Source organism: Amycolatopsis sp. lyj-90 (genome assembly GCF_046549035.1).
Classification (GTDB): Bacteria; Actinomycetota; Actinomycetes; order Mycobacteriales; family Pseudonocardiaceae; genus Amycolatopsis.
On record NZ_JAJPWP010000002.1, the window covers coordinates 228,953 to 286,623 of the forward strand.

Below are 57,671 nucleotides of genomic sequence, written 5' to 3' on the forward strand. Positions count from 1 at the left end.
GTTGACGATCGCCGCGTGCCCGACCGCCACGCCCTTCGGCCGTCCGGTCGAACCGGAGGTGTAGAGGACGTAGGCCGTGCTGTCCGGCAGGACGTCGACCGGGGTGAAACCACCGGAACCGTCCACTTCGGACAGCCACTCCGGCGTGACGGTGATCGCGGGCCGCGTGTCTTCGAGCAGGAACTCGATCCGTTCGGCGGGCAGGTCCGGGTCGACCGGGACGTACGCCGCGCCACAGGCCTGCACCGCGTGCAGCACCGCGACGAGATCCGCCGACCGCGGCAGCGACACCGCCACGACGTCGTCCGGGCGGACCCCCTGCCCCTGCAAGGACGCCGCCAGCTCACGGACCCGGCGGGAGAACCTGGCGTAGGACCATTCGTCGTCACCCTCGATCACCGCGATCGCGTGCGGCGTGCGAAGGGCCTGTGCGGCGAACAGGTCGGGCAGCGTGGTGCGTGGCAGGTCGTGCGCGGTGTCGTTCCAGTCGTGCAGCACCGACCGGCGTTCGGCTTCGGTCAGGAAGTCGCTCCGGTTGACACCGTCCTCGACGAGCCACTCCGCGATCGTCCGCAGCCGCGCCGCGAGCCGTGTGACGTCCTTGCGGTGGCGCAAGGTCAGCGAAAGGACTTCGCCCGGAGCCACGAGCACGGTCAGCGGGTAGTGCGTGTCGTCCCGTTCGGCCAGTTCCGCGACGGTCAGGCCGGAGCGGCGTTCGGCGTCGGCGAGCGCGTCGTCGTCGACCGGGTAGCTCTCGAACACCAGCAGCGTGTCGAACAGTTCGCCGGTTCCGGCGGCGCGCTGGATGTCGGCGAGCCCGGCGTGCTGGTGATCCAGCAGCCGCGCCTGTTCGGCCTGGATCCGCGCCGGCAGCGCGGCCGCGGGTTCCTCCGGGCGCAGCCGCACCCGGACCGGCACGGTGTTGATGAACAGCCCGACCATCCGCTCTGCGTCGTCGAGATCGGCGGGCCTGCCGTGCACGGTGGTCCCGAACACGATGTCGGAACGGCCGGTCTCGGCGGCCAGGGTGAGCGCCCAGAGGACCTGGACGACGGTGTTGAGCGTGAGCCCTCGTTCGCGGGCCAGTTCCGCCAGTCCCGCCGGGAGGTCGACGACGAGCTCCCGGGCGGGCCCGTCGGCCGGGCCGATCAGTGTCGGTCCGTCCACATCGGACAGATTGGCGCGCCAGGCCTGTTCGGTGGCGTCCCGGTCCTGGCGGTCCAGCCAGTCCAGGTACCGGGCGTAGTCCGCGGCGGGCGGCAGTGCGGCGGTGTCCCCGCCCGCGGCGTAGAGCAGGAACAGCTCGCGGCCGAACAGCGGACCGGACCAGCCGTCCATCAGGATGTGATGGTGGGTCAGCACGAAACGGTGCGTTCCGTCGGCGAAACGCACGCAGGTGGCCCGCATCAACGGCGGGACGGCCAGGTCGAAGCCGGTCGCCCGGTCCTCTTCCAGCAGCCGCGCGAAGCCGGGTTCGTCAAGGTCCCGTTCGCGCCACGGCAGTTCGGCCCGGTCCGGCACGAACTGCACCGGCCGGGAGGTCTCGCTGAAGGTGAACCCGGCCCGCAGGTTCGGGTAGCGCTCCAGCATCGCGTGCAGGCAGCGGCGCAGCAGCGCCGGGTCGAGTGATCCGGTGAGGGTGAACACCTGCTGCACGAGGTAGCCGCCGGGTTCGAGCTGGTCGAGGTAGAGCAGCCCTTCCTGCAGTGGCGCGAGCGGGCGCGTGTCGCCGGACTCGAGGCCCCGGACCGGTTCCGCGACCGGGGCGAGCGGTTCGGCCGCGGCGGCGAGGTCGGTGATCGTCTGGTGCTCGAACACCTGACGGGCGGTGATCTTCCAGCCCGCGCTCCGGAGCCGGGACACGACCTGGATGGAGGAGATGCTGTCGCCGCCGAGGGCGAAGAAGCCCGCGTCCGCGCCGACCTCGCCGAGGCCGAGCACGGCACGGAACGCGGCGGCGACGGCCTGTTCGGCCTCGGTTTCCGCCGCGCGGCCCGCGGTTTCCGGCGGGGCGGCCCAGTCCGCGGTGGCGAGCACGCGCCGGTCGATCTTGCCGCTCGCGGTGAGCGGCAGACCGCTCAACGACACGACCGCGGCGGGCACGAGGTATTCGGGCAGCACCGCGCCCAGGCGGCGGCGCAGTTCGGTGCCGTCGAGTCCTTCGCCGGTGGGGACGACGTAGCCGACGAGCCGCCGCGGTCCGGCGTCCGCGCGGGCGACGACGGCCGCCAGCGAGACCTCGGGAAGAGCGGTCAGCGCGGCCTCGACCTCGGCCGGTTCGATCCGGAAACCCCGGATCTTCAGCTGCGTGTCGACGCGGCCCAGGAACTCCAGGTCGCCGTCTCCGGTCCAGCGGACCCGGTCTCCGGTGCGGTACATGCGGCCGCCGCCGAACGGGTTCGCCACGAACCGCTCCGCCGTCGCTCCCGGCGCGTTCCAGTAGCAGGACGCGACCGCGTTCCCGCCGACGTAGAGCTCGCCCTGATGCGCCGGGCGCAGCCTGTCGTCGAGGACGTACAGGGTCCGGCCGGTGTCCGGCCGTCCGATGAGGACACGGCCGTCGAAGGGCTCCGGGCACTTCCACACCGTCGCGTTCACGGTGGTCTCGGTGGGCCCGTAGGCGTTGAACAGCCGGCGTCCGGGTGCCCAGCGCGCCACCAGCTCCGCCGGGACCTCGTCGGAGCCGACCACCACGGTCGTCGTCGCGGGCAGCGAGCCGGGCGGCAGCGCCTCCAGCGCGGCGGGCGGCAAGTCGACATGCGTCAGGTCGTGACGCCGTGCGAAATCGCCCAACGCCGCGCCGAGCCGCTCTCCCTCGGCGGGGATGTACAGCGTTCCCCCCGACAGCACGGACATCGCCAGTTCTTCGAGGTAGACGTCGAACGCGGGCGAGGTGAACTGCAGGACCCGCGCGCCGGGCCCCGCCCCGTAGGTGGTCAGCGCGGTGTGGACGAGGCTTTCGACACCCGCGCCGGAGACCAGGACACCCTTGGGGCGGCCGGTCGAGCCGGACGTGTAGATCAGGTACGCGGCGGCCGTGGCCGGGCTCGACGGCCCGATCCCGCGCGCGCCGTCGGCGGTGATCTCGGCGATCGGGAGTGCGTCGGCGACGATCTCGTCGCGCCGGGCGGCGGGGGCGTCGGAGGCCAGCGGCAGGTAGGTGGCGCCGGTCTTGGCCACCGCCAGGAACGCGACGACGGCGTCGATACCGCGTTCCAGCCGGACGAGCACCCGCTCACCGGGTCCAGCGCCGAGCTCGCTCAGCGCCGTCGCGAGCTCGGTCGACCGCGTGTCCAGTTCCCGGTAGGTCAGGGCGAAGTTTCCCTCCACCGCAAGCGTTTCCGGGTACCGGGACACGGCGTCGGCGAACAGCCCGGCGATACCGCGTTCGCCGGGAGCGGCCGCTCCCCTGCCGTTTTCGAACAGCTTGTCGCGTTCCGACGTCGACAGCAGTTCCACCGACGTGATCGGCCGGTCCGGGTCGGCGGCCACTTCGGTGAGCAACCGGACGAGCCCGTCGGCGAGCCGCCGCGCGGCGGCCGGGGTGAACAGGTCGGTGCGGTGGAGCACGGCGCCGAGGACGCGGTCCTGCCCGAGGGCGACGAACTCGAAGTCGAGGTCGAACTTGGCCACCGGCATCGCGAACAGATGCGGCGCGACGGTCAGTTTCCCGTGCTGTTCGGCCTCGGTCTCGGCGTGCTGATACGCCACGCCCACCTGGAACAGCGGGTGGTGCGCCGTCGAACGCTGCGGGTGCAGCTGGTCGACGAGGCGGTCGAACGGCAGGTCCTGATGGTCGAACGCGGCCAGGTCCGTTTCGCGCACGCGGTCGAGCAGGGCCCGGAACGTCGGCCGCCCGCCGACCCCGGTCCGCAGGACGATCGTGTTGGTGAAGAACCCGACGAGCTCGTCCAGCGCGCTGTCCGACCGGCCGGCGACCTGCGTCCCCAGCGGGATGTCGTCACCGGCGCCGGTCAGGTGCAGCAGCGCGGCCACGGCCGCCTGCGCGAGCATGAACTGGGTGACGCCGGTCTGGGCGGCCAGTTCGCGCAGCCTCGCGGTCACCCCGGCGGGGAGTTCGAACTCGGCCGCGCCACCGTGCTGACCGGCCACCGGCGGCCGCGGCAGATCCGCGGGCAGCTCCAGCAGTTCGGGCAGTCCGGCCAGTTCCTTCAGCCAGAACTCGGCGGACGGCAGGTTCTTTTCCTGCCACAGCGCGAAGTCCGCGTACTGCACGGGCAGCGGCGCCCACTGCGGGGCGACACCGTCGAGCCGGGACTCGTAGGCGGCGAACAGATCACGGCGCAGCGGGTGCGAAGACCACTCGTCGCCCGCGATGTGGTGCAGCAGCAGGACGAGGACGTGGTCGTCCGGCCCGAGCCGCAGCACTGACGGCCGGATCGGCGGTTCCTCGGCCAGGTCGAAGGCGTACCCGATCGCCTCGGCGATCTGGTCCGGCAGTTCGTCCTCGGTGACGTCGGTGACCGGGCAGGCGATCGCGACCTCGCCCAGGATCCGCTGGAACGGCACGCCGTCGCGGTCGGGATAGACGGTGCGCAGGATCTCGTGCCGCGCGACGAGGTCACCCAGCGCGGCCCTCAGCGCGCCGACGTCGAGCGGTCCGCCGATCCGCCACACGAGCGGCAGGTTGTAGGTGGCGTTGGGTCCGTCGACACGGTGCAGGAACCACAGCTGCCGCTGGGACGCCGAAAGCGGCGGGAACTCCGGCCGCGGCGCGGGCACAAGAGCGGGCCGAGCCGCGACAGCGTCCGCCAGCGCCGCCGCGAGGGCGGCCGGGGTCGGGTTGTCGAACACCGTGCGCGGGGACAGTTCGATCCGCAGGGCGGACTTGAGCCCGGCGACGAGCTTGATCGCGAGCAGGGAATGCCCGCCCAGCGCGAAGAAGTCCTCGTCGGTGAAGACACGAGGACGGCCGAGCACGGCGGCGAACCGTTCGGTGATCAGCTGTTCGGCCGCGGTCCTCGGCTCACGCCGCACGCCGGTCGAGGAGCGCCCCGGCTCGGGCAGCGCGGCCTGGTCGAGCTTGCCGTTCGCCGTGACGGGCAGGGTGTCCAGCGCGACGATCGCCGAAGGCACCAGGTACGACGGCACCGCGCGCACCAGTTCCGCGCGGACGGCGGCGGTGTCGACCGTCCGCGGCGTCACGTAACCGAGGAGTTCGCCGGACCGGACGATCACCGCCGAACTGTCCACTTCGGACACCAGCGACAGCGCGTGCTCGATCTCGCCCAGTTCGACCCGGACACCGCGGATCTTGACCTGTTGATCGGTGCGGCCGAGGTAGGCGAGGCTCCCGTCGGTGTTCCACGCGGCGAGGTCGCCGGTGCGGTACATGCGGTCACCGGCCGCGCCGAAGGGATCGGCGACGAAACGCCGAGCGGTGAGCGCGGGGGCGCCGTGATAGCCGATCGCCAGCTGCGGCCCGGCGAGGTACAGCTCTCCCGGTTCCCCGGGCGCCACCGGGCGCAGGCCCGCGTCGAGCACGTAGGCGCGGGTGTTCCAGGTCGGCGTGCCGATCGGGACCGGACGGCCGCCGTCCTCGCCCGCGGTGTCCCAGACCGTCAGGTCGACCGCGGTTTCGGTCGGGCCGTAGGTGTTGACCAGGCTCGCGCCGGGCAGCAGTTCGCGGACGCGCAGCATCTGGTCGATCTGGATCGCCTCGCCGCCGACGATCACCACCCGCAGCGACGTGACACCGGCCGCGGCCGGTTCGGCGAGGAACACGCTCAGCATCGACGGCACGAATTCGAGGATGGTGACGTTCTCGCGCGTCACCAGTTCGGCCAGGTACGCGGGATCGCGGTGACCGTCGGGCCGGGCGATCACCACCGGCTGCCCGGAGCAGGCGGGCCAGTTCATCTCGCCGACGAACACGTCGAAGGACACCGGCGCCTTGAACAGCAGCCTGTCCGCCGGTCCGGGCTCGACGGTCCCGAGGAACCACGCCATCCGGTTCGCGATCGCCCGATGGGAGACGACGACGCCCTTGGGGCGCCCCGTGGAGCCCGAGGTGTAGAGCACGTACGCGGGATGCGCGCCGGTGACCGGGGTCCGCGCGGTGACCGGTTCGGCTTCCGTGGCCAGGAGTTCGGGTGTCGCGACCACGGCGGCGCCGGAATCCTCGATGAGGAACCGGATCCGCTGTTCGGGCAGTCCCGGGTCGACCGCCAGGAACGCGGCGCCGAGCCGGTGGACGGCGTACACGGCCGCGATCAGCTCGGCCGACCGCGGCAGGACGAGGGCGACCAGGTCGCCCGGCGCCACTCCGTGCGCGGCGAGTGCCCCGGCGTACCGCGCGACCAGACCGTCCAGATCGGCGAACGTCCAGCGCGCGTCCTCCGCGATGACCGCGAGCGCGTCCGGCGTCCGGCGCACCCGCTCCGCGAACTGCTCGGGCAGCGTCCCGGCGGGCACGGCGTGCCCGGTGTCGTTCCAGTCGCGCACCACGGTCGCCACGACGTCGGCGGGCAGCAGCGGCAGGCGGCCGACGGGACGGTCGGCGTCGTCGGCGAATCCCAGCAGGGTGGTCACGAGGCCGCGCAGCAACACTTCGGCCCGGGCCGCGGGCACGACGTCGGCACGGTGCGCGAGCCCGAGCGTCAGCCGGGGGCCGGGGACCACGGTGAGGGTCACCGGGTAGTGCGCGGCGTCGGTGGTGGCGACGGACCGGACGTCCAGCCCGGCTTCCCGCTGACCGCGGGCCAGCGCCTCTTCGTCGACCGGGTAGCTCTCGAACACCAGCAGGCTGTCGAAGAGATCCCGGCCGCCCGCGAGCTGCTGGATCTCGGTCAGGCCGAGGTGCTGGTGCTCCAGGAGATCCGCCTGCCCGGACTGCACCCGGCTCAGGAAGTCGCGGGCGCTCTCGGCGGGGTTCGTGGTGATCCGGGCGGGCACGGTGTTGATGAACAGGCCCACCATCTCGTGCGCGCCCGGCAGGTCGGCGGGACGGCCGTGCACGGTGACGCCGAAGACGACGTCCGCGCGGCCGGTGGCCCGGCCGAGGACGAGACCCCATCCGGCCTGCACGAGGGTGTTGAGCGTGATCCCGCGCGCCCGGGCGAACGCCACCAGCCGTTCGGTGTCCTCTGTGGACAGAGAATGGTCGAGCTGTTCCGGCACGACGGAACCCGAGGTGTTCGGCGCGAGCAGGGTCGGACCGTCCACATCGGACAGCGCGGCTCGCCAGGCCGCGCGGGCGGCGGCCTTGTCCTGGGCGTTGAGCCAGGCCAGGTAGTCGCGGTAGGGGCGCACCCTCGGCAGCACCGCGGGGTCGCCCGCGGCGGCGTAGAGGGCGAACAGGTCGCGGCCCAGCAGCGGTCCCGACCAGCCGTCCATCAGCAGGTGGTGATGCGTCAGCAGCAGGTGGTGCTCGTCCTCGCCCACGTGCACCAGGGTGAAGCGGATCAGCGGCGGGGTCTCGAGGTCGAACCGCGCCGCGCGGTCGGCTTCGGCGATCCGGCCCGCCTCGGCGCGGTCGGCCGCGTCGACCTCGGTGAAGGGCACCTCGACGCGGCGCAGCACCAGTTGCACCGGGCGTTCCACGCCGGTCGCGGTGAAGGCCACGCGAAGGTTCGCGTGGCGGTCCAGCAGGGCTTGCGCCGCCGCCCGCAGCGGGGCGGCGTCCACCGCCCCGCCCAGCTCGAAACGCAGCTGGACGGTGTAGACGTCCTGCTCCTCCCGGTCGAGGGAGGACAGGAAGAACAAGCCTTCCTGCAGCGGTGTGAGCGGGAGAACGTCCTCGAGTCCCCCGTGCGTCATGCTTTGCCCCATTTCGCTTCGAGCAGGTCGATCTGCTGCTGGCTCAGCGAGACCAGGCCGAAGTCGGACGAGGTGTGCCCGCCCGTCCCCGGTCCCGCGGTGTGGTCGGTGAGCGCGGCCAGCGCGTCGCACCACGCGTCGGCCAGCGCGAGGACGTCGGTCTCGGCGACCACGCCCGGTGCGTACGTCCAGTCGGCGGTCAGCTCGGGCCGTCCGTCGTGGTCGGTGACGACGACGGTGATCTCCAGCGCGTGCGCCATCGGCAGCGTGGGCTCGGTGGCCCCGTTCACCCCGGTGCCGCCGGGTGCCGTCTCCCACGGCTTCTCGGCTTCGGGGACGGCGAACCGGCCCAGGTAGTTGAAGCCGATCCGCGGTGTTTCGAGCACGGCGAGGCCGTCCCGCGCGGCCGGGTCGAGGTACCGCAGCACCCCGAACCCGAGGCCCTGCTCCCCCGGCACGGCGTGCAGTTGTTCCTTGACCGCCTTCAGCGCCTTGCCCGCCGCGCCGCCGCCGCGCAGGGCGTCGGAGACGTCGACGCCGTCGAGCCTCAACCGCACCGGGTACGCGCTGGTGAACCAGCCGACGGTGCCGGAAAGGTCGGCGCCGTCGAGGAGTTCGGTGCGGCCGTGGCCTTCCAGCTGGACCAGGAGGTCCCGCGGTCCCCGTTTCGCCGCCGCGAGGGCGAGCGCGGTGAGCAGGACGTCCTGGATCCCGGCGCCGTAGGCGGCCGGAACCGTGGTCAGCAACGGTTCGGTCTTGTCCGTCGTCAGGATCCTGCGGACCCGCTTGGCCGCGCCGACCCGGTCGCGTTCCGGTTCGGTCGTGCCGAGTCCGGGCTGGACCGGCGCGTCGGCCAGGGTTGCCCGCCAGTGCGGCAGTTCGTCCGCGAACTCGCCATCGGCGCCGGCTTCGGCGAGCCTGTGCGCCCAGGCACGGAACGACGTCCCGGGCGTGGTCTGCTCACCGGCGAGGGTGGCGGGCAGGATGCGCCAGCTGACGCCGTCAACCGCGAGGTGATGGATCAGCACCAGCAACCGGCCCGGCGCGGCGCCGTTGTCCTGCCAGACGAACCGCACCTGCCGCCCCGCCACGGGGTCGAGGGTTTCGGCGGCCGCCTTGACGTCCGGAGCGCCGAGCGAGAGGACGTCTGCGGCCTGGACCGCGCCGGGCGGGAGTACGTCCAGCGTCCAGTCGTCGTTCAGCTTGGCGCGCAGCATGTCGTGCCGGTCGAGGACGGCCTGGATCCGCTCGGTGAGGTGCTCCAGGGTGAGCCCCGGCGGCGTCACCAGCGTCTGCGCCTGGCTGAACCGGGCGATCGGGCCGTCCAGTTCGCGCAGCCAGTGCATCACCGGGGTGATCGGCGTCGGCCCGGTGGCCGCGATCTGTTCGGTGGCCACGGCTTCGGCCGGGGCGCGGGTGGCGGCCAGCGCGGCGAGGTTCGCCACCGTCTTGCGGTCGAAGATGTCCCGCGGCCGGATCTCCAGCCCCGCCGCGCGGGCCCGGCCGGACACCTGGATGGACAGGATGCTGTCCCCGCCGAGGGTGAAGTAGTCGTCGTCCAGCCCGACCGACGGCAGGCCGAGGACGCCCGCGACGATCCCGGCGAGCAGCCGTTCGGCGTCGGTGGCGCCGGTCAGGTCCCCGGTCGCGGCCGGTTCGGGCGGGGCGGGCAGCGCACGGCGGTCGAGTTTCCCTTGCGACGTCAGCGGAAGCTCCGGCAACGACACGAAGACCGCCGGCACCATGTGGTCCGGGAGCTTCGTCAGCGCCGCCGTCCGGACCTCGTCGAAATCCGGGTCACCCACGACGTAGGCGACGAGCCGGTTGGCGCCGCGGGCGTCCGGCAGTGCCAGGACCGCGACCCCGGCCACGCCGGGACAGCCGGACAGCACGGCTTCGACCTCGGCCAGTTCGATCCGGAACCCGCGTACCTTGACCTGGTGGTCGGCACGGCCGGCGTAGACCAGCGCGCCGTCGGCACGGCGGCGGGCGAGGTCCCCGGTGCGGTAGAGCCGTCCGGGGCCGAACGGGTTCGCGACGAACCGCGACGCCGTCAGCCCGGACTCGCCGAGGTACCCGCGCGCCAGCCCGGTCCCGGCCGCGTAGATCTCGCCGACGATGCCGGGCGGGACCGGCCGCAGCCGCCGGTCGAGCAGGTAGACGGCGGTGTTGTGCACGGGGCCGCCGATCGGCACCGCGCCCCGGTCCGGCTCGGGCCCGCATTCCCACAGCGTGATGTCCACCGTGGTCTCGGTGGGGCCGTAGGAGTTGAACAGCCGCCGGTGCGCGGCCCAGTCCGCGGCGAGCGCGGGCGGGCACGCCTCCCCCGCCACGATCACGACGAGGTCGGTGGGCACCTGTCCGGGCCGGATCGACGCGAGCGCCGCGGGCGGAAGCGTCGCGTGTGTGATGTCCTTTTTGGACAGGAATGTGGCCAGCGGATCGCCCGCGCGTTCGTCGTCGGGGACGATCACCAGGGTCGCGCCGGTGAGCACGCCCATGCACAGCTCCCACACCGACGTGTCGAAGCTGACCGACGCGAACTGAAGGACCCGGCTGCCCGGCCCGACGCCGAACGCTTCGACCATGGTGTGCGCCAGGCTGGCGACACCGGCGTGGCTCACCATCGTCCCTTTTGGACGGCCGGTCGAGCCGGAGGTGTAGATGATGTACGCCCCCGAGGCGGTCGAAACCGGCTCCGCAAGCGTATGCGTCCCGGCCGGGAGGGCGATTCCGTCCAGGATGAGCACCGGCTCGGAGTCGGCGATCATGGCGTCGATCCGCTCGGCCGGGTAGTTCGGGTCGAGCGGCAGGTAGACGCCGCCCGCCTTCTGGATCGCCAGCAGCGCCACGATCAGCTCCGCCGACCGCGGCAGGCGGACACCCACCACCGACTCCGGGCCGACACCGCGTCCGGCCAGCGAACGCGCCAGCTCCGTCGAACGGCGGTCCAGTTCGGCGTAGGTCAGCGAGGTGTCCCCGTCGACGACGGCCTCGTGATCCGGACCGGCCGCGGCGACGCGCGCGAACAACCCGGCGATGGTCAGGTCCGCGACCTCGTGCGCGGTGTCGTTGGCGGTCACCAGCAGTTCGTGCCGCTCGGCACCGGAAAGGACGTCGATGTCACCGACGGGCGCCCCGGGATCGGCGGCGAGTGCCCGGCAGATCCGGGTGAACCGCTCGGCGAGACGCTCGATCTCACCCGGTTCGAACGCGTTCTCCGCGTACTTCCACGTGACGCGCAGCCTGTCGCCGGGCTCGACGACGAGGGCGAGCGGGTAGTGCGTGTCGTCCGACGCCGTGACCGAACGAAGATCCAGTTCGCCCGAGGCGGCGCGCACGGATTCGCCGTCCAGCGGGTAGTTCTGGACCACCAGCAGGGTGTCGAACAGCTCGCCGGTGCCCGCGAACCGCTGGATCTCGCCGAGTCCCGCGTACTGGTGACCCAGCAGGGCGGCCTGCTCGGCCTGGACCCGGCCGAGCAGGTCCAGCAGCGGTTCGCCGTACCCGGTCCGGACGCGGACCGGGATCGTGTTGGCGAACAGGCCGATGCTGCCGTCCGCGCCGTCGACCTCGGCCGGGCGGCCGGAGACGACGGTGCCGAACACGACGTCCTCGCGGTCGGTGAGCCTGCCCAGCAGCAACCCCCACACGGCCTGGACCAGACTCGTCATGGTCAGCCCCGCGGCACGCAGGACTGCGACGAGTTCACTCGTCAGCGCTTCCGGCAAGGCGGACTCGTAGTGGCGCGAGATCCGGTCTCCGACGGCCGCGGGTGCGAGCAGCGCCGGTTCGTCGAAACCGTCGAGTGCGGTACGCCAAGCCTTTTCGGTGACCGTGGTGTCCCTGGTGGACAGCCAGGCGAGGTGGTCACGGAACGGCCGTGAAGCCCGCGCCGGTGCCGCGTCCCTGGTGTAGGCGTCGAGCAGGTCGCCGACGAGCAGCGGACCCGACCAGCCGTCGTAGAGCAGGTGGTGCGCGGTCAGCAGGAGAACCGCTCCCCCGCCGGGAAGGCGGATCAGGGTGAGCCGCAGCAGCGGTGGCTCACCGGGATCGAGTCGGTCCGCCAAGTCGGCCTCGGCCAGCGCGTCGACGTCACCGCTTTCGTGCTCGGCCCAGCGGGGCTCCAGCGCGGCCGGGACGAACTGGATCGGCACGCCCGCTTCCGTGTGACGGAAACCCGCGCGCAGGGCGGGATGCCGGGCGAGCAGCGCGGCGGCGGCCCGGCGCAGCCGCGGCCCGTCCACCTCGCCGTCGAAGTCCAGCCGGAGCTGCATCAGGTACGGATCCGGGCCGGTGGCCTCGAAATCGGTCAGGAACAGCAGTCCGGTCTGCAGCGGGGTGAGCGGCAGGACGTCCTCGACCGCGAGCAGAGCGTCCACTGTGTCCACATCGGACTGGGTCAGCTCGGCGAGCGGGAAGTCCGACGGCGTGTGGAACGGCTCCCGCACCGCTTCGACCAGTGCCGCGACGGCCTCCTGCCAGCGAGCGGCCAAGGCCCGGACCTCGGTCTCGCCGAGGATGTCCGGGACGAAGGCCCACGACGCGCGGACGACGTCCCCGTCGACGGCGGCGTTGATCTCCAGCGCCGCGGCGACCGCGGTGCCCGGATCGGCGTGGCCGCCCATCGGCTCGGCGGGCGTCCAGTCACCGTCGCCGCCGGTGAACCGGCCGAGGTAGTTGAAGCCCACCTCGGGTTCGGGCAGCCCCGGCACACGGTCGAGGTAGCGCAGCTTGCCGTACTGGAGACCGGCGAGGTCGCCGCCCGGCAGGCCGCGCAGCGCGGACTTGACGCCCTTGAGGGTGGCGACGGGATCGCCGCCCTCTTCGAGCGGCACGGGGTATCGCGAGGTGAACCAGCCGACCGTGCGCGAGATGTCCGGGCCGAGGTCCGCCCGGCCGTGGCCCTCCACGGCCACCAGCAGCGGTTGCCGCGCGGCCGTCACGAGCGCGGCCAGGAGGACGTCCTGCACGGTCCCGTGCGCGTGGACCGCCACGTCGGGAAGCCCCGCCCACGGCAGTTCGACCTCGAACTTCGCCGCCGTGGCGACAAGATCCGTCCCGGGATCGACGGGACGGCGACCGAGGCCCGGGAAGGGACGGTCCAGGAACGACCGCCAGGCCGCGGGGTCGGCGTCGATCCGGGTGGCTTCCCGCGCCCAGCGGGCGAAACTGCCACCGGTGGCGGCGGGGGCGCCCGCGAGGTCCTCCATGAGGATCCGCCAGGACACACCGTCGACCACGAGGTGGTTGGCCACCAGCAGGAGCCGCCGCCGGGAGGGGCTCCAGACCGTGCGCAGCAGGACACCGGCCACGGTGTCCAATTCGGACAGTGCGCGTTCGCGTTCTCCGGCCAGGTCTTCGACGACGCGGACGGCGGGAGCACCGGTGGCGCCGGGCACGAGACGTCCGTCTTCGGCGAGCCGGCTCCCCAGCTCCGGGTGCCGGGTGAAGAGGTCTTCGAGCTTGCGCTGGAGGCTCGCGGCGTCGAGGTCCTCCGGCGTGGTCAGGAGCAGCCATTGCGCGAAGCGGTCGAGGTCGCCACCGCGTTCGGCCGCCCACGCCATGATCGGCGTGCGGGCGATCTCGGCCGGTTCCGGTTCGGCCTGCCCGGATTCGACGAGGGCGCCGACGCGTTCGGCGAGTGCCAGCGGCGTGCCGAGTTCGACGACGTCCCGGGCGCGGACCGCCAGTCCGGCGGCCCTGGCCCGGCCCACCACGCGCAGGGACAGGATGCTGTCCCCGCCGAGACCGAAGAAGTGGTCCTGCTCGCCCACCGCCGGCAGGTCGAGAACCTCGGCGAAGATGTCCGCGAACAGCGCCGCGGTGGCGTTCCCGCTCGTGGACGCCGTGACCTCGGCTCGCGCGCCGGGTTCCGGCAGCGCCGCGCGGTCGAGCTTTCCGCTGGGGGTCAAGGGGAACTCGCCGAGCGGCACGATCACGTCCGGCACCATGTACGAAGGCAGGTGGTCCCGGCAATGCGCCAGCACCCGCTCGACGTCCACAGTGGACGACGCGGTGACGTAGCCGGTCAGCCCGCCCGGACGGGCGGCCACGGCGGCACCGGTGATCCCGGGGACGGCGCCGAGGACGTGTTCGATCTCGCCGAGTTCGATGCGGAATCCCCGCACCTTGACCTGGTGGTCGGCGCGGCCGAGGTAGTCGATCTGCCCGTCTTCGGTCCAGCGGGCGAGGTCGCCGGTGCGGTACATCCGGCCGCTGTGAAACGGGTTCGCCACGAACCGCTCCGCCGTCAGGCCGGGGCGGCCGAGGTAGCCGCGGGCCAGCCCGCCCGCCAGGTACAGCTCACCCGTGACGCCGGGCGGGACCGGGTTGAGATCGCGGTCCAGGACGTAGCACCGGCATCCGGCGAGCGGCGCGCCGATCAGCACGCGTTCGCCGTCGGCCACCGGCCAGCTGGTCGCGTACACCGTGGCCTCGGTCGGACCGTAGATGTTGAGCAGGCGCACGTCCGGGAGCGCGGTCCGGATGGAGCGCACCAGATCCGCGGACAGGGCCTCGCCCGCGAGGGCGAAGGTGCCGACCTCGAGACCGGACAGGTTCTGTTCGAAGACGCCCGCGATCGCCGAAGGCACCCCGCAGACCAGGCTCAGCCGGTCGCCGTCCGTCGCGTCGGCCAGCGAGAGGACGTCGGGGACGACGTCGATCCGACCGCCGCTGAGCAGTGGGGCGAAGATCTCGAAGACGGACACGTCGAAGGTGACCGGAGTCGCCGCGAGGACCCGCGACAGCCCCTCTTCGCCGAAGGTGGCGCGACCCCAATCGATCAGTCCGACGACGCTCTCGTGTTCGACGACCACGCCCTTGGGGCGGCCGGTCGAACCCGACGTGTAGATCACGTATGCCGCGTTTCCGGGCCGCACGGCGACGTCGGCGTCACCCGACGGCTCGAAACCGTCCAGTGACAGGTGCTCGAAGCCGTCGTAGAACGTGTCCGTGGTCAGCACGAGGGCGGGCCGCGCCTCGGTGAGGACGCCCGTCACGCGTTCGGCCGGGTGGCCGAGGTCGATCGGCAGGTAGGCGCCGCCCGCCTTGTGCACGGCGAGCATCGCGACGATCAGGTTCGCCGACCGCGGCAACGCCAGTGCGACGACGGATTCCGCGCCGACACCGCGATCGGTGAGCGCCCTGGCGAGACCGCGGGCCGCCGCGTCGAGCTCGGCATAGGTCAGGCTCGTGTGCTCGTCCGTGACGGCGATCGCGTCCGGCGTGCGACGGGCCTGCGCCCGGAACTCGTCGGCGAGAGTCCGTCCACCGTGGACCTCGCCGGTCTCGTTGAACGCGTGGACGACGAGGTCCCGCTCGGCGGCGTCGGCGATGCCGAGGCTGCCGACCGGAGCGGTCCCGTCGGCCACGACGTCGAGCAGGACCCGGACGAACCGGTCCAGCAGCACGGCCGCGTCATGCTCGCCGAAACTGGGCTGGAACTTCAGCCCGACGTACAGCCGCTCCTCGGGCGCGACGATCAAGGTGACCGGGTAGTGCGTGGCGTCCACCGGCGGCCCGCCGGTCACGCGGAGATCCCGGCCGGCGTCCCAGCTCGACGCCGCCGGGTAGTTCTCGACCACGAGCAGGGTGTCGAACAGCTCTCCGATCCCCGCCTCGCGCTGGATCTCGGCGAGTCCGATCTGGTGGTGGTCCAGCAGTTCCGCCTGCTCGTGCCGCACCCGCGAGAGCAGGGCGTCCACCGTTTCGCCCGGACGCGGCGAGATCCGCACCGGCAGGGTGTTGATGAACAGCCCGGCCATCTCGGTGCTGCCCGCCAGTTCCGCCGGGCGGCCGGAGACCGTGGTGCCGAACACGACGTCGGCCCGGCCGGTGAGCCTGCCCACCAGGATCGCCCAGGCGACCTGGACCAGGGTGTTCACCGTGCAGCCGAGAACACGGGCGCGCTCCGCCACCGACGCGGTCACGTCGGCGTCGAGTTCACGGTGGAGGTGTTCCGGCCAGCGCGGCTCACCGGAGCCGGGGGCGAGCAGCGTCGGCTCGTCCAGCCCGGCCAGTGCGGCGGCCCAGGCGGCGCGATCCGCGTCCTTGTCCACTGTGGACAGCCAGGTCAGCTGATCGCGGTGCGGGCGCCGCACCGGCGCCCCGGCCCCGCCGTACGTGGCGAGCAGTTCCCGAGCCAGCGACAGGGAGGACCAGCCGTCCAGCAGGACGTGATGGTGACAGATGAGCAGGCGATGATGCCCCGGCCCGCCCCGCAACAGGGCGAACCGGATCAGCGGAGCCCGGTTCAGGTCGAACCGCTCGCGGCGGAACCGCTCGACGGCCTCCTCGGTGAGCGGTCCTTCTTCCCACGCCAGCGCGGGTTCGGGCAGGACCACCTGGACGGGATCACCGTCGGCCCGCAGCCGGAATTCCACGCGCAGCGCGGAGTTCCGCAGCACCAGCTGCTCGGCGCACGCGCGCAGCCTGGCGGTGTCGAGCTCCCCGGCGAGGTCGAAGGACAGGAGCACGGTGTAGACGTCGGTCTCGGCGTCCTGGGCCAGCAGGCCTGCCTGCAGCGGGGTGATCGGCAGGATGTCCTCGACGTCGCCGAATTCGTCCACTTCGGACTGCGTGAGCGTGACCAGCGGGAAGTCGGACGGTGTATGGCCGCCACCTTCGGTCAGCGCGGTGATCGCGCGGCGCCAGGCGTCCAGCAGGGCGTCGATGGGCTCGCTGGACGACCAGCGCGCCTTGAGCACGCCGTCTTCGACCAAAGTGGACACTTCGATCGGATGCGACGCGGCCAGCTCCGGATCGGCGCCGCCCGCCAGGAAACCGAGACCGTCCACCGGGGTGAAGTCCCGGTCGTCCCGGACGGCCCGGCCGAGGTGGTTGACCAGGAACGGCCGCGGCGCGCCAGGGACGCGGTCGCGCAGCGGACCGTAGCCCGTGCCGCCGTCCGGGACCGCGGCGAGGGTTTCCTTGACCCGCTTGAGGATCTGTTCGGGAGTGCCGTCGAGGGACACCCGGACCGGGTACAGGCTGGTGAACCAGCCGACGGCGGAATCGGCGGCGCGCAGGCCGTCCCGGCCGTGCCCTTCGAGATCCGCCCGGAGTTCGCGCTCACCCCAGACCTCCCGGACGGCCAGCCCGAGCGCGGCGAGGAGGACTTCTCGCGTTCCGCTGTGGAACGTGCGCGGGATGTCGGTGACGACGGCCCGGGAAAGGTCTGCGGGCAGTTCGGTGACGACATGCCGGAGGTCACCGACGGTGCCCGTGCTCAGTTCGACGCTCGTCCCGGCCGCCATGTCGGTCCAGAACGCGGTCTGTGTCTCGTCCGCGGTCAGGGACGCCGCCCAGTCACGGGCCACGAAGTCACCCGGACGCGACGGCTCCCCTGCCCAGCCCGCGGCGAACTCGGCGCCGATGACCGGCCACGAAACGGCGTCGACCACCAGGTGGTGCGCCACCACCAGCAGCCGGTCCGGCAGGAAGTGGACACCACGCAGCACGACACCGGCGTAGGGGTCGAGCGCGGCGATCTCCCGCTCCAGCTCGGCTCGCGGGTCGGCCTCGGCGAGCACCGCGCGCAACGAGACCCTGGCCTCGTGGGGAGACCGGATCTCCAGCGTGTCACCGGTCAGCCGCGCCCGCAGGAAGTCGTGCCGGGCGACGAGCCTGGTGAACAGCCGCGCCAGGTCGCGGGTCTTCACCCCGGCCGGGACCCGGAGCAGGGTGGCCTGGCTGTACCGGTCGATCGGGCCGCCGCGCTCCAGCAGCCAGCGCAGCATCGGGGTCGGCGCCACCGGCCCGAGCCGTTCGGCCGCCGTGGCGGGGACGGCGCGGTCGTCGATCTCCCGGACCCGGGTGGCCAGTTCGGCCACGGTGCCCGCCTCGACGACGTCGCGCGGGGTGACGAGCAGCCCGGCCCGGCGCAGCGCCGCGACCAGGTGGATCGCGCTGATGCTGTCCCCGCCCGCGGTGAAGAACCCGGTGTCGGCACCGATTTCGCTCCGCCGCAGCACTTCCGCGAACGCGTCGGCGACGGCGGCTTCCCGCGCGTCGCGCGGCGCGATCGTGGCCACCGCGGTCTCCCCCGGCGGCTCCGGCAGCGCCGCGCGGTCCAGCTTTCCGTTGCGGTTCACCGGGAACGCGGCCAGCGGGACCAGCACCGACGGCACCATCGCCGCGGGCAGCGCGGCGGCCAGTCCGGCGAGCGCCGGAGCGGGATCCACGGTCGCGGGCACGCAGTAGGCGACGAGCCTGCCGTCACGGACCACGACCACCGCGCCGTCGACGCCGGGCCGGGCGACCAACCGTGCCTCGATCTCGCCCGGTTCGATGCGCTGGCCGCGGATCTTGACCTGATGGTCGGTGCGGCCGAGGTAGACGAGCGCGCCGTCCGGGCGCCGCCGCACGAGGTCGCCGGTCCGGTACATGCGGCCGCCGGACGGGCAGGCCACGAAGCGTTCGGCGCTGAGGCCCGGCCGGTCGCGGTAACCGCGCGCCAGCTGGACACCCGCGAGATACAGCTCGCCAGGCACCCCGGCCGGGACCGGGTTCAGCCTCGCGTCGAGCACGAGCACGCCGGTGTTCCAGACCGGGACGCCGATGGGCACCGGCGCCTCGCCGTCGGCGGTGTCCCATTCGGTGACGTCCACCGCGGCCTCGGTCGGACCGTAAAGGTTGTGCAGCGGCGCACGGAAGAGCGCCCCGGCCTTGGTGACCAGATCGGCGGGCAGTTCCTCGCCGCTGCACACCACGCGGCGCACCGAACCCAGGTCGTGCGGCACCCCGGCCGCCACGAACGCCGCCAGCATCGACGGGACGAAGTGGACGGTCGTCACCCGCTGGGCCTCGATCAGCGCGGCCAGACGGTCCGGATCGCGGTGGTCGCCCGGTTCCGCGACGACCAGCGCCGCCCCGGTGATCAGCGGCAGGAAGAACTCCCACACCGAGACGTCGAAGGTCGCCGGGGTCTTCTGCAGCACTCTGTCGCTTGTGTCGAAGCCGTAGCGGTCGGCCATCCACAGCAGCCGGTTGACGATGGCGCGGTGCTCCACCAGGACACCCTTGGGCCTGCCGGTCGAGCCGGAGGTGTAGATCAGGTAGGCGGCGTTGCCCTGGCCGATGTCGGCGGGCGCGAACCCGTCGCCGTCGGGCAGGTCGTCCGCCGAGACGACGGCGTCCGGTGACGCGTCGGCGAGCAGTTCGCGCACACGCTCGTCCGGCAGTTCCGGATCGACCGGCAGGTAGGCCGCCCCGGCACGCAGGACACCGACGAGGGCGACGACCAGATCGACCGAACGCGGCAGGACCACCGCGACGACCGATTCGGGACCCACTCCGCGGTCTCGCAACCCGGCGGCGAGCCGCGCGCTGCGCTCGTCCAGCTCCCGGTAGGTCAGCCGGCTTTCCCGGAACACCAGCGCTTCGCGGCCGGCATGGTCGGTGAAGGCCCGTTCCAGCAGCGCCGTCAGCGTGACCGGCGGGACGTCGTGCGCGGTGTCCGGACGGGTCAGTTCCGTGGGCAGCAGGACCCGCACGTCCGCGACGGGCTCGTCGGCCGAGGCGACCAGGTCGCCGAGGACCTGGACGAACCGGCCGGTGAAGAGGGCCGCCTCGTCGGCGTCGAACAGATCTTGTGCGAACTCGAGGAATCCGCTGAGCCCGTCACCGGTCTCGGTGACGTTGAGGGTGAGATCGAATTTGGCCGTACCGGTGGGGATCAGGTCCATCTCGGCGTCGAGCCCGGCGAACCCGCCGTCGCCGTCCGGCGTGTTCCGGTAGGCGAACAGCACCTGGAAGAGCGGATGCCTGCCCGGTGCGCGCGGCGGCGCCACCCGGTCGACGACCTGGTCGAACGGCACGCCGTCATGGGCGAGCGCGGCCAGGCCGGTCCGGCGGACCCGGGCCAGCAACTCGCGGAACGTCGGCCGCCCGGACAGATCCGCGCGCAGCACCACCGTGTTCACGAAGAACCCGACCAGCGGGTCCAGCGTTTCGGCGGGCCTGCCCGCCACCGGGACACCGATCGGGACGTCCGTACCCGCGCCGCAGCGCGAAAGCACGGTCGCCAGCGCCGCGTGGAGGACCATGAACACACTGGTGCCGGTCTCGGCCGCGAGTTCCCGGATCCGTTCGTGCAGGCCGTCCGCCAGATCCAGGTCCAGCACCAGGCCGAGGCCGCCCGGGTTGCCCGGCCGCGTCCGTCCACTGGGGACGGGAAGGTCTTCGGGCAGGCCGTCCAGCTCCGCCGCCCAGAAGTCCAGCTCGGCCGAGACGGGAAGTCCTTGGTGCCACAGGGTGTAGTCCGCGTACTGCACCGCCAGCGGAGTCCACTGTGGAGCGTGACCGGCCGAGCGAGCGGCGTACGCGGTTTCGAGGTCGGCGATCAGCGGTCGCAGCGACCATTCGTCGGTGGCGATGTGGTGCGTGGTCAGCACGAGCACGTGGTCCTCGGTCCCGAGGACGATCAGGGCCGCGCGGACCGGCGGCTCGGCGTCGAGGGCGAACGGGCGACGGCTGTGCTCGGCGATCACCGACGGCAGTTCGTCCACGGTGCTTTCCAGCACCTCGCAGACGGCCGACGACGGCGGCAAGACCTGTTGCCACGGCTCGCTTCCGTCGTCGTGGTAGACGGTACGCAGCGGTTCGTGCCTGGCGATCACGTCGTCGAGGGCCGCGACCAGCGCCCGGCGATCGAGCGGGCCACGCAGGCGCAGGCTCAGCGGCAGGTTGTAGGCGGCGCTGGAGGGTCCGGCGAGGGCCTGCAGCAGCCACATCCGGCGCTGCCCCGCGGAAAGCGGCAGCCGCTCGGGCCGGATCGCGACCGGGACGTCCGGCCGTGCCGGGGCGAGGTCGTCGAGACCGCGGATCAGCGCGGCGGGTGTCGGGGCGTCGAACACCGCGGCGATGGGGACGTCCACGCCGAATTCCGCGCCGAGACGGGCGCTCAGCCGCATGGCGAGCAGGGAATGCCCGCCGAACCGGAAGAAGTCGTCTCCGGGGCCGAAGCCCGGGACGCCGAGGACGTCGGCGAAGGCGCCGCAAAGCCGGGCGAGACGGGGGTCGGCGACAGCCTCGCCGGATCCGGTGTGGGTCCGGTTCGCCAGCGCCAGCCGGTCGACCTTTCCGTTGGGGGTCAACGGAAGCACGTCCACCGGCACGAGCAGGCCCGGCACCATGTAGTCCGGGAGCCGCCGCGCCAGTTCCGCGCGCAGGTCCCCGGTGTCGCCGGTCGGCACGAAGTACCCGGCGAGCCCCGCGCCCGCCGCCACGACAGCGCAGTGCCCGACGCCGGGAGCCTGCCCGAGAACGGCTTCGACCTCGCCGAGTTCGACTCGGAAACCGCGGACCTTCACCTGGTGGTCGGTCCGGCCCAGGCAGTCGAGTTCACCGGTTTCCGTCCACCGCGCGAGGTCGCCCGTGCGATACATCCGGCCGCCGTCGAAAGGGTTCGCGACGAACCGCGAGGCGGTCAGCCCGGGTCTGCCCAGGTAGCCCAGCGTGACCCCGGAGCCCGCCAGATAGAGCTCGCCCGTCGCGCCGGGCGGGACCGGCCGGAGCGCGGTGTCGAGGACATAGGCGTGGGTGTTGTGCAGGGGCCGCCCGATCAGCGGCCGGTCGGCGCCCGCCAGGTCGATTTCGTGCGCGGTGGACCAGATCGTCGTCTCGGTCGGTCCGTAGACGTTGGTGACGCCCGCTGTCGTCGCGCTCAGGGTGCGGGCCAGCGACGGCGGCAGCGCCTCGCCGCCGACCAGCGCGCGGACGCCGCGCAGGGCGAGCGGCGCGGATTCGGCGAGCGCCTGCCACAACGACGGCGTCGCCTGCATCGCGGTGATCCGTTCCCGGCCGAGCAACGCGCTCAACCGGGCCGGATCCCGCGTGTCCTCACGGCCCGCGAGCACGATTGTCGCGCCGTCGAGCAGGGGCAGGAACAGTTCCAGGGCGGCGATGTCGAAACTGACCGTCGTGACGGCCAGGAACCGGTCGGTGGCACGGAACGCGAACCGTTCGCGCAAGGAGGCGAGGAGGTTCGCCAGATTGCGCCGGGTGACGACGACACCTTTGGGACGTCCGGTCGAGCCGGACGTGTAGAGCACGTAGGCGGGCGCGTCGAGCGGCGGCTCCGGAAGCGGCGCCGGATCGGCGGGCAGGCCACCGGCGAGCCACGCGGGGTCGACCACCAGTGCCGGAGCGGCGTCCGCGAGCATGAATTCCACGCGTTCGGCGGGGAAATCGGGATCCAGCGGGAGATAGGCGGCGCCAGCCTCGAGCACCGCCAGCAGGGTCACGACGAGATCGACACCGCGCGGCAGCGCGACGGCGACCAGGTCCCCCGGCCGGACGCCCTCCGCGAGGAGCCGGGCGGCGAGTCTCCCGGACCGGTCGTGGACGTCGTCGTACGACAGGCGCGATCCCGCGTCCTGGAGGGCGATCCCGTCACCACCGGGTATCGCGCTCAAGACGTCGGATTCGTCGTGCGCTGTCTGCTCCGAGCGGCCGAGCGCGAGGACCCGGGATCGCTCCCCGACGCCCGTCACGTCGAACCGGCCCGACGGCAGATCCGGCGCGGACGAGGCCAATGCCTCCAGCACACCGACGAAGCGCCGAGCGTGGTCCTTCACTTCCTCGGCACTGTAGGCGGCCGGATTGGCATCGACGTCCAGCTCGATCCCGCCGGCACCCGGCAGGCCCTGCACGGTGAAGGTCAGGTCGTCGACCGGACCGGCCGCCAGGTAGTGCGTGGTGGCGGGCAAGCCGCCGAAGGAGAGGCCGGTGGCGAAGGGTTTGATGTTGATCCACGGCCCGACCAGCCGCCGCGAGCCGAGCCTGCCGAGGTCGCGGCGCAGATCCTCGCCGCGGTACCGGTGGTGCGGGCGGGTCAGCTTCAGTTCGGCGGTCACGGTCCTGACCAGGTCTTCCACCGTGGTCGACGCGGTGACCGGGATCCGCAGCGGTACCACGTTGACCGTGGTCGCCGGGATCCGCGCCGCCGGGCCGAGGCGGCCCATCACCGGCAGGCCGAGCACGATCTCGGGGGCGCCGGTGACGCGGTGCAGGTAGAGCCCGGTCGCCGCGATGACCAGTTCGGTCCAGCCGGTGCCGAGCCGCTTGGCCAGCGCGGAAAGCGCCTCGAAACCGGCCGCGTCCAGTCGCGTGCTCTCGCGCAGGAAATGGTGCGAGGCCGGGACCGGGGCCGCTGGGGAGACGACCTCGGGCAGATCCGCCAGCTTGTCCAGCCAGAACGCTCGGTCACGCTCGAACTTTTCGGACTCCCGGTAATTCTTCTCGTCGGCGAGGAGATCCGACACCGGTTTGAACGGGCTCGCGCTCAACGGCTCGCCCGCGACGAGGGCGGTGTAGATCGCCGCCACGCGCCGCTGGATCAGCCCGAAACCGTAGCCGTCGAGCAGGATGTGATGGCAGGCGAAGAACCAGAGGAAGTGGTCCTTCGCCCGCCGGTAGAGGATCTGTGTCACCAGCGGGCCCGTCGCGGGATCCCGCGCGATGGCGAGTTCCGCGCGCATCGAGGGAACCGGATCGCCGTCGGCGTCCACGATCCGGAGCTCCGGCGTGGCACCCGGCGTCCGCCAGGGCCCGGATCCGTCGTGTCCGAAAAGGACGGACAAACCGTCGGCCTCGGCGAGCGTCCGGTGCACCGCCTCCCGGAAGGCGGGGACGTCGAGTTCGCCCCGGATCTCCAGGTACTCGCCGGTGTTGTACGCCGGACTGGACTGATCGAGACGCTGCCCGAACCAGACGCCCTGCTGCGCCGCGGTCAGCGGGCTGCGGACGTCCTCGTGCGCCGATGACACAGTTGTTCCTTCCTCTGCCTGAAATCAGTGACCGTGTCCGCCGCCGGCCGTCGGTGGCAGCTCGTGGGCCATCGACTTCGCGATCGCGATGACCTCCTTGGGCTGCACCAGGAACGGCCGCATCATGCTCATGTCCTCGTGTTCGAGCATGTGGCAGTGGTAGACGAACTTGCCGGTCACGTCGGCGAACTTGGCGACGACGTCGACCGACTCGCCCGCGGCCACGTTGACGACGTCCTTCCAGCCCGCCTGGTCGGGGGCCACCGGTTCGCTTCGCTCCCAGAAGACCGGTGTCGTGGTGCCACCGCCGATACCGCCGCCGGGAAGGTCGATGAACTGGAACCCGTCGATGTTGTAGAAGCCGCGCTTCACCGGCTGGAAGGCACAGACGTGGACGTGCATCGGATGCGGCCAGCCGGACCAGTCGAGGTTGACGAACCGCCAGCGCTCCCACGAACCCGCCTTGACGGTGTACTGCGTGGGATCGGTCCACTGGTAGGCCATGCGCTTCCAGGTGGTGACCGAGCCGTCCTGTTCCTTCAGCTGCACGATGCCGTCGATCGGGAACGGTCCCGGCGGCGCCTCGATCTTCTGCATCTCCCACAGCCGGGCGTGCGAGACGCCGACCGGGGTCAGCATGACCATGCGCTCGGCCTCGACGGGCTGTTTCTCGGTGACGCGGGTGAACGACCTCGCCAGCGTCTTCGGCAGGCGGAAGCCGCTCTGCCTGCCGCGCTGCGCGACCCGGAACTGCAGGAAGTCCGGCCACGGCCCGGGGTCGTAGTCGATGTTGCGCAGCAGCACCTTCTTGCCCGCGAGCGCACGGAAGTCGATTAGGACGTCGGCCCGTTCGGACGCCGCCAGGCTGAAGCCGCCCGCGACGTCCACCGGTGCGCCGAGCAGTCCAGCGTCGGACCCGATCACGAAGATCGTGTTGGGAGGTAAGGGTTTCCCGTCCTCCGTCACCGCCTGCACCACGTACGGCCGGGTGTTGGACGCGTTGGCCATGCGGAAGCGGTACCAGTCCGGCTCCACGTCCTTGAACGGCCAGATCGCCCCGTTCACCAGCGTGTACGGCCCGGCGAACGAGCGCACCTGCCGCAGCGGGTCCGTGCTCATCACCGTGGTCTTGTGCAGCATCGTGCCGGTGAGGCGGTTCTTGTCGTCGGTGTCGAAGTTCCGGTCGCAGATCAGCAGCGGTACCTCGCGGTCCCCGGACGGCAGGCGCAGTGAAGCCTCTTCGTCGTCACGGAGGATGTACATCCCGAGCAGGCCGGACATCACGTTCCAGCGCGTGATGTGCATGGCGTGGTCGTGGTACCAGAGCGTGGTCGCGGGCTGGTCGTTGCGGTACTCCACCAGCTGGCTGCGCCCGGCGAGGACCGCGTCCTCCGCCCAGCCGTCGCTGCCGCCGTCACTGAAGTGGCCGTGCAGGTGGACCGACGTCCAGCCGGGCAGCGCGGCGACGTCGGCCCGCGGCGCGACCCCTTCACGGCCGGGAACGTCCCACTGGTAGGGATCGGCGTTCTCGTCGAACAGGATCTCCACCACCGGCAACGGATACGGACCGGTGAGCTCGTTGGTCCAGGTGACCCGCAACGGTTTCCCGCGCCGGGCTTCGATGATCGGGCCGGGGAACCGGCCGTCGAAGCCCCAGATCTTCGTGGGCGGGAGCTGTGAGTGCAGCCGGACGTAATTGGGCCGCATGCGGATCGTCAGGTTGTCGACGCCGCCGAACCGGTCGCCCCTCGCCGTCGCCATGGTGGGCAGCGGATCCCGGAACGGCGTCAACTGGGTGACCGTGCCCCGGAACGGTGTCCCCGGCCGCGGCGTCGTGGCGGCCACCGGGCGCACCTGACCGGCCTGGCCGACCGGATCGCCCTGAGCCCGGGGCCGGGCGTAGGCGCGGGGATCGATCGTGACCGGGCCGCGTTCACGGCCGGGCATGGACTGGATCGTCGCCGACCCGATCCCCAGCGCCAGAGCGCCCGCGAAACCCGCCTTGAGCAGAAACCCGCGGCGGTCGACGCCTTCGCCGTCGCTCACGTCCTGTCGGCCTCTGCGGCCGCCATGGCCTCGATGAGGCTCTTGGGCCTCAGGTCGGTCCACGTCGCCTCTACGTAGTCCAAGCACTCCTGTCTGGAGGCCTCGGCCTTCGCCACCGTCCAGCCGTCGGGCACCTCGGCGAACGAGGGCCAGAGCGAGTGCTGGTTCTCGTCGTTGACCAGCACCAGAAAGCGGCCGTCTTCGTTGTCGAACGGATTCGTCATCACACAGCTCCCTCAGCAAACTTAGGGAAGGCTAGCCTAATGATTTACCCATGGCCATAGGCCGAAAACGTGACGGTGGCGGCATTTCCGCTCAGGCACGGCCACGGCGCATCTCCCCCACCAGCAACCAGCCGAGATACAGCCCGCCGAGTACCAGGGTGGTCACCCCGACCGGCAGCTGGGAACCCGGAATGAGCCGCTGGGCGACCAAGTCCGCGAAGGCCAGCAAGAAACCACCGGACAACGCGGAGATGGACAACGAGGGACCGACGGAGCGGGCGAGCCGTTTCGCGACCTGCGGCGCCGCGAGCGCGACGAACGAGATCGGGCCCGCGCAGACGATCGCCACCGCGCTCAGCAACACCGAAACCGTGATCGCCCGGCGGCGCACCGCCCCCACCGGCAGCCCGAGCGAAGTGGCCGAATCCGGGCCCAGTTCCAGGGTCAGCAACGGCTTGCTCAGCAGGAAAGCGCACGGCAGCACCACGACCAGCACCGCCAGCAGGATCCACGCGTGCTCCCACGACCGCCCGTTGAGACTGCCGACCAGCCAGATCTGCGCGTTGAGCATCTCGTTCAGGTTGGCCCGGCTGAGCAGGTACGCGATTCCCGCGCTCAGCAGCGCGCTCACGCCGACCCCGACCAGGATCAGCCGGTACCCGCGCACACCGCCGCGATAGGACAGCAGATAGATCAGCACCGCCACCACCCCGCCGCCGGCGACCGCGCCGATACCGGTGGCCGCCAGGCTCGAGTCCTTCAGCAGGAGGATGCACACCAGCGCGCCCGCGGCGGCCCCGTTGTTGAAGCCGACGATGTCCGGGCTGCCCAGCGGGTTGGCCGAAAGGCTCTGGAAGAGTGCCCCGCTCACCGCCAGCGCGGCCCCGACGAGCAGGGCGACCAGCACCCGCGGCAGGCGTACGTCGTTCACGAAGTACCGCTGCTGCAACGTCCCGTGCCCGCCGAGGGCGCGGAAGACGTCGGACACGCCGATCGGGTAGTTGCCGGACAGCAGGCTGGCCAGTACCACCGCGAAGCAGAGGACCACCAGCACGACCGCGACCCAGACGGTCCGGCGGTGCAGGCGCAACGAGATCCGGCCGCTCCGGCTGCGGACCGTCCACTGAGGACTCGACGTGACGGTCACAGCTCCCCCAGCCGTTTCCGGCGGACCAGGTAGATGAACACCGGCGCGCCGATCACCGCGGTGACGACCCCCGCCTCCAGTTCCCCGGTCGGCAGCACGACCCGGCCGAGGACGTCCGCCCCGAGGACCAGCAGCGGCGCCGAGACCATCGAATACGGGACGACCCAGCGATAGTCGGGGCCGACCACCGCGCGGACCGCGTGCGGGATCGCGAGGCCGACGAACCCGATCGGTCCCGCGGCCGCCGTCGCCCCGCCGCACAGCAGCACGATCGCGATCACGCTCAACAGCCGCGTGCGGCCGAGATGCGCGCCCAGCGCGCGGCCGACCTGATCGCCCAGTGCCAGCGCGTTCAGCGAACGGGTGAGCAGGAGGCTGATCACCGCGCCCACGACCAGGAACGGCAGGACGTCGAACAGCACGTCGTAGCCGCGGTTGATCAGCGACCCGATCGTCCAGAACCGCATCGACTGCGTCGTCCGCGCGTTCATCGTGGTGAACGCCGAGATGATCCCGGTCAGCACGGCGGTGACCACGGTGCCCGCCAAGGCGAGCCGGACCGGATTCGCCCGGCCGCGGCCGGTGGAACCGAGCAGGTACACGACCACGCTCGCGACGGCGGCGCCCACGAGGGCGAACCACACGTAGCCGCTGAGCGAGGTGACCCCGAAGACGGCGATGGCGACCACGACGGCCGCGGAGGCGCCGGATTCGATGCCCAGCAGCCCGGGATCGGCCAGCGGGTTCCGGGTGACCGCCTGCATCAGCGCGCCGGCCGTACCCAGTGCGGCGCCGACGACGACGCCGAGCAGCGTGCGCGGGATCCGCTGGTCCCAGACCAGGTTCGCGTCGTAGGAACCGTCGAAGTGGAACAGCGCGTCCCACACCACGCCGACCGGGAGGTCCTTGGCGCCGACCGCGACGCTGACGATCACGGCCACGCCGATCAGTCCCAGGCCGACGAGAAGTCCCGCGCCACGGGCGATGGCGACCTTCGGCCGGACGGCCGGCTCCGGCCGGGGCGGGGAGACGACGGCCATCAGCCCCCCACCTTCACGCGGCCCGCGTCCAGCCGGACGGCGCGCGGGAGCCGATCGATCGTGGACTGCCGGTGCGCGATGATGATCAGTGACCGGCCCGCGTGCAGCCGGTCGAGCGCGCGTTCGATCCGGTCACCGGTCTCCGGGTCGACGTCGGCGGTGGCCTCGTCGAGGATCAGCACGGCCGGGTCCACCAGCGCGGCGCGGACCAGGCCGATCAGCTGCCGTTCCCCCGCCGACAGCGTGTCCGCAGCGGCACTGACCGGCGTGTCCAGCCCTTCCGGCAGCCTGGCCACCCACTCCCGCAGGCCCAGCCGCTCCAGCGCCCAGTCGATCCGGTCGTCCGGCGGCGGTTCCGGCACCAGGCGGAAGTTCTCCCGCAGGGTGCCGGTGACGACGTGAACGCGTTGCGGGACCAGCATGATGCGGCTGCGCAGCTCGTCGGGGGCGATCTCGTCGAGCGGGATCCCGCTGTAGCGCACGGTTCCGCCGTCCGTGGGGTACAGCCCGGCGAGGATCTTGGCCAGCGTGGTCTTCCCGGATCCGGTCGGCCCCACCAGGCCCGTGCGCGCCCCCGGCGGGAACGTGCACGACACGTCGGTGAGCACGGAAACCCCGTCCACGTAGGAGAACCGCAGTCCGGAGGCCTCCAGTGTCCCGCGTTCGGGGAGCACCGTGCCGTTGCCGGTCCGCGGCGGGCGCTCGGTGGTGTCGAGCAGGTTCAGCAGCCGCGCGAGGCCGACCCTGGAGGTCTGCAGCTGGCCGATCAGGTTGGTCAGCTGGTTGGTGGAGTCGAACAGTTGCCGCATCGCCACGACGAACACCGCGACCGTGCTCAGCGGCATGCCCCACGCGAGGACGAGACCGCCGCCCACGACCAGGATCGTGGCGTCCGCGATGGCCTGCGCCAAGGTCACGCCGCCGGTGCGCAGCACCACGAACTCGGACCGCAAGGTGGTGCGCCGCAACGTTTCCTTGTCGCGGTCGAACCGGTCGCGCCACTCCTGCTCGGCGCCGCGGGAGGTGAGCAGCTCGCGGGCCTGGATGCCCTCGCGGTAGGTCGCCGCGACGGCCCCCTGCGCCGCCGCCTCCGCCGCGAAGGCCGTCGTGGCCCCGCGCTGGAACCAGCGCATGATCAGCACCGACAGCGGGAGGAACACCAGCACCACGACCAGGGTGAGCTGCCACGAGTAGAGCAGCAGCAGGACCGTGGTGAAGATCAGGTAGCCGGTGACCGAGAGCAGGTCCGGGAGATCCGCGCGGACGAAGGAGGCGAGATCGGCGATCTCCGCGGTGCTGCGGCGGAGCAGATCACCGGATCGCTGTGTTTCGAGGAACCTCAGCGGCGCCGTCGCGAGCCGGGACACGACGAGGTCGCGCAACGACGCCACGACGCGTTCCCCGGCTTTCGCGAGCCAGATTTCCCCGGTACGCAAGAGAATCAGCCGGGCCAGCACGAGCGCGGCGAAGACGCCCGCCGCCGTGTACAGACCCGCGAGGTCCTTTTGCGCCACCCGCTCGACGGCCCAGCCGACCACCGACGGGATCAGGGTCAGCGCCAGCGTCGCGGCGGTGCCGAGACCGATCGCGAGGGAAAGGATCGCGCGGTGCGGTTTCAAGAACGGCCGGGCACGCCGGAGCACGCCTTTCTGTTCGGGCCGTTCGCTCAGGACGATGGCTTCAGGCACTCGGAGCCACCTCCCGCACCGGCAGGGCGACGACGCGGTCCGCGGCGTCCACCACCGCGGCCCGGTGGCTGGCGAAAACGATCGTCCGCACGTGTCCCGCCTCGTCGAGCCAGTCCCTCAGTCCTTTGAGGACACTTTGTTCGGTTCCGGCGTCGACCGCCGAGGTGATGTCGTCGAGCAGCAGGACGTCGGCGCCGTGCAGCAGGGCCTGCGCCAGGGCGAGGCGCTGCAACTGCCCGCCGGACAGGGTCGCCCCGCCTTCGCCCGTCTCGGTGTCGTAACCGCCGGGCAGCCCGGCGACGTGCTCGTCGATGGCCGCCGCGGCACACGCCGCCCGCATGTCTTCCTCCGTCAGTTCCGGACGGCCCAGCAGCAGGTTCTCGCGGATCGTCCCGGAGATCAGGTCGGGCCGCTGCGGCACGAACACCAGCCGTCTGCGGACCTCCCGCAGCGCGGTCTGGCGCAGATCGACGTCGCCGTAGCAAACCGTGCCGGCGTCGGGATCGTCGCGGCGCGCGAGCAACCGCAGCAGCGTCGACTTGCCCGAGCCCAAGGGCCCGGTCACGGCGAGGAACTCACCCGGGCGGGCGGTCAGATCGAGCGGGCCGACCACGCGACCGTGTTCGGAGTGCACCTCGACCCCGGTGGCCACCAGGTCGGCGGGAGTGCGGAGCGGCACGCCCGCGTCCGGGTCCGCGACACCGGGGACGGTCTCGAGCACCTCGCTGATCCGCTTCGCCGCCGTCAGCGCTTCGCCGAGCTGGGTGAACCGGTGCGTGACCACGCCGATCCAGGTGCCCAGCATCGCCATCCAGGTCGTGAAGGCCACCAGCCCGCCCACGGTCAGCGAACCGTCGATCACCGCCCCACCGCCGACGAGCAGGCCGATCGCCGTCGCCACGCCGGGCACGAACGGACCGGTCGCGGCCCAGCTGGCGGCCACCTTGGCGGTCGACATGGTCTCGACGGTGACCGTCCTGCTGTGCTCGGCGTGCCGCTCCAGCAGCGGCCCGTCGCCGCCGATCCCGCGGATCGCGACGCTGGCCGTGAGCAGTTCCTCGACGGTGTCCGCGCGGGCACCGTGCGCGGCGGCGAGCCGGTCGTTGGCCGCCGCGAAGCGTTTGGGCAGCACGATGTTCAGCACGACGAGCGCCGGGACCGTGGCCAGCCCGACCACGGCGAGCGACGGGTCGAGCCTGCCGATGAGGACGAGGATGACGGCGAACCCGGCGATACCGGTCACCATCGAGGCGGAACCCGCCAGCCAGTTGTGCACGAAGTCGACGTCGCGCGTTCCCCGGATCGCGAGATCGCCGCGACCGAAGCGAGCGCGATCCCGCCGGTCGAGCAGCAAGGCCTGGTCGAGCAGCCTGCCGCGCAGTTCGTTCGACGCCGACACCGCGGCGAGGGTGATCTGCCACTGCATCAGCGCGAGCCCGGCGACCAGCAGGACCGCCGCGCCCACGACGGCCAGCGCCCAGCCGAGGGTCGCCGACTGGTTCCCGACGTTGATGCCGTCGTCGATGGCGTACTCGACGCACAGCGGGAACACCACCGTCGCCAGCTGGAACAGCGTCCCCCCGGCGACCGCCGCCAGCACCCGGCCCCGGTTGCGGCCCAGTGCGCCCGCCAGCAGCCGGACCGCGGCCCGGCGTTCGCCGCGCACCTTCATTCCCTGCCCCATCTTCAGTTCCGCAAAGGCGCCGTGGTCAGTCTTCCTGCTCCGCGTCGTACGGGGCGTCTTCGGACTTCCCCTTGCGCCAGTACCCGCAGAAGTCGATGCGCTTGCGGTCGACACCGCGCTCACGGACGAGATGCCTGCGCAGTTCCTTCACCACCCCGGCCTCACCGGCCAGCCAGGCGTATCCGGGGCCCTCGGGCAGTTCCGCGGCGCGCACGGCGTCCAGCAGCGGCGCGCCCCCGCCGTCCGGCGTCAGCCAGGTGACCTCGACCTCGCCGTCGGTCCGCCACTGCTGGCGGTCGCCGTCGACCGGCACCTGCACGAAGACCTGGGCGCGCTCCCCCGCGGCGAGTCCTTCGACGATGCCGCCGATCGCCGGGAGCGCCGTCTCGTCACCGGCGATCAGCTTCCAGGCGGACCCGGGACGCGGGAGGTAGTCCGCCCCGCGGCGCGTCGGATCCGTTTCCTCGTGGGGAAAGCGGGCGTTCGGACCGTAGATGACGACCTCGTCGCCGGGCTCGGCGGCGCCCGCCCACCGGGACGCCGGGCCGACGTCACCGTGCCGCACGAAGTCGACGTCGATCTCGCCGGGCCGGAGCGCGCGGATCGTGTACGTGCGCATCGCGGGCCGGCCGTCTTCGGGCATTTCGCGGTAGCGGGCGTACCAGTCCTCGCCGGTCGGCACCCGCGGGCTCGCGCCGGGCGCGGACGGCAGGAAGACCTTGATGCGCTGATCCGGCCCGCAGGTGGTGATGTCCCGCAGCCCCGGTCCGCCGAAGGTCACCCGGATCAAACTCTCCCCGACCGGCGCCGTCGCCAGCACCACGGCGTCGAAGTGGAGGAACGGCTCGCTCCGGAGCAGGTCGGTCTTGCCGGCGGTCATGCGGAACCCATCCCTCTTGTGCGCCCTTGGCCTGGATACGAAGGTTAGCCTAACCATATGGGCGAGTGGAGGGGAGCGCTAGCTCCGAACGGATCATCGGTGTCAGTGCGTTAGACCACACCGCTTGAAGGGCGCTACCGTTCCTTGCCGCTCACGAGCGTCTTGCCGTCCGTGAACGAGGGGATCACGCCGAACGACGCCTTCCGCGAAGCCCGCCGCAGAGTCGCGAGCACGGCGGGCCCGAGTACCAGGATCGCCACGGTGTTGGTGATCGCGCGTCCCGTGTCCCAGCCCGCCGTCGACGTCAGCAGCGTGAAGACGGCGAACCGGTGCAGGTTCTCCAGCAGCGGAGCGCCGGGCACGTACGAGATGTGGCCGTCGTGGTACGGCACTTCGGCGTCGGTGATGAACGGCCAGAACCACAGGTTCATCAGGAATCCGAACACGTACGCGACGAAGATCCCGTAGCCGACCAGCATCGCGATCTCGGCCTTGCCGGTGACGCGGCGCGGCAGCAGTCCCGCGCCCATCCCGATCCACGCCGAGCACATCATCTGGAACGGCAGCCACGGTCCCACCCCGGCGGTCAGCAGCGCCGACGCGAACAGCGACGTACAGCCCAGCACGAAGCCGAAACCCGGCCCGAGCACCCGCCCGGCCAGCACCAGCAGGAAGAACACGGTCTCGATGCCCGCGGTCCCCGCTCCCAGCGGCCGCAGGGCCGCGTTCACCGCCGAAAGGACGCCGAGCATCGCGAGGGCCTTGGAATCCATGCCCCCTTCGGACATTTCGGCCAGCACGATGACGATCAGGATCGGCAGGATCCCGATGAACACGAACGGCGCGTCCGGGCCGTGCTGCATCGACTGCGGTTCGACGCGGACGAGGAGCGGCCAGACGAACATCATCAGCCCCGCGAGCGACGCGAGCCCGAGCACCGTCGCCGAGCGCGGGCCCAGCCGGACCGCGGCGGTCGTGGTCACCGGACCTCCTGCGGAAGCGCCGCGCGGACGTCGTCGACGGTGAGCCATGGTTCGCCGAGGATCTTGGCGACCTGCGTGGCGAAGGCCGGGGAGCCGCCGAGCACCTCGCCGGTCGGGCCGTCCGAGACGACCTCGCCTTCCGCCATCACGAGGACGCGGTGCGCGATGGTCGCGACGAATTCGACGTCGTGGGTGGCGACGACGACAGCTTTGCCCTCGGCCGTCAGCGACGCGATCATCTGCGCCAGCGCGGCCTTCGCGGTGTAGTCGAGACCGCGGGTCGGTTCGTCCAGCAGCATGATCCGCGGCGCGGCCGACAGCTGCACCGCGAGCACGAGCGCGAGACGCTGGCCTTCGGACAGGTCACGCGGATGCGAGGCCGGCTCGATCCCCGGGGCGAGCCTGTCGAGCAAGCCGCGGCAGTAGCCCGGTTCCGCGCCCGATTCCGCGTCGGCCGCCTCGCATTCGGCGGCGACGGTCTGCAGGTACAGCAGATCGCTCGCGGTCTGCGGCACCATGCCGACGAGCGCGCGGGCCGCGGCGCTGTTCAGCGTCTTCGGATCCTTGCCTTCGACGGTGACCTTGCCACCCTGCCGGGGGCCGGAGCCCTGCACCGCCCACAGCAGCGACGACTTGCCGGAACCGTTGCGGCCCATCATCGCCAGCACCTCACCGGCGCGCAGGCTGAGGTCGACCTCGCGCACCGCGACCTTCGGCCCGTACCGGACGACGACCCCGGACGCGGCCAGCAGTTCCTCGCCCGCGGTCGTGGTCCGCGCCGGCGGAGTCCCCAGCGTCAGCGAAGAAGCGCGACGACGGGCGTCGCGGACCGACATCGGCAGCGGGTCCCAAGACGCCAACCGTCCCAAGTGGACGATCGGTGGCGCGATGGGCATGTCCTTCAGCACCTCGGGCGGTGTCCCGTCGACCACTCCCCCGGAACCGGGGACGTAGATCATCCGGTCCGCGAACGGGATCACGCGTTCCATGCGGTGCTCGGCCATCAGCACCGTCGTGCCGAGGTCCTCCACCAGCCTGGCCAGCGTCGCCAGCACCTCCTCGGCCGCGGTCGGGTCCAGCGCCGACGTCGGTTCGTCCAGGACGAGCACCTTCGGATGGGTGGTCAGCACCGAGCCGATCGCCACCCGCTGCTGCTGCCCGCCGGACAGCGTCCGCAGCGCGCGGCGGCGCAGTTCCGCGATGCCGAGCAGGTCGAGGGTCTCTTCCACCCGGCGGCGCATCACCTGCGGGCTCAGGCCGAGTTGTTCCATGCCGTAGGCGAGTTCGTCCTCGACGGTGTCGGTGACGAATCCCGCCAGCGGGTCCTGCCCGACGACGCCGACCAGATGCGCGAACTCGCGCGGTGGCCGGGATCTCGTCGTGACGCCGTCGACGGAGACCGTCCCGTCGAGGTGGCCGCCGGTGAAATGCGGGACGAGACCGTTGATCGTGCCGAGCAGCGTCGACTTGCCCGCGCCCGTCTGGCCCGCGAACAGCACGAGCTCGCCTTCACCGATGGACAGCGTCACGTCGGACAGCACCGGCTCGGAGCGGCCGTGGTAGGTGAAGGAGACCTGATTCAGTTCGATCATGCGTGCGCTTCTTTTTCGTGCGCTTCTTCTTCGAGCGCGGCGTAGGGGGCTTCGGGGACCGGGGTCAGGAACGCGGGCAGGACACCGATCAGCACTCCGAGCAGCGGCCCCCACGACAGGAGCGGCCAGGACAGGTCGATCAGCGACGGGTTCATGTTCATCGGGTTCACGCTGGACGTCGTGAACAGGACGGCCGCGACGGCGATCCCGCTCGTGGCGACGACGATCTCCGGCAGCTGCCAGCGGTCGGGCCGGTAGCGGGTGCGCTGGACCCGTTTGCCCGCCGACCAGAACCCGATCAGCCCGATCACGACCCCCACGGAAAGCACCGGCGCGGCGAGATACCGGGGCGTCGAACCGTCCAAAGTGGCGTAGACGCCGACGCAGACCCCGATCAGGCCGACGATCATCAGCGTTCCCGTGATCAGCCGGGCCCGCGCCTCGACCAGTCCCGCGCGGCCGTAACCGCGGGAGTCCATGGACGCCGCGAGTTGCAGCGACCGCGAAAGCGCGTCCTCCAGCACCGGGATGAGGACGGTGTGCAGGGCTTTCACCTTCTTCTTGCCCGAACCGCCCCGCAGTTTGCGGGCGCGCCGGACGCGCAGCACGCTTTCGGCGAGCTGCGGGAACACCGACAGCGCGACGATCACCGCCGTCCCCACCTCGTACAACGCCGGCGGCATCGCCTTGAGCAGCCGTTTCGGGTTCGCGAGCGCGTTGGCCGCGCCGAGGCAGATCACCATCGTCGCCAGCCGCATCCCGTCGTAAAGCCCGCCCAGCAACGATTCCGCGGAAACGTCGCCGAAGAGACGGATGCCCGCCGCCCATTCGGGCAGCGGGATTTCGGGCAGCCGCAGGACGATCGTCGAACCTTCGGCGCCACCGAAGACGATGCGGAAGAACACGCGGATCGCCACGATGAACGCGCCGAGGTACAGATAGAGCCGGAACGCCAGCGCCCACGGCGCCTCACTGCGCCGGGCCACCACGACGTATCCCGCGACGGCCACGATCGTCAGCAGCAGCCACGGGTTCGTCGTCCGGGTCGCCGCGACGGCGAGCCCCAGCGCCCACACCCACCAGGCGGCCGGGTGCAGGTCGCGTGGCAGGAAGTAGGACGTCATCAAGCTCCCTGCGCGCGTTTGCGTCTGCGTGCCAGGAAGAAGCCGGCGACGCACAACGCCAGGACGGCGCCACCGGCCGCCCACGGTGCCCAGTCGCTCGCACCGGACTCGCGCTGGATCACGGCGTTGACGTCCTCGGCGTTCTCGCCGCCGGTGAACGCGACGTTCATCGACGGGTCCTTCGCCTGCGGCCGTGCCGAAGCGCTCGGACGCGGCTTGGGCGGCGGCAGCGCGCCGGAACTCGGGCCCGCGGCCGTGGTTTCCCCTGGCACCGCGCCTGCTTCCGCGGTCGGCTGCGGGCCGTCTCCCGGCTGCTGTTGCCCGCCTTGCGGTTGCTGTTGCCGCTCGTTGGGGTCGTTGGTGGCCGGCTTGGCCTCCTCGCGCGGCACGCACGGCTGGCCCTCGGTACCCGGCCGCACCGCGGAAACCCGCGGGACCGGATTCGTCTGGGCGGTGGCGTTCAGCGAGAACGACCAGCCTTCGAAACCGCCGGGGATGAAGTCACGGTTCTTGACACCCCACTGGCTGTAGTCCCAGGCGCAGTTGTTCGAGGCGTGCCAGTAAGACCAGTAGGCCTGCGCCGGAGGTGTGTCGATGCACAGCTCACGGTACTTCTCGCGGCCCGCGATCGGGACGTTCTCCGCCGCCGACGGGCGGTTCTCGACCCGGCAGATGAAGGCCTCGCCCCACCGCTGCACCCCGGCGATCTGGAAACCGGCGCCCTTGAGCGCGTCCAGTCCGGTGCCGCGCGTGGTCTGGGGGTTGCAGCGCACGATGGTCGTGCCGCCGAGTCCCTGGAAGTCCACGACCACGGTGACCCCGCCGGCGTCCCTGCAGAAACCCGGATAGCCCTTGCCCTGGTCGACGGCGTGCGCGGACGGCGCGATGGCGGCGATCAGGAAGATCGCCGCCACCATCCCGAAGACCCTCCTCATTGGACGGTCAAGGTCGCGCTCGAGTACACCGTCACCCCGTTACCCGTCGCCGCGATCGTGTAGACGTAGGTGCCCGCGGCGGTCGGCGTGATGTTCTGCGTGCCGCCGGGTGCCGCCAGCGAGCCCGACCAGGCGCCGCCACCGCTCGCCGGAGTCACCGTACCCGCGGCGACGCTCGTGGCGTTCGTCGTCGTCCAGGTCAGCGAGGTGCTCTGGCCGAGGGTGATCTTGCGGTCGACATCGTTGACGGACAAGGCGACCGTCGGATTGTTCGCGTTCACGGCCGGGTTGGTCGGGGTGACCCCGGGCGGCGGGTTGGTCGTCGCCGACTTGTTCAGCGAGAACGACCAGCCCTCGAAACCGCCGGGCACCACGTTGCGGTTGAGCGCGCCGTAGCTGCTGTAGGTCCAGGTCGAACCGGAACCGGCGGCGTGCCAGTAGCCCCAGTACGCGCCGGCGGGCGGCGTGTTGACGCACGGTTCCTTGTAGTTCGGGTTGCTGGACAGCGGCAGGGTCTCCGTCGCGGACGGCCGGCCCTCCAGGCGGCAGACGAAACCGAGCCCCCACCGGGCGGTGCCCGCGACGGCGATCCCCGCGTCCTGCAACGCCTTGATGCCCGTGCGGTCGGTGCCCGGGTTCGCGTTGGGCGAGCAGCGGGTGATCGTCGGCGCGGCGGTCCCGCCGTTGCCGTCCAGTTCCTGGAAGTCGACCACGACGGTGACGCCGCTGAGGGCGTCGTTGCCGGTGCAGATCCCGTTGTAGCCCTTGGCCGGATCGACCGCCTGCGCGGGTGCGGCGGACAGCCCGATCAGTCCGATGAGGACGGACGTGACGGCGAGCAGTCTTCTCATGGTGTTGCCCCCTTTGTCTTGATGAAGCGGCGAAGCAGGAAGATGAGCACGATCGCGGCGGCCAGCAGGAGCACCGCGAGACCGACGAGCCCCCAGGTCGCCCACGGCGGCTGAGTCGTCTGGGCGGCGGCCTGCAGCTGGGTACCGGACACGGCGTTTTCGGCGCTGACGTCCGAGAGCGGCAGCCGCACGGCGGGTGACAGCGGCGAATCCGCGGCGGTGAGCCAGGACCGGCCCGCGACACCCTGCGCGGCGGCCAGGCTCGTCGGGAAATCGGTCTTCCCGTCGCTCGCCGCCACGGATCCCTTGGCGAACCCGCCGTCGGCCTGGACCAGTTTGCCCAGCGACCGCGCGGTTCCGCTCGCGTCGAGCCCGGCGATCTGCCGCGCGGCGGCGACGGTGGCGCTCAGCGCGACGTCCGGCTCGCCCGCCTCGCCGGTCACCATGCCCTCGCCGGTCGGCCGGACGCCGAGCGCGCTCACCGCGGAGACGAACGCCGACACGCGCCGCTCGGTCCAGCCGTCCGGCCGTTTGGCCGACGGCGCGGCGTCGGTGTGCGGACGGGCGGCCAGCGCGGTGACCGCGGCGGCTGTCGCTCCGAGGTCACCGGAGCCGCATTCGGCGGTGTCGAGGTGCTTCGGGAAGGTTCCGTCGGCGCACTGGCGCGAAAGCAGCAGCTCGACCGCGGGGCCGGGGTCGGCGGTGGTGGCGAGCAGTGCCCACGCGTGCCGCTCGACGGTCTCGTCGGCGTCGGCGAAGGACCCTGTGTCGGTGAACTTGCCGTCCGCGCCGCGCAGCTTCACCAGATCCGCGCGCAACTGGCCGACATCCGCCTTCACGAATTCGCCGACGAGCACGAGCTTCGCGAGTGGTTCGGCGTAGGAGGCCCCGCTCTGTTCGTACGGCGCGCCGTGGGCGTAGGCCTGCACGGCTTCCGGCGTGAGCAGGAACTTCGACGCGCGAGCGACGGTGTCCGGCTGCTCGTCCAGCGCCCGCAGCGCGAGGACCAGCTCGGCGGTGGCGTCGTAGTCGACGTAGGTCTTGCCGTCCTCGGTGACCTCGACGTGGTCACCGCCGACGAGCCGGTTCGTCAGATACGCGCCGAGCCGGGAGGCCGGTGTCGCCGTGCCGGGGATGGCGACCGGGGTCGCGATCGCCGTCGGCGGCGCGACCCGGGCGCCGGTGGACGCCCGCGGGGTGACGGCCTTCTTGGGTTTCGGCGTCGTGGTCTTCGGCGCGGGCTTGGTCTCCTGCGGCTTGGCCGCGGGCGGGGTGTTCGTGACGGTGACCGTGCTCGGCGCGGGCGGGCTGGTCACCGGGGACGAGGACGTGCCCGGCGTCGGTGTCACCGGCGTCGTGGTGGTCTTGGTCGTCGTCGTGGTGGTCGTCGTCGTAGTGGTGGTCGTGGTCGTCGTGGTGCTGGTCGGCTCCGGCTCGCTCGTGGTCGAGGTCGGGGTGCCGGTGGCGGAACTCGTTTCGGACGGCGTCGAGGTCGGCGTCTCAGACACGCTGCTGCTCGTCGGCGGCCCGCCGCCCTTCGCGAGGTCGTAGAAGCCGACCTGGGACAACCCGAGCGAGGCCTGGGCACCCGCGCGGATCCAGGTGTCGAGACCGCCGATCCCGTTGGCGCGCGCGGCCACGTACGACTCAGGGTTGTAGGCGATCGCGCCGATGTCACCGGCGAGCCTGTTGCCGGAGTCCGCCGCGGCGGTCGCCTGCGCGGCTTTGAGGAACCGCACGCCCTTGTCCACCGCCGCGTCCGCGCCGCCGACGTCGGCGAGCGCCTGAAGGATCAGCCCGGTGCTGTTGGTGTTCGGGGCTTCGGTGCCGACGCCGCCGCCCCAGCCACCGCCGGGATCCTGATTCGCGAGGAGCCACGAGACGGTCTTCGCGATCGGGCCGTCGAGTCCCGCGGCGCCCGCCTTCCGCGCGGCCAGCATCGCCGACAGGGCGAAACCGGTGGCGTCGCCGTCCTTGGCGGACAGGTCGAACGGCTTGCCCTCGTCGCAGGTCGAGACCTTGTGGCCGTCGGCGGTGACGTGGTCACCGGTCTCGGTCGTCTTGATGTAGGCGAAGAAGATCCGGAAGTAGCCCTCGGAACACTGCTGGGTCAGCAGCTTGTCGATGGCGAGCTGGTCGTTCTCGCCGGCCGCGGCGAGACCGATCACGCCGAGGGACTGGCCGAACATGTTCGCGTTGTTGCTCACCGAATCGGCGAGTCTGGGATCTTTCGAGTAGTCGCTGACCCGGCCGATGTCGGGACCCTTGCGCATGATCGCGGCCTTGGTCTCGGCGACCATGTCGTAGCCGTCGAAGTTCCGGGGATTCCGGCCCGCGACCTCGGCGGCGACCAGGGTCTTGGCCGCCGCACCGCCGACGATGATGTCGGAGAAGTCGAACTCTCCGCCGTCGGGAATGAGCCCGTCCCAGGTGAAGTAGTCGGTCGCGTGGCCCTGCTCGTCGAGGTACTTCACGATCGGCTCGGCCTTCGCGCCTTCGCCCGAGGCGTACATCGCGAACAGCGCGTCGATCATCAGCCCGTGGTCGGGCAGATCGCCGCCGTTGGGGTTCTCGAGCGTGCCGTCCGGCTTCAGCTTCGTCGCGAGCCAGCCGGAGTTCGACTTCGCCGCTCCGGGGTCGTTGGCGGCTGTCGCCGTCCCGGTGAGCAGCGCGGCGACCACGCCGACGCTGACGGCGAACGCCGATGCGGCCAGGTACCCGCGGCGCATGGCTCCTCCTTGCGGCATGACGGAGGACAGGCGCGGGACGCCGCAGTCACCCCTGTTTATCGCGACAGTGGTTCGGACTTCTTGATCGTGCATCCACTCGTGCGGTACCCCGGCTCGCCCTGATGAGGGGCCCACGGTTGCGCGACAGCGCCGGATTTCGACCGGCTTCCCCGTCACGGGCGGCGGTGTTCAGTTGTCGAGCCCGCCGAGGTTAACACCCGATTACCTGCGACAGGCACCGCTGACCAGGTCGGTTGCCAGGATCACATCGCGACTCGCGCCTGGCGGTACCCCGGCGCTTGACCGGGATGAGACTCTTCGGATCGTCAATTCAGCGCGGTCGTGGGGGAAGTCCGGTGAGAGTCCGGCGCTGTCCCGCAACGGTATGCCCTCCGGGCGAGCCCGGTCACCCACGTCGCGCGGTGTCACCACCGACTCCTGTCGTGGAAATGCGGGAAGGGTTCTCATGAGACGTTTGGTCCTCGCTGTCGCCATGCTGTGCGGCATCGGACTGGTCGCCGCTCCGGCGGCGACCGCGGCCACCCACAACAAGGCGGACGCCGCCGCGGGCTGGCTCGCCAGGCAGATGGCCGACGGGGAAAGGTTCGAGGCCGACTTCGGCGGCCAGAAGTACCCCGACCAGGGCTTGACGATCGACGCGATCTTCGCGTTCGCCGCGGCCGGGGTGTCGGACACCAACGCGGGCAAGGCGATCACGTGGCTGGCGAAGCCGGAGATCACCACCGGTTACGTCGGCAGCGGTACCGAGGCCTACGCGGGCGCGCACGCCAAACTGCTGCTGGCCGCGGAGATCCGGGGCAAGAACCCGGCGGCGTTCGGCGGCGTCGACCTGAAGGCGGGACTGCTCTCGCTGCTCACGCCGTCCGGCCGGTTCTCCGACCGGTCCGAGTTCGGCGACTACTCCAACGCCTTCTCGCAGTCGCTCGCCCTGCTGGCGCTGGACCGCACCCCCGCCGGCGCCCCCGCGTCGGCCGTGACGTTCCTCGCGGGCACCCAGTGCGCGGACGGCGGCTTCCCGCTGAACTTCGGCGAAGCGACCTGCGCGAGCGACGTCGACTCGACCGCGATGGTCGTGCAGGCCCTGCGCGCCACCGGTGACCCGGTGAACGCCGGCGAAGGCACCTCCTGGCTGGTCACCAAGCAGCACGCGAACGGCGGCTTCGGCGTCGGCACGAACGCGCCGAACGCCAACAGCACCGGCCTCGCCGCCGAGGCGCTGGCCGGGCACCGTCCCGCCGCCGCGGTCAAGGCGCGGGAGTTCCTGCGGTCGCTGCAGACCGGCTGCACCGGCGCCGTGGCGGACCGCGGCGCGATCGCCTACGACGCCACCGGCCTGAACCCGGCGACCGCCCCGCGCGCGACCGCGCAGGCGATCCTCGGCCTGGCGCGGGTCCCGCTGAGCGACCTGCACGGCGGTGGCCGTCCGCAGGCGCCGGTGCTCGCCTGCTCCTGACGTCACCTCGTGAGTGGCAAGGACGGTTCTAACCGTCCTTGCCACTCACGAGCCTTTAGCCTGTGCCGGTGGCTGAGTATCGAGTGGGCGAACTCGCGAACCTGGCGGGGACGTCGGTGCGGAACGTGCGCGCCTATCAGGACAGAGGACTGCTTCCCGCGCCGACGCGACGCGGGCGCGTGGCGATGTACGACGACGCGCATCTCGCCCGGCTGCGGTTGATCGTCCAGCTGCTCGAGCGCGGGTACACCCTCGCCCAGATCGAGGAAATGATCGAGACCTGGCAGCAGGGGCGGGATCTGGGCGATCTGATGGGCCTGGAAGACGCGCTCTCCCAGCCGTGGTCGGAGGAGACCCCCGAGCGGATCACCGTGACGCAGGCGCGGAAGGAGTTCGGGCGGCTGATCACCCCCGCCAACGTCAAACGCGTGCTGGCGATGGGGGTGGCCACCCGGCGGGGCGCGCATTTCGAGGTCTTCAGCCCGCAGCTGCTGCAGGCTGGCCGCGAACTGCTGGCGGCGGGAGTGCCGCCGGAACAGGTCCTCGGCCTCGCCGAGACGCTGATCGAGCACACCGACGCCATCGCGACGCTGTTCCTCGACACCATCCGCAACGATGTCGTCGGCCCGCGCGGAGCGGACTGGGTGCCGGACGCGACCGAGATCTCCGACCTCACCGAACTGGTGAAACGGCTGCGGCCGCTGGCGCAGTCGGCGGTGACCGCGAGCCTGGCGCTGTCGATGAGCCGCGCCTTCCCCGAATTCCTCGAAGAACTGGCCCAGCACCTCCGGGAACACCAGGAGTCTTGAACATTTACATCGACCACTGTAACTTTCCATCGCGGGATGCAATCCGCGAACGAGGGAGTGGCGATGACGGCACGGACCCGGCCCCTGCGCGACCGAGAGACCGGTGCGCAGCGCTTGCTGCAGGCGAGCGCGAAGCTGTCGTACGACCCCGAAGTCGACGTGGACTGGGAAGCCCCGCTGACCGAGGGGGCGTTCTTCATCCCCGAGCGGACGGTGTCGTTGTACGGCACCGAATTGTGGGACCGGATGAGTCACGAACAGCGCGTGGAGCTGTCCCGGCAGGAGCTGATCAACTCGGTCAGCGTCGGGATCTGGTTCGAGATCATCCTGATGCAGATGCTGCTGCGGATGTCCTACCGCGCGGATCCGACCACCGCGCACGCGCGGTACGCGCTGACCGAGGTCGCCGACGAATGCCGTCACTCGACGATGTTCGCGATGCTGATCGACAAGGTCGACGGCCGTCCGTACCGGAACAACCGCCTGTTGCACTTCACCGCGCACGCGCTGCCGCTGATCCTGCGGGGTCCGTCGATGTGGGTGGCGACGCTGATCGGCGAGGAGGTCTTCGACGCCATCCAGCGCGAGCACCTGCAGGACGAGTCGATCCAGCCGCTCGTGCGCGCCGTCATGCGGATCCACGTCACCGAAGAGGCCCGGCACGTGCGCTACGCGCGCGACGACCTGACCAGGCTGATGGCCCGCGCGTCCTGGCCGGTCAAGACGTTCACGCGGATCGTCGTGGCGATCGGCTCGATGCTGCTTTCCCGGCTGCTCTCCCGGCCCGCGCAGTACGCGCGCGCCGGTCTGGAGAACCCCCGCCGGGCGGCCGCGCTGGCCAGGCGCAGCCCGCACCGCCGGGAGGTCTTGGCCCAGGGTGCCGCGAAAATGGTGCGGTACCTGCGCGAAGTCGACCTCGTCGGCGGTCCGGGCCTGGTGCTGTGGCGGCGTTCCGGCCTGTTATGAGGCGCGCAGCGGCTCGATGGTCTTCGCCAGCTCGCCGAGAAGTTCCAAGGTCTCGGCTTCGGGCAGCGTCGGCAGGAGGAGGGAGACTTCGTCGGCCCCCGCGCCTTCGAGGCGGCGCAGCAACTCGGGATCGGCCGGGGCGCCGAACACGCTGATCCGGACGTCTTCGCGGCCCTGGTCGGCGAGCCAGGACCGGACCCGGCGCAGTTCCTCCGGCGGTGTCACGGAATGCGGCAGCCAGCCGTCCGCGTGCTCGGCGAGTCGTTTGAGCCCCGCCGGGCCCTGACCGGCGACGTAGATCGGCGGATGCGGTTTCCGCACCGGCTTCGGCCAGGAGAAAACCGAGTCGAAGTCGACGTGCTCGCCGTGGAATTCGGCCTCGTCCTTGGTCCAGATCTCCTTGAGCGCCTGGAGTTGTTCGGTCAGCAAGGCGCCTCGCGTCCGCGGGTCGACGCCGTGGTTGCGCATCTCCTCGATGTTCCAGCCCGCCCCGACGCCGAAGATCACCCGCCCCTCGGAGAGCAGGTCGAGGCTGGCGATCTCCTTCGCCGTGTAGAGCACGTCGCGCTGGATCATCAGGGCGACCGCGGTGCCGAGCCGGAGGTTCGACGTGACCGTCGCGGCGGCGGCCAGCGCCACGAACGGGTCGAAGTTGCGCATGGCCCCGCGCGGCAGCTCACCGCCGGGGTAAGGAGACTCCCTGCTCACCGGTATATGGGAGTGTTCGGGGAGATAGAGGGAGTCGAATCCCTTCTCTTCCAGAGCCGCCCCCAGCACGTGGGGCCGGATTCCTTCGTCGGTCACTGCCGTCGCGATCCCGAAGTCCATACTTCGCTACGACCCCCGTCGTGGGCCCGGTATTCCCTCCAGACCGCAACTAGAGGACTAAATGCGCGAAGGGGCAAACCTCATTCCCCGGCGGCCACGCGGCGCGCGAGTTCCACGCGCGACCGGACGCCCAGGGCCGTGAAGATGTTCCGCAGGTGGTGATCCACGGTCCGGTGGCTGATCACCAGCCGCCGCGCGATCTCCTTGTTCGTCTCCCCCGCCGCCACGAGCCGCGTGATGGCGTCCTGCTGCGGAGTGAGCCCGGCGAGCGAGCGGTGCGGCGCGTCGACGGTCTCACCGGTCGCCCGCAGCCCGGCGCGGGCGCGCTCGGCGAACCGGGTCGCGCCGACGTTTTCGAAGCCGCGCAAGGCATCACGGAACTGGTCTCGGGCGTCCCGGCTCCGCCGGCGCCGTCGCAGCAGGGTGGCGTAGGCGAACCGGGTCCTGGCGAGTTCCACCGCGCCGCCCGCGCGCCGGTGCGCCTCGACGGCCAGCCGGAAGTGCCGTTCCGCCGCCTCCGGATCCGGCGCGGTCAGCGCGTGACACCGATGGCTCAGCGCGAGCCAGCACGGTTCCGCGCCGGCCAGGGTCCAGCGGTCGAACACCTCCAGCGCGGTCCGCGCGCGCTCGGGCCGCCCGGAAAGCACCGCCGCTTCGACGAGTTGCGGGGTGGCGAGCACGCGGATCACCGGCTGGTCGCCGGAAACGCCGGAAGCGAGATCTTCGAGCCTGCTCAAGGCGTCGTCCGGCCGGTCTTCGGCCAGGTCCAGGCAGGCGTGCGCCCACGCCGCGACGGCGGCGGGCCTGCCGAGACCGCGTTCGGCGATGCCGTCGGTCGCCTCGTCCAGTTCCGGGACGCGGTCGCCGAGCAGCGCGGCGGCCAGCCCCAGCAGCGTCAGATGTTCCATCCGCAGGTTGTGGGGCGCGCGCAGCCCTTCACGGGACGCCGCCCGCGCACACGGGATCCGGTCGAGAGCGATGGCCGAGAGCGAAAGGTAGATCAACGCCCACGGCAGTTCCGCGTGCCGCCTGCCGAGTCGCGCGCGGCTCACCGCGGCGGCCGAGTACTCGTGCGCCCGTTCGGCGTGCCCGCGGGCGAAAGCGGCTTCGGCGGCCCAAACGGCTCCGGCGACGTCGGTGCCGGACATCCCCCTGCGGACGGCGTCCTCCAGCGGCAGGTCGGCGTCGTCGTGACGTCCGGCGTACACCGAGGTCAGACCGCGGAAGTGCGCGAAGACCAGGCCGTCCCCGGCGGGGACGGTCCGCGCCAACGCCCGGTAACCGCTCAGATCGCCGCCGAGCCTGCGTGCCTCACCGGCCAGCAGGAGCGCGGCCGCGGGATCGGGCAGCAGCTCCGCCGCCGTGCCGAGTTCGTGGGTGGCGACCGCGGGATCGCCGTCGCGCAGTTCGATTTCGCCGTGCAGCAACGCCACCGCGCCCGGCCGGGCGTCCACCCTGGACAGCAGCAGCCGTGCCCACCCTGGCCTGCCCGCCTGCCAGGCCGCGTCCGCCGCGGCCAGCAGCCGGGTCGCCCGCGTGGCCGGATCGGCGGTCAGCGCGGCGGCGCGTTCGAGGTGCCGCGCCGAGGCCGCGTGATCCACCGCGGGGGCGGCGGCGAGCGCGTCGGCGAGCGGCGCGGACGGCCCGGCTGTCGCCATCGCCCGGTGCCAGAGAGCGTCCGGGCCCTCCTCGGCGGAGGCCAGCCGCGCGTGCGCCGCCCGGCGGTCCGCCGGTGACGCCGCCGCGTACCACGTCGCCTTCCTCGCGGAAATGTTCATACAGGTGACGAGAAACCGGACTCGCTCGTCGAACCGCATCGCGTCGAGCTCGGCCGCGTAGCGGGGCAAACGCTCCTGGAGAACCGGCGACACCGGCTCCCTCCCGGCCGCCTGCGCGGGCGTCAGCGAGGCCGCCAGCGCGACCAGATCGGCGGGGTTCCCCTCGCCGAGTTCGACCAGTTGCGGACGCACCCCGGCGGGCACGCCGCGATCGCGCAACAGCTGGCAGGCGGCGGCGTCGGTCAACGGCGTCAGCTCGACGGAGTCGAACTCGTCGGATCCGGACCGCGAAGCGAGCACCATCCCGACCGGGACCCCGTCCAGCCGCCGGGCCGCGAAACCCAGCGCCGCCAGGGATTCCGGGTCGATCCAGTGCGCGTCGTCGACCCAGCAGATCGCCGGTGACGGGAGGGTGGTGAGCCGATCACGCGCCTCCGCACCACTGGAAACGGGAGCGCCGAACATCCGATGCAGCGCGCCGTAGGGCAGCGAACGTTCGGCCCGCAGGCCCCGCACGCCGACGAGGCGGACACCGAGGGTGGCCCGCAGCGCGGTGAGCAGCGCCGACTTGCCGAGCCCCTCCGTCCCGCGGACCAGCATGGCGCGCCCGGCGATCGAACGCAGCCCGCCGAAGAGGTCGTCCCTGCCCCGCAGCGGGTACACGACGTCCCGGACAGGCATCGGCGCCTCCTCGAAAATCCCTTTCGATGAAACACCAGGCGCAAGTGTTTCACAAGGTCCTGCTCGGCACCCGTCCTTCCACGAGTGCTCCGAGCAGCGTCGAAGCCGCGTCGAGATCCGGCGTCCGGGACGCGAGGACGTCCGAGTACAGGAACGCCTCCCCCAGCCGGACGATCGCGTAACAGAGGCTGTCGAGGCCGACAGCGGGCACGAATCCGCCGTCGTCGACATCGCGGCGCAGAAGCTCGACGTGCGCCGCGATCACCCTCGGCTGGACGCGGCCGTCCGGGTCGGTGAGCAGCCGGATCGCCAGCACGGGCTCGTCGTCGAGGAACCGGCGGAACCCGGTGCTCGCCGCGAGCACGGATCGGTACTCGCGCATGATCGCGAGACAGCGCAGTTCACCGGCCGCGTTGCGCACCACGTCGCCCTCATCGCGCTCCCAGGTGCGCGTGGCGGCCGTCAGGGTGCGCTCGGACAGGTAGTAGAGGGCATCACCGAGCAGGTCCTCCCGGTTGCCGACGCGGCGGAACAGGGTGCTGCGGGAAATGCCCAGTTCCTGGGCGAAGGCTGAGGTGTCGACGCGGACGCCGCGATCGATCCACCGCGCCGCGGTGCGGACTATGTCCTCGGCTGAGGGATTCACGATCGCCGATCGTACGGGCGTCCATGACCGGGGGCGCCGCCGCGGACGAAGACTGGCGATTTCACCGATGCAGTGCGTCGCGGCCGTTTGCCACAGTCCATCACCACGGACTGTGTTCACCGGCGAACGGAGACGGCACCATGCGTAGTACGACCCGGATCCTTTGTGGACTGGCGACCGTCGCGGCACTCGCTGCCGCGCCGACGGCCTACGCCGCCGAAAACCCCTACGAACGAGGCCCTGCCCCGACGGAAAGCAGCATCGAAGCCTCGCGCGGCTCGTTCGCGGTCTCGGAGACGTCGGTGTCGCGCGTGTCCGTCACCGGTTTCGGCGGCGGCACCATCTACTACCCCACCAGCACCGCGCAGGGCACCTTCGGCGCTGTCGCCATCTCGCCGGGTTACACCGCGACCCAGTCGAGCATCGCGTGGATCGGCCCGCGGCTGGCGTCGCAGGGCTTCGTGGTGTTCACCATCGACACGAACACGATCTACGACCAGCCCGGCAGCCGCGGTGACCAGCTGCTCGCCGCGCTCGACTATCTCACCCAGCGCAGCAGCGTCCGGTCCCGCATCGACACCTCCCGGCTCGCGGTGGCCGGGCACTCGATGGGCGGCGGAGGTTCGCTCGAGGCGGCACAGGACCGGCCGTCGCTGCAGGCCGCCGTCCCGCTCGCGCCGTGGAACACGCAGAAGTCGTGGTCGTCGCTGCGGGTGCCGACGTTCATCATCGGCGGCGAGTCCGACTCGGTCGCGCCGGTGGCCTCGCACTCGATCCCGTTCTACACCAGCATTCCCGCCTCCGCGGAGAAGGCGTACATGGAACTGGACAACGCGAGCCACTTCTTCCCGAACACGGCGAACACGACCATGGCCAAGTACACGATCTCGTGGCTGAAGCGGTTCGTGGACAACGACACCCGCTACGAGCAGTTCCTGTGCCCCGCCCCGGACGACCGCGCGATCAGCGACTACCGGGACACCTGCCCGCACGCCTGAGTCCTCCAGGTCCCGGCGCACCCGCGCCGGGACCCGTTTTCCCCGTTGGGAGTTCCCGCGTGACCCTGTCCACCTTCGAGATGTCCGGCGTGTCGGTGACCTTCGGCGGTCTCGTCGCGCTGTCCGACGTCTCCCTGACCGTCGCGCCGGGCCGGGTGCTCGGGGTGATCGGCCCGAACGGGGCGGGCAAGACCACGCTCTTCAACGTCGCGTGCGGTTTCGTCCGCCCCGACACCGGCGCGCTGACCTGGCGCGACACCGAACTGCGACGGCTGCGCCCGCATCATCTCGCGGGCCTCGGGATCGCCCGCAGCCTGCAGGAACTCGGCCTCTTCGGCCGGATGACCGTGCTGGACAACGTCCTCGTCGGCGCGGGCAAGCACGCGAAGGCCGGCTTCTGGTCCTCGATGCTGGGCCGCACACGGGACGAGAAGGCCTTGACCGAGCGGGCGATGGCGTACCTCGAAGACTTCGACATCGCCGACGTCGCCCACCGCTATCCCGCGAGTCTCCCCTATCCGGTCCGCAAACGGGTCGCGCTCGCGCGGGCGCTGGTCGGCGAACCGGAACTGCTGCTGCTCGACGAACCGGCGGGTGGGCTGTCGGCGGCCGAGATCGCCGACGTCGGCACGCTGGTGCGCGGCCTGACCGAGCGCATGTCGGTGATGCTCGTGGAGCACCACATGGATCTGGTGATGGGAGTGTGCGACGAGATCGTCGTACTGGACTTCGGCAAGGTGATCGCCCGCGGCACCCCGGACGAGATCCGCGCGGACCCGGCGGTGCGGGCGGCCTACCTCGGCGAGGAGGTGGCCGGTGCTGACCGTTGAGAACCTTTCGGCAGCCTACGGCCCCGTCCGGGCGCTCGATTCCGTGAGCCTGTCCGCCTCCCCCGGCGAGATCACCGCGGTACTCGGCGCGAACGGTGCGGGCAAGACCACCTTGCTGCGCACCATTTCCGGCCTCGTCCGGCCGACGGGCGGCCGCGTCACGCTCGCGGGCCACGATCTGAGCCGAGTGTCCACAGAGGACCTTCCGGCCCTCGGTCTCGCGCAGGTGCCCGAGGGCCGCGGCGTGCTGGCCGAGCTGACCGTCGAGGAGAACCTGCGGCTCGGCGCGCTCGGATCGGGAAGCCGCGCGACGGCCTCCCAGCTCCGGCGGATCTACGAGCTCTTCCCCGTACTCGCCGATCGCAAGAACGGGCTCGCACACGTCCTTTCCGGCGGGGAACGGCAAATGCTGGTGCTCGGCCGCGCACTGCTGTCCCGGCCGAAGGTACTGCTGCTCGACGAGCCCTCGCTCGGGCTCGCGCCGCGGATCGTGGCGCAGATCTTCGCCCTGCTGCGCGGTCTCGTCCGCGACGAGGGACTCGCCGTCGTGCTGGTCGAGCAGAACGCGCGCAGCGCGCTGTCCATCGCCGACCACGGCGTCGTACTCAACCTCGGCGAAGTCGTCGTCCGGCGGGACGCGGCCGAACTGGTCGAGGACGACGACCTCCGGCACGCCTACCTCGGATTCTGAAAGGGAGCCTCGTGCAGCAACTGCTGACCACCGCGCTCACCGGGCTGACCCTCGGCGCGGTCTACGCCGCGTTCGCCCTGGCGCTGGTGCTGATCTGGCGGGCGACGCGGATCGTGAACTTCGCGCAGGCGCCGATGGCGATGATCACCACGTACCTCGCGCTGGTGCTGATCGACGCGGGCTGGTCGTACTGGCTCGGTTTCGCCGTCGCCCTGTTTTCGGGGCTGCTGCTGGGCGCGCTGGTGGAACGCTTCGTGGTCCGGTTCGTCTCCGGCAAACCCGAGATCAACGCGGTGATCCTCACCCTCGGGTTGTTCATCGTGCTGCACGCGCTGGCGGCGCTGGTGTTCGGCTCGCGGTACCGGTCGTTCCCGGCGCCGTTCGGGCTCACCGGCTTCGAGGTCGGTGGCACGACGATCGCGCTGACCGGGTTCGGCGTGTTCACCATCGCCGCCGTCGGCGTGGTGCTGATCGGGCTCGTGCTCCTGTTCCGCGGCACCGATCTGGGCCTGCGGATGCGGGCGGCGGCCTTCGACCGGGAAGTGGCGCGCCTGCTGGGGGTGCGGGTCGGGCGGATGCTGACGCTCGGCTGGGCGCTCGCCGCCCTCGCCGGTTCGCTGTCGGGGCTGCTGATCGCCGGCGGCGGGCTGGTCCATCCGTCCTATATGGACGGTGTGGTGGTGTACGGCTTCGTCGCGGCGGTGCTCGGCGGCCTGGACAGCCCGGTCGGCGCGGTCGTCGGCGGCGTCGCGCTCGGCCTGTCCTTGAGCCTGGTCAGCGGCTACGTCGGCGCCGAACTGGTCCCGCTCGCCGCACTGGCGATCCTCATGGTGGTCCTGCTGCTCAAACCCGGCGGTCTGTTCGCGAGCGTCCGCGAACGGAGGGTCTGACATGCCGCGCAAGCCTCTGCTGCTCGCCCTCGCCGGACTGGTCGTCGTCGTGCTCGTCCTGGAGAACACCGGCCCGTTCCTCACCGCGCAGTTCACCACGATGGCGTACTTCGCGATCGCCGCGGGCGGCTTGACCGTCCTCACGGGACTGAACGGGCAACTGTCACTCGGCCACGGGGCGCTCATGGCGGTCGGCGCGTATTCGGCCGCGCTCCTGCTGAAATCACCCGAGTCCGCCTTGCCGCTGCCGGTGATCCTCCTGGTGGCGATGGTGATCACGCTGGCCGTCGGAGCGCTCGTGGGCGTCGCGGCCGCGCGGCTGCACGGGCCGTACCTCGCGGGCGCGACGCTCGCGCTCGCCGTCGCCGTGCCGGGGATCCCGTTGTTCTTCGGCGAAGCGCTCGGCGGCGAACAGGGGTTGACCGTCCGGATGCCGGAGATCCCCGGCTGGCTGGCGGACGCCGCGTACTTCGTCACCGGCCAGGACCTCACGCGGATCCGTTACCTCGCTTACCTTTCCTGGCTCGCCGTGATCGTCGTGTTCGTCCTGCTGGCGAACCTGTCCCGAAGCCGCGTCGGCCGCGACTGGCAAGCGGTCCGCGACGAGGACGTGGCCGCCGGACTGGCCGGGATCGACCTCGGCCGCACGAGGGTGCTGGCTTTCGTGGTCAGCGCGGGCTGCGCGGGGCTCGCCGGGGCGCTGATGGCGTTGTCTGCGCGGCTGGCGGCGCCGAGCGGGTTCGCGCTGACATTGTCGCTGCTGCTGGTTTCCGCGGTGGTGCTCGGCGGTCTGGGAAGTCTCACCGGCGCGCTCGCGGGAGCCGCGCTCCTGACGTTCCTGCCGCCGCTGGTGACCGGCGCGGGAACGGACCTCGGCCTGTCCGACGTCCAGGCCGCGCATCTGGCGCCGCTGATCTACGGCCTGGTCACCGTCCTGATCGTGCTGCTCGCACCGGCCGGCCTCGCCGGCGGGCTGCGGAAACTCACTCACCGGAGGCGAAATTCATGAAACGCTGGACCAAGGCCGTGGCCCTCTTCCTGGCCGTCACGGTCACCACCGCCTGCGGCGCGGGAGGCAGACCCGAGGGCGAAGAAAAGGGGTCGACCGTCGGCGTCACCGACACCACCGTCAAGATCGGGGCGCACTTCCCGCTGACCGGCGTCGCCGCGCCGGGCTACAGCGAAATCCCGAGCGGTCATCAGGCCTACTACGACTACGTGAACGCGAACGGCGGGATCAACGGCCGCAAGATCGAGTTCGTGGCGAAGGACGACGGCTACAACCCGACGAACACCAGCGCGGTCACCAACGAACTGGTGCTCAAGGAAGAGATCTTCGCGATGGTCGGCGGCCTCGGCACGCCGACGCACAGCGCCGTCGTCGATTTCCTCAACAGCTCGAAGGTCCCGGATCTGTTCGTGTCTTCGGGATCGCTGCGCTGGGGCGACGATCCGAAGAAGGCTCCCTTCACCTTCGGCTGGCAGCCGGACTACGAGATCGAAGGCAAGATCATCGGCGACTGGGTGCGGAAGAACCTGCCCGGCGCCAAGGTGGGCCTGTTCGTCCAGGACGACGACTTCGGCCGCGACGGCGAGAAGGGCGCGCGCCGGCATCTGGACAAGCAGATCGTGGAGGTCGCGAAGTACTCGCCGGGCAACACCGACATCGCGCCGCAGATCGCGAAACTCAAGGCCGCGGGCGCGGATCTGGTGCTGGGCTTCACCGTCCCGTCCTACACCGCGCTTTCCCAGCTGGCGTCACTGAAGATCGGCTTCAAGCCGAAATGGTTCTACAGCAACGTCGGTTCCGATCCGGCCCTGGTCGGCTCGCTGCTCGCCCGGTTCTCCGAAGGCAAGGTGACCAACGGTGCGTCACTCATCGACGGCGTCGTCACCACCGAGTACCTGCCGGGCGTCGACGCTCCGGACAACGCGTGGACGAAGCTGTGGCGGAAGATCTGGAGCGAACACGGCAAGGGCGGCGACCTGACCAACTACCGCATCTACGGGATGGCGCAGGCGTACACCTTCGTCCAGGCGTTGCAGGCGGCCGGGCGGGACCTGACCCGCGAACGTGTCGTCGAGGTGCTCCAGCAGAACGGGAAGACGTTCGCAGGGCCGGGCCTCGCGCCGTTCCGCTACACCGGTGACAGTCATCTGGGCATCTCCGGGATGTCGGTGGTCGAACTCCACGGCGGTGCGGGCAAGGATCTGACGCCGGTCCTGGTGACCGACATCGGCGAAGCCCCCATCGAGGCGGACGACTCGGCGGCCAACGACGCGCCACCGGCGAACGGGATCCCGGAGGCGAAGGCGGGCAACTGAGCGGGTCTCAGCCGGTGATCGACGGCGAGTCCTCCTCGTACTCTTCGTGAAAGCGGCCTCGCGCCCGCATCAGCGCGAGCGCCGCGCCCGCGATCTGTTTGACGCGCTCAGGCCAACCCGACGCGATGAACTCGTCGTCGGTGCAGACCGCAGGTGTCTCCGCGCACGCGTCGAGGAGTGCTCGCAACACCTTGTCGAGGGCGGCCACCTCGTCTGCCGTCAACGTCGACCACTCGCGCCATTGCAGCGGCACGTCATCGTCGATGAAGTCGAAGAAGTGGTTGACATACTCGGCGTTCCCTGCGGAGCGGACGCCCTCGTCTCCGTCGGCGAGGAGGTCCAGCGCCTCCATCACGCGGTTTCGCATCCGCTGGAGAACAAGCCGCTCGCTGGGCTGGTCGCGAGCGGCGTTCGGGAATTCGGAGAAGATCTCGTCGAGGACGCGGCGTGCTTCTTCGTCGGCCCGGGTACAGGCGATCAGTGCCTTCCAGAGGGCCCAACCGCGCCCGCGTGCCCAGGCCGCGTCGTCGACGGACAGGCGCTCACGGAACACCTTGCGGCCGTCGGCGGTCAGCAGCGTCCAGGCAATGGCCAGGTCGCAGGACGGGTCGCCGACACCGCAGGTCCCGAAGTCGATGACGGCCGCGAGTTCCCCGCCGTCGAGCAGGAGGTTCCCCGGTGCGACGTCGCCGTGGAACCAGACGTCCACTCCGTCCCAAGGGGCGTCCAGCGCGGTCTCCCAGATCTCTCGGGCCAAGCCGACGTCTATTCGGCCATCCAGTGTCGCGAACGCGCGCTGGACCACTGCGTCGTAGGTGCGCAAGGTGGCGCCCCGGAACCAGTTGTGCTTACCCGGCTGGGGACCGTCGGCGGCATCGACGCTGCGCAGCGCGGCCAGGAACCCGGCCAGGTCGAGGGCGAAGCGGACCGGGTCGGAAATCCCGTCCGCGCTCGCGGGTTCGCCGGGGAGCCATCGGTAGATCGACCACGAGAAGGGATAACCGTGGTCAGCGCGTCCCTTCGCCAACGGGGCGGGGATGGGCAGCGGCAGCCGGGCAGCGAGCGCCGGAAGCCACCGTTGTTCCTTGTCGACCGCCAAGGCGTACTCGGCCGCACTCGGCAGGCGCACCACCATCGTGTCGCCGAGGCGGAAGGTGACGTTGTCCCAGCCGCTCTCGTCCACGGGCCGGACCGGCAGGGCGCTCCACTGAGGAAACTGGTCGTCGACCAGCCGTCGCACCTGGTCGACGCCGACGGTGACGCGCTGGGGCATGGGACCGAGATCCGGAGTGCCGCTCAAGGGAATCCTTCCTTCCCTGCTCAAACCTGAAATTTTCTTCACGTACATCCACCGGCTGGCACCAAGTCACCGATGATCACCTCAGACGTCCTACCTTTGGCCCGTTGGTACTGGTGGAACCGAATGTGGGTGTTCTGATGGATCGCAGGTCGTTCATGCTGGCCACGGGTGGCGCGGTGGCCGCGACCACCGTGCTGGGCACCCCGGCGGAGGCCACCCCTTCCCGGGACCCCTTCGGCCCGGCCGTGCGATTCAACATCATCAGCGACATCCAGGGCGACCTCGTTGATTTCGGCAAGGCCCTGGACGACATCAACGCCACCAACCCGCGCGGCGCCGGTCTCGGCGTGGCGGGCGACATCACCCCTCGCGGCTACGACTTCGAGTACGCCCAGGTGCGGGCGATGCTGAACAAGCACCCGCACCCGAGGAACGTCGCCTGGGCCATCGGCAACCACGAGTTCTACGTGCCGAAGTGGCGGGACCCGGACACCCTCGCGCAGGAAACCTGGCCCAACGGCACCACCGAGGAATCGTTGTTCCGCAGCTTCTACAAGTTCGCCGGGCGCAACACGGCCTACTCGGAGACCTCGTTCGGCGGCGTGCCGGTGCTGTGCCTGGGCACCGAGCGCTACGCCAAGTACCACGACCCGAAGCTGTGGGACGAGGTGTGGCTCAGCGACCAGCAGTTCACCTGGCTGGAACAGCGGCTGGCGTACTGGGACCGGTGGCGCAAGCCGGTGATGGTGCTGACCCACCACCCGCTGCCGAACACCGTGTCCGGCACCCGTAACAAGCTCTACCTCAACGACTACCTCCAGGCCGACCGCCTGCTCGGCGTGCTCGGCAAGTACCGCGACGTGTTCCTGTTCTCCGGGCACACCCACTGGGACCTCACCCTGTCCGACTGGGTGACCCGCCGGGTCGTCCCCGGCAGCGGCAACCTCGAAGGCTTCACCGTGGTCAACACCGGCGCCGTGCAGACCGGCTGGGTGGACGACGGCAAGGGCGGCGAGGTCTCGCTCGGCGGCAGCTTCAACCAGGGCCTCCAGATCGAGGTGTACCACCGCGCCGTGGTGATCAAAGCGCGCGACTTCACCAGCGGAACCTGGCTCAAGCAGATCACCGTGCCGCTGCGCGACAGCCTCTGAAGGACGGATATTCGCAGGACAACGATGTCCGGGGTTGCGACACTGACCGAATGCGGACTCTTGCCTGGGTCGGGGGAACCCTGTACGACGTCGCCGCCGGCTGGCGGACCATCCCGGTGGACGGGTCGTCCGGCGGCCGGAGGTCCGGCGACTACGGGCAGCGGTTCGACGCGGTGAAGGTGTCACCGCGTGGCGATGTCGTCGCCCTGCTGGCGAGCACCGGCACGGACGGCCTGTTGCTGACCGCTGACGGAGAAGTCATCCGCGAGATCGGGCGCAGCGACTACCAAGCCGACGCGTACCGGTATCCCTTGGAGTTGTTCACGTTGCCGGACGGCCGGACCGGACTCGTGCACTGTCCGGACGAGTACAACAGGCTTGAGATCGAAGACGCCGTCACCGGTGAGCGCTGGGGCGCCGGTGACGGCCGAGAGCCCTCGGATTTCTTCCACTCGCGGCTGGCCGTCTCGTCCAGCGGCCGCTATCTCCTCAGTGCCGGGTGGGCCTGGCACCCCGTCGACTGCGTGATCACCTTCGACCTGCACCGCGCGTTGACCGATCCGGGCGTTCTCGACTCGACGGACGACGATCACCCGGCGACAAGACTGATTCTTCCCGACATCAGCGGGACGTGCTTCATCGGAGACGACGTCGCGATCAGCACCTCTTCGGACCTCGAGCAGCCCACCGAGCCGGACGAACTCGCGGGCACCATGCTCGCCCGCTGGTCGATGACCACGAAGGAATTCTTGTGGCGCAAGCAACTCGACCACCCCGCGGGTGATCTGGTCTGCGTGGCCGGAGACATCATGGCCCTCTACGGACACCCGCGCCTGTACGACGGGAACAGCGGCGAGCTGCTCGCGGAGTGGCCCGAGCTCGCCACAGGCCACGCGGAGAGCTCGATCGTCTGGGGAAAGTCCTTCTCCGGTCCCGCGCGAATCGCCGTCGACAACGCCAACCGGCGGTTCGCCGTCACCGACGGCGAAGACGTCGCGATCGTCCACCTCGGCTGACCGGGCTAGGCGTCCGCCGCCGCGGCGTTCTCGGTCTTGCGGAACCGCGCGATGATCCCGGGAAGCAGCAGGAGCAGAAGCATGTAGTACCCCGCGTGCGGCACCAGCGCGGCCACGACGAACGCGGCCGCCAGCAAAGCCGTGTTGACGGCCGTGTCGAACAGCGGCGCCCGGGCCAGTTCGCTGTCCTCGTCCCGCAGAGCCGGGTCGCGCCGGATGATCAGCACCATGAGCAGTTGGAACAGAGACGCGGCCAGGATCGTGCCGATGTAGAGCGACGAGGTGAACCGGTCGTTGCCGTACGAGGCGGCCACCTCGGTCGGGAACGGCAGCACCACGATCGTCAGTACCCAGCCGAAGTTCGCCACCATCAACGGCTTGCTGTACGCCTTCACTTGCTCGAACACGTGGTGGTGCACGATCCAGAGCCGGGCGATCACCGCGAAACTGAGCAGGAAGCTGTAGATCTTCCACTGGTTCTCGCCGATCAGGGCGGCCGGGTCGAGGTGCTGCGAGACGGCGTCCGAAACGGCCTCCACAAGCGGCAGGACCAGCAGGGTGATCGCGATCGCGACGACGGCGTCGGTGAAGAACACCAGCCGTTCGGGAGACCTGTTCTGGGGCATTCGGGGAGCGTAAGCGGTTCGGCTCCGTCCGGCGACGAGAGAACCGGCCCGTCCCGTCATCTGCCGAGCAGTTGTTCGAGCCCGTCCTTGATCTGCTCCGGCGTCATGCTTTGCCGCTGGTGGACGTACTGCGCGGCCGCCAGGGGCGCGAGAAGCGCATCGGCCCTGAAGTGCGCGTCGATGTCCG

The 57,671-nt window shown here is 71.2% G+C and carries 31 protein-coding genes, 1 pseudogene and 2 riboswitches (2 of these 34 running past the window's edge); of the genes and pseudogenes, 11 read left to right on the top strand and 21 right to left on the bottom strand.

Going from position 1 to position 57,671, the window contains the following annotated elements; genetic code table 11:
- From ACLJPX_RS06800 to ACLJPX_RS06870, 15 genes are all read right to left on the bottom strand, one after another.
- Positions 1–7,779, bottom strand: the 5' portion of a protein-coding gene (locus ACLJPX_RS06800; RefSeq protein WP_410599258.1) for an amino acid adenylation domain-containing protein. Its footprint begins 5,553 nt before the window's first position; only the first 7,779 of its 13,332 coding nucleotides appear in the window; its start codon is at positions 7,777–7,779; its stop codon lies beyond the left edge, outside the window.
- A complete protein-coding gene (locus ACLJPX_RS06805; protein ID WP_410599259.1) occupies positions 7,776–23,552 on the bottom strand; it encodes an amino acid adenylation domain-containing protein in 15,777 nt (5,258 codons plus the stop codon). The genes ACLJPX_RS06800 and ACLJPX_RS06805 overlap by 4 nt, the downstream gene beginning before the upstream one ends.
- A gap of 24 nt (positions 23,553–23,576) precedes the next feature.
- Positions 23,577–25,598, bottom strand: a complete 2,022-nt coding sequence (locus tag ACLJPX_RS06810; protein ID WP_410599260.1) for a multicopper oxidase family protein — start codon at positions 25,596–25,598, stop codon at positions 23,577–23,579.
- Complete coding sequence (locus tag ACLJPX_RS06815; protein WP_101608888.1) at positions 25,595–25,822, bottom strand: MbtH family protein; 228 nt, start codon at positions 25,820–25,822, stop codon at positions 25,595–25,597. The genes ACLJPX_RS06810 and ACLJPX_RS06815 overlap by 4 nt, the downstream gene beginning before the upstream one ends.
- Before the next feature lie 91 nt (positions 25,823–25,913).
- Positions 25,914–26,969: a FecCD family ABC transporter permease gene (locus ACLJPX_RS06820; RefSeq protein ID WP_410599261.1), complete on the bottom strand. Its 1,056-nt coding sequence runs from the start codon at positions 26,967–26,969 to the stop codon at positions 25,914–25,916.
- Positions 26,966–28,009 carry a FecCD family ABC transporter permease gene (locus ACLJPX_RS06825; RefSeq protein ID WP_410599262.1) on the bottom strand — a complete coding sequence of 348 codons (1,044 nt, stop codon included), beginning with the start codon at positions 28,007–28,009 and terminating at the stop codon, positions 26,966–26,968. Before ACLJPX_RS06825 ends, ACLJPX_RS06820 begins: the two co-directional genes overlap by 4 nt.
- Entirely contained in the window at positions 28,009–29,697 is a 1,689-nt protein-coding gene (locus ACLJPX_RS06830; RefSeq protein ID WP_410599263.1) for an ABC transporter ATP-binding protein, read from the bottom strand. The genes ACLJPX_RS06825 and ACLJPX_RS06830 overlap by 1 nt, the downstream gene beginning before the upstream one ends.
- Entirely contained in the window at positions 29,690–31,381 is a 1,692-nt protein-coding gene (locus ACLJPX_RS06835; protein WP_410599264.1) for an ABC transporter ATP-binding protein, read from the bottom strand. The genes ACLJPX_RS06830 and ACLJPX_RS06835 overlap by 8 nt, the downstream gene beginning before the upstream one ends.
- Positions 31,382–31,406: 25 nt before the next feature.
- Entirely contained in the window at positions 31,407–32,261 is an 855-nt protein-coding gene (locus tag ACLJPX_RS06840; RefSeq protein ID WP_410599265.1) for a siderophore-interacting protein, read from the bottom strand.
- A 134-nt stretch (positions 32,262–32,395) separates the two neighbouring features.
- The gene (locus tag ACLJPX_RS06845) at positions 32,396–33,244 is read right to left on the bottom strand and encodes an ECF transporter S component (protein WP_101608894.1); all 849 of its coding nucleotides are present in this window, start codon (positions 33,242–33,244) and stop codon (positions 32,396–32,398) included.
- The gene (locus tag ACLJPX_RS06850; protein ID WP_410599266.1) at positions 33,241–34,836 is read right to left on the bottom strand and encodes an ABC transporter ATP-binding protein; all 1,596 of its coding nucleotides are present in this window, start codon (positions 34,834–34,836) and stop codon (positions 33,241–33,243) included. The genes ACLJPX_RS06845 and ACLJPX_RS06850 overlap by 4 nt, the downstream gene beginning before the upstream one ends.
- Complete coding sequence (locus ACLJPX_RS06855) at positions 34,833–35,960, bottom strand: energy-coupling factor transporter transmembrane component T (RefSeq protein ID WP_410599267.1); 1,128 nt, start codon at positions 35,958–35,960, stop codon at positions 34,833–34,835. Before ACLJPX_RS06855 ends, ACLJPX_RS06850 begins: the two co-directional genes overlap by 4 nt.
- The gene (locus ACLJPX_RS06860) at positions 35,960–36,877 is read right to left on the bottom strand and encodes an ABC transporter substrate-binding protein (protein ID WP_410599268.1); all 918 of its coding nucleotides are present in this window, start codon (positions 36,875–36,877) and stop codon (positions 35,960–35,962) included. The genes ACLJPX_RS06855 and ACLJPX_RS06860 overlap by 1 nt, the downstream gene beginning before the upstream one ends.
- Before the next feature lie 14 nt (positions 36,878–36,891).
- Positions 36,892–37,746: an ABC transporter substrate-binding protein gene (locus ACLJPX_RS06865; protein ID WP_410599269.1), complete on the bottom strand. Its 855-nt coding sequence runs from the start codon at positions 37,744–37,746 to the stop codon at positions 36,892–36,894.
- Positions 37,743–40,475, bottom strand: coding sequence for a hypothetical protein (locus ACLJPX_RS06870; protein ID WP_410599270.1), 2,733 nt, complete (start codon positions 40,473–40,475; stop codon positions 37,743–37,745). Before ACLJPX_RS06870 ends, ACLJPX_RS06865 begins: the two co-directional genes overlap by 4 nt.
- A 103-nt stretch (positions 40,476–40,578) precedes the next feature.
- A riboswitch (cobalamin riboswitch) is annotated at positions 40,579–40,646 on the bottom strand.
- Positions 40,647–40,776: 130 nt separating this feature from the next.
- A riboswitch (cobalamin riboswitch) is annotated at positions 40,777–40,908 on the top strand.
- A gap of 33 nt (positions 40,909–40,941) precedes the next feature.
- Between ACLJPX_RS06870 and ACLJPX_RS06875 the strand changes: the two genes are divergently transcribed.
- The 3 genes from ACLJPX_RS06875 (at position 40,942) to ACLJPX_RS06885 (ending at position 43,724) form a co-directional block, all read left to right on the top strand.
- Positions 40,942–41,949 carry a prenyltransferase/squalene oxidase repeat-containing protein gene (locus ACLJPX_RS06875; protein WP_410599271.1) on the top strand — a complete coding sequence of 336 codons (1,008 nt, stop codon included), beginning with the start codon at positions 40,942–40,944 and terminating at the stop codon, positions 41,947–41,949.
- A gap of 68 nt (positions 41,950–42,017) precedes the next feature.
- Complete coding sequence (locus ACLJPX_RS06880; protein ID WP_410599272.1) at positions 42,018–42,758, top strand: MerR family transcriptional regulator; 741 nt, start codon at positions 42,018–42,020, stop codon at positions 42,756–42,758.
- Positions 42,759–42,821: 63 nt separating this feature from the next.
- Complete coding sequence (locus ACLJPX_RS06885; protein ID WP_410599273.1) at positions 42,822–43,724, top strand: AurF N-oxygenase family protein; 903 nt, start codon at positions 42,822–42,824, stop codon at positions 43,722–43,724.
- Here ACLJPX_RS06885 and ACLJPX_RS06890 read toward each other — a convergent pair.
- From ACLJPX_RS06890 to ACLJPX_RS06900, 3 genes are all read right to left on the bottom strand, one after another.
- Positions 43,719–44,552 carry an LLM class F420-dependent oxidoreductase gene (locus ACLJPX_RS06890; RefSeq protein ID WP_410599274.1) on the bottom strand — a complete coding sequence of 278 codons (834 nt, stop codon included), beginning with the start codon at positions 44,550–44,552 and terminating at the stop codon, positions 43,719–43,721. The two genes, ACLJPX_RS06885 and ACLJPX_RS06890, sit on opposite strands and share 6 nt — an antisense overlap.
- Positions 44,553–44,632: 80 nt before the next feature.
- Positions 44,633–47,011 (bottom strand): helix-turn-helix transcriptional regulator, encoded by a 2,379-nt coding sequence (locus ACLJPX_RS06895; protein WP_410599275.1) that lies wholly within the window; start codon positions 47,009–47,011, stop codon positions 44,633–44,635.
- 49 nt (positions 47,012–47,060) lie between these two features.
- Positions 47,061–47,657, bottom strand: a complete 597-nt coding sequence (locus ACLJPX_RS06900) for a QsdR family transcriptional regulator (RefSeq protein WP_410599276.1) — start codon at positions 47,655–47,657, stop codon at positions 47,061–47,063.
- A gap of 140 nt (positions 47,658–47,797) precedes the next feature.
- Here ACLJPX_RS06900 and ACLJPX_RS06905 point away from each other — a divergent pair, with 140 nt between their 5' ends.
- From ACLJPX_RS06905 to ACLJPX_RS06930, 6 genes are read left to right on the top strand one after another with little or no spacing between them, the layout of a single operon-like run.
- Positions 47,798–48,655, top strand: coding sequence for an alpha/beta hydrolase family protein (locus tag ACLJPX_RS06905; protein WP_410599277.1), 858 nt, complete (start codon positions 47,798–47,800; stop codon positions 48,653–48,655).
- A gap of 59 nt (positions 48,656–48,714) precedes the next feature.
- Positions 48,715–49,485 carry an ABC transporter ATP-binding protein gene (locus ACLJPX_RS06910; RefSeq protein WP_410599278.1) on the top strand — a complete coding sequence of 257 codons (771 nt, stop codon included), beginning with the start codon at positions 48,715–48,717 and terminating at the stop codon, positions 49,483–49,485.
- Positions 49,472–50,176, top strand: a complete 705-nt coding sequence (locus ACLJPX_RS06915) for an ABC transporter ATP-binding protein (RefSeq protein WP_410599279.1) — start codon at positions 49,472–49,474, stop codon at positions 50,174–50,176. The genes ACLJPX_RS06910 and ACLJPX_RS06915 overlap by 14 nt, the downstream gene beginning before the upstream one ends.
- Positions 50,177–50,187: 11 nt before the next feature.
- Positions 50,188–51,066: a branched-chain amino acid ABC transporter permease gene (locus ACLJPX_RS06920; RefSeq protein ID WP_410599280.1), complete on the top strand. Its 879-nt coding sequence runs from the start codon at positions 50,188–50,190 to the stop codon at positions 51,064–51,066.
- Position 51,067: 1 nt separating this feature from the next.
- Complete coding sequence (locus tag ACLJPX_RS06925) at positions 51,068–52,075, top strand: branched-chain amino acid ABC transporter permease (RefSeq protein ID WP_410599281.1); 1,008 nt, start codon at positions 51,068–51,070, stop codon at positions 52,073–52,075.
- Positions 52,072–53,391 carry an ABC transporter substrate-binding protein gene (locus ACLJPX_RS06930; RefSeq protein ID WP_410599282.1) on the top strand — a complete coding sequence of 440 codons (1,320 nt, stop codon included), beginning with the start codon at positions 52,072–52,074 and terminating at the stop codon, positions 53,389–53,391. Before ACLJPX_RS06925 ends, ACLJPX_RS06930 begins: the two co-directional genes overlap by 4 nt.
- Positions 53,392–53,806: 415 nt before the next feature.
- Here ACLJPX_RS06930 and ACLJPX_RS06935 read toward each other — a convergent pair.
- Positions 53,807–54,664 (bottom strand): annotated as a pseudogene (locus tag ACLJPX_RS06935) (aminoglycoside phosphotransferase family protein); the annotation flags it as partial.
- 164 nt (positions 54,665–54,828) lie between these two features.
- Between ACLJPX_RS06935 and ACLJPX_RS06940 the strand changes: the two are divergent.
- Positions 54,829–55,842, top strand: coding sequence for a metallophosphoesterase family protein (locus ACLJPX_RS06940; RefSeq protein WP_101608909.1), 1,014 nt, complete (start codon positions 54,829–54,831; stop codon positions 55,840–55,842).
- Positions 55,843–55,892: 50 nt separating this feature from the next.
- Positions 55,893–56,858 (top strand): hypothetical protein, encoded by a 966-nt coding sequence (locus tag ACLJPX_RS06945; RefSeq protein ID WP_410599283.1) that lies wholly within the window; start codon positions 55,893–55,895, stop codon positions 56,856–56,858.
- A gap of 5 nt (positions 56,859–56,863) precedes the next feature.
- Here ACLJPX_RS06945 and ACLJPX_RS06950 read toward each other — a convergent pair whose 3' ends face one another.
- Together ACLJPX_RS06950 and ACLJPX_RS06955 are read right to left on the bottom strand one after the other, a co-directional pair.
- On the bottom strand, positions 56,864–57,484 hold the full coding sequence (locus ACLJPX_RS06950) for a TMEM175 family protein (protein WP_410599284.1): 621 nt from the start codon (positions 57,482–57,484) through the stop codon (positions 56,864–56,866).
- A gap of 56 nt (positions 57,485–57,540) precedes the next feature.
- Positions 57,541–57,671 carry the end of a TetR/AcrR family transcriptional regulator gene (locus tag ACLJPX_RS06955; RefSeq protein ID WP_410599285.1) on the bottom strand. The gene runs 442 nt beyond the window's last position, so the window shows 131 of its 573 coding nt (coding positions 443–573); its start codon lies beyond the right edge, outside the window — the gene reads right to left on this strand; it ends in the stop codon at positions 57,541–57,543.

Bases quoted from the DNA above. Each gene is read 5' to 3' on its own strand.
- ACLJPX_RS06875 (WP_410599271.1), top strand. From the start codon at position 40,942: ATGAGACGTTTGGTCCTCGCTGTCGCCATGCTGTGCGGCATCGGACTG.
- ACLJPX_RS06930 (WP_410599282.1), top strand. From the start codon at position 52,072: ATGAAACGCTGGACCAAGGCCGTGGCCCTCTTCCTGGCCGTCACGGTC.
- ACLJPX_RS06860 (WP_410599268.1), bottom strand. From the start codon at position 36,877: ATGGTGGCGGCGATCTTCCTGATCGCCGCCATCGCGCCGTCCGCGCAC.
- ACLJPX_RS06840 (WP_410599265.1), bottom strand. From the start codon at position 32,261: ATGACCGCCGGCAAGACCGACCTGCTCCGGAGCGAGCCGTTCCTCCAC.
- ACLJPX_RS06950 (WP_410599284.1), bottom strand. From the start codon at position 57,484: ATGCCCCAGAACAGGTCTCCCGAACGGCTGGTGTTCTTCACCGACGCC.
- ACLJPX_RS06905 (WP_410599277.1), top strand. From the start codon at position 47,798: ATGCGTAGTACGACCCGGATCCTTTGTGGACTGGCGACCGTCGCGGCA.
- ACLJPX_RS06925 (WP_410599281.1), top strand. From the start codon at position 51,068: ATGCCGCGCAAGCCTCTGCTGCTCGCCCTCGCCGGACTGGTCGTCGTC.
- ACLJPX_RS06895 (WP_410599275.1), bottom strand. From the start codon at position 47,011: ATGCCTGTCCGGGACGTCGTGTACCCGCTGCGGGGCAGGGACGACCTC.
- ACLJPX_RS06835 (WP_410599264.1), bottom strand. From the start codon at position 31,381: ATGGGGCAGGGAATGAAGGTGCGCGGCGAACGCCGGGCCGCGGTCCGG.
- ACLJPX_RS06940 (WP_101608909.1), top strand. From the start codon at position 54,829: ATGGATCGCAGGTCGTTCATGCTGGCCACGGGTGGCGCGGTGGCCGCG.
- ACLJPX_RS06890 (WP_410599274.1), bottom strand. From the start codon at position 44,552: ATGGACTTCGGGATCGCGACGGCAGTGACCGACGAAGGAATCCGGCCC.
- ACLJPX_RS06850 (WP_410599266.1), bottom strand. From the start codon at position 34,836: ATGATCGAACTGAATCAGGTCTCCTTCACCTACCACGGCCGCTCCGAG.
- ACLJPX_RS06885 (WP_410599273.1), top strand. From the start codon at position 42,822: ATGACGGCACGGACCCGGCCCCTGCGCGACCGAGAGACCGGTGCGCAG.
- ACLJPX_RS06945 (WP_410599283.1), top strand. From the start codon at position 55,893: ATGCGGACTCTTGCCTGGGTCGGGGGAACCCTGTACGACGTCGCCGCC.
- ACLJPX_RS06865 (WP_410599269.1), bottom strand. From the start codon at position 37,746: ATGAGAAGACTGCTCGCCGTCACGTCCGTCCTCATCGGACTGATCGGG.
- ACLJPX_RS06870 (WP_410599270.1), bottom strand. From the start codon at position 40,475: ATGCGCCGCGGGTACCTGGCCGCATCGGCGTTCGCCGTCAGCGTCGGC.
- ACLJPX_RS06825 (WP_410599262.1), bottom strand. From the start codon at position 28,009: ATGGCCGTCGTCTCCCCGCCCCGGCCGGAGCCGGCCGTCCGGCCGAAG.
- ACLJPX_RS06815 (WP_101608888.1), bottom strand. From the start codon at position 25,822: ATGACGAATCCGTTCGACAACGAAGACGGCCGCTTTCTGGTGCTGGTC.
- ACLJPX_RS06855 (WP_410599267.1), bottom strand. From the start codon at position 35,960: ATGACGTCCTACTTCCTGCCACGCGACCTGCACCCGGCCGCCTGGTGG.